The organism is Kaistia defluvii (assembly GCF_040548815.1).
GTDB lineage: Bacteria > Pseudomonadota > Alphaproteobacteria > Rhizobiales > Kaistiaceae > Kaistia > Kaistia defluvii_A.
Map to the genome: position 1 here is coordinate 113,315 of NZ_JBEPSM010000003.1, position 57,671 is coordinate 170,985.

Below are 57,671 nucleotides of genomic sequence, written 5' to 3' on the forward strand. Positions count from 1 at the left end.
CGACCTTGCCCGCGGGCGCTCCACCTTCATGGTCGAGATGGTCGAGACGGCGGCGATCCTCAACCAGGCGACCGACCGCTCGCTGGTGATCCTCGACGAGATCGGCCGCGGCACCGCGACCTTCGACGGCCTGTCGATTGCCTGGGCGGCGATCGAGCATCTGCACGAGGTCAACCGCTCGCGCGGCCTGTTCGCCACGCATTATCACGAGCTGACTGCGCTGTCGCAGCGGCTCGATCGGCTGGAAAACGCCACCGTCCGGGTCAAGGAATGGAATGGCGACGTCGTCTTCCTGCACGAGATCGTCGCCGGCGCCGCCGATCGTTCCTATGGCATCCAGGTGGCGAAGCTCGCTGGCCTGCCGGCTTCGGTGGTGGCGCGGGCGCGCGACGTACTCTCGCATCTGGAGGAAACCGACCGGAAATCCCCGGCGGCGACGCTGATCGACGATTTGCCGCTTTTCGCGGTTTTGGCCGCGAAACCGCAGCCTGTCGTTGCGGAAGATCCGCTCGGCCCCGTGCTCGACGGGCTGCAGCCGGACGAAATGACCCCGCGCGAGGCGCTGGAGGCGCTTTACCGGTTGAAGGCGCTGCGGCCGCGTCACCCCTGACGCGCCGCCTCCTATTGGCGCGGGCGCAAAAAGCGGTTTACGGTCCGGGCAGATTTCCCATGCCCCAACGTCGATTGCCTCCATGACCCGATCCGATACCGCGCTCCTCGACCGCCCCCCGCTCGCGGCTGAACTGCACGCGCTGGCGCCCGGGCTGGACAAGACGGCGCTGCGTTCGGCCGTGCTGACCCATCTGAAGCAGGTGCTGCGGGACGGGCGCGCCGCCGCCGAGGCGCAGCTGATCGCCGATGGCCATGGCAGCGCCTGCGCACGAACGCTTTCGAAGCTGCAGGACGATGTGATCGGCGCGATCTACGAGGTCGCCATCCGCCACATCTATCCGGCCGAGAACCCCACCTCGGCCGAGCGCATGGCGCTGGTCGCCGTCGGCGGCTATGGCCGCGGCATGCTGGCGCCTGGCTCCGACATCGATCTCCTCTTCGTGCTGCCCTACAAGCAGACGCCCTGGGGTGAGAGCGTCGTCGAATTCGTGCTCTACATGCTGTGGGATCTCGGCCTCAAGGTCGGCCACGCCACGCGCAATGTCGACGAATGCATCCGCCTGTCGCGCGGCGACATGACGATCCGCACCGCCATTCTCGAATCCCGCTTCCTCTGGGGCGACGACCGGCTGTTCGACGAGCTCACCCAGCGCTTCGACGCGGAAGTGGCCAAGGGCACGGGGCCGGAATTCATCGCCGCGAAGCTCGCCGAGCGCGACGAGCGCCACCGGCGCCAGGGCGCCTCGCGCTATCTGGTCGAGCCCAACGTCAAGGAAGGCAAGGGCGGCCTGCGCGACCTGCACACGCTGTTCTGGATAGCCAAGTATTTCTACCAGGTCCGCTCGGGCAACGCGCTGGTCGAGGCGGGCCTGTTCTCGCGCTCCGAACTGGCGCTGTTCCGCAAGTCCGAGGACTTCCTCTGGTCCGTGCGCTGCCACCTCCACTTCCTGACCGGGCGGCCGGAAGAGCGGCTTTCCTTCGATGTCCAGCGCGAGATGGCGGTTCGCCTCGGCTACACCTCGCATCCCGGCATGAAGGATGTCGAGCGCTTCATGAAGCACTATTTCCTGGTCGCCAAGGATGTCGGCGACCTGACGATGATCTTCTGCGCGGGGCTGGAAGAGGAGAACGCCAAGCCGGCGCCGTTGCTGAACCGCTTCTTCAATTTCGGCTCGCGCCGTCGCCACCGCAAGATCACCGATTCCAGCGATTTCATCGTCGAGCACGACCGCATCAACATGGCGGCGCCCGACGTGTTCGCGCGCGACCCGGTCAATCTGATCCGCATCTTCCACCTCGCCGACAAGCACAACCTCGCCTTTCACCCCGACGCGATGAAGGAGGTGACGCGTTCGCTGAAGCTGATCGACGGCAAGTTGCGCGACGACCCCGAGGCGAACCGGCTGTTCCTGGAACTGCTCGCCTCGCGCAACCAGCCCGAAACCGTCATCCGCCGCATGAACGAGGCTGGCGTGCTCGGCCGCTTCGTGCCGGATTTCGGCAAGGTCGTGGCGATGATGCAGTTCAACATGTACCACCACTATACGGTGGACGAGCACCTGATCCGCTCCGTCGGCGTGCTGGCCGAGATCGATGCCGGCGCGCGCAGCGAGGAGCATCCGCTCGCCAATATGGTGATGCCGACCATTCAGGATCGTACCGCCCTTTACGTGGCGATGTTCCTGCATGACGTCGCCAAGGGCCGGCCGGAGGATCATTCGATCGCCGGCGCGAGGGTGGCGCGCCGGTTGGGGCCCCGGCTCGGACTGACGCCGGCGCAGACCGAGACGGTGGCCTGGCTGATCGAGCATCACCTCTTGATGAGCATGACGGCGCAGTCGCGCGATCTGGGCGACCGCAAGACGATCCAGGATTTCGCGGCCGTGGTGCAGAGCCTCGAGCGGCTGAAGATGCTGCTCGTACTCACCATCGCCGACATCAAGGCGGTCGGGCCGGGCGTGTGGAACGGCTGGAAGGGCCAGCTGCTGCGCACGCTTTACTACGAGACCGAGCCGCATCTGACCGGCGGCCACAGCCAGGTATCGCGCGATGAGCGCGTCGCGGCGGCCAAGGCCGAGCTGGTCGACGCGCTGAAGGATTGGCCGCAGGCCGAGCTCGACGCCTATCGCGACCGGCACTATCCGGCCTATTGGCTCCGCGTCGATCTCCCGCGCAAGATCGCCCACGCCTCGCTGATCCGCAACGCCGATCGGTCCGGCCAGACGCTGGCGACGGCCGTGTCGACGCATGCTTTCGAGGCGATCACCGAGATCACCGTGCTGGCGCCGGATCATCCGCGCCTGCTGTCGATGATCGCCGGCGCCTGCACCGCGGCGGGCGGCAACATCGTCGACGCGCAGATCTTCACGACGACCGACGGGCTCGCCATCGATACGATCTTCATCGCGCGGGAATTCGATACCGACGAGGAAGAGATGACACGCGCGCTGAAGGTGGGCGCGCTGATCGAGCAGGCGCTCTCCGGCGCCGTCGCGCTGCCGGAGGCGATCGCCAAGAAGGCGAAGCCGCGTGCCAAGATCAAGGCTTTCACCGTCGAGACGCAGATCCTGCTCGACAATTCCTGGTCGAACCAGTTCACCGCGATCGAGGCATCCGGGTTGGATCGTCCCGGCCTGCTCTACGACCTGACGCGCTCGATCTCGGATCTGAACCTCAACATTGCCTCGGCGCATGTCGTGACCTTCGGCGAGCGGGCGGTCGACGTCTTCTATGTCACCGATCTGACCGGCCGGAAGGTGATGAATGCCAATCGCGAGGCGAGCATCCGCCGCCGCCTGCATCAGGCTTTTGAGGGCATCGCGCCGGTAGACAAGACGCCGACCCGCAAGGCCGGCTGAGGCGGCGCGTCGGGTGCCGCCGACGTCCGGGCGCACGGATCGGCGGGGGCCGTCGCTCGGCCTTCGCTTTGCCTTGATTTTCCAGCACCCAAAGGCGTAACTCGGCCCGCTCGCGGGTGCGGGCGATCCCGTCCTCTTTCCGATCCGCCAGGTGGCAATGTCTCTCCTGAAAAACTTTGTCACCGTCGGTGGCTCGACGACATCGAGCCGGCTTCTCGGCTTCGTCCGCGACATGTTCATGGCAGCCGCCCTCGGCACCGGACCGGTGGCCGATGCCTTTTTCGTCGCCTTCCGCTTTCCCAATCTGTTCCGCCGGCTCTTTGCGGAAGGCGCGTTCGCTTCGGCATTTGTCCCGCTTTTCGCACGCAAGCTGGAGGGCGATGGACTTGAAGAGGCGCGCCGCTTCGGCTCGGAGGCCATGTCGGCGCTCTTTGCTGTCCTGGTGTTGATCACCGTCGTCGCGATCGTCGCGATGGTACCGCTCATGTACATCTTGGCGCCGGGATTTGCGTCCGATCCGTCCAAGTTCGAGTTGACGGTGCTGTTGACGCGGATCTCCTTCCCTTATCTGACCTTGATCTCGCTGCTGGCGCTCTACAGTGGTGTTCTGAATGCGCATGGGCGGTTCATGGCGGCGGCCATGGCGCCGGCGCTTCTCAACGTCGCTCTGGTAGCCGCGCTCGCCTATATCCTGTTCACGAAGTTGGAGAGCACGGCTGAAGCTGGCATTCTGCTTTCCTGGGCGACGCTGGTGGGTGGCGTTCTCCAACTCGCATTCGTCATGATCGACGCCTGGCGCAACGGCCTGCTGCTTCGTCTCCGCTGGCCAAGACTCACCCCGGATGTCCGCCGGCTGACGGCACTGGCCGTCCCGGGGTTCATTGCGGGCGGCGTCACCCAGATCAATATCGTCATCGGCACGATGATCGCGTCGTTTGCGCCGGGGGCGATCTCGATCCTTACCCTCGCTGATCGCCTGTACCAGCTGCCCCTCGGCATTGTCGGCGCGACCATTGCCGTCGTCATGCTGCCGGACCTGTCGCGTCACATCCGCGCCGACCGTCAGGACTTGGCTCAGCACACGCAGAATCGCAGCCTCGAATTCGCGATGGCGTTGACGCTACCAGCGGCGATTGCCTTGTTTGTTTTGGCAAAGCCGATTGTCCAGGTCGTTTTTCAGCGCGGCGAATTCGGGCCCGACGCCACCATTGCCACGGCGCACACCTTGATGGGATATGCCGTTGGCCTCCCGGCTTTCGTGCTGATCAAGGTGTTTTCATCTGGCTTCTTCGCCCGCGAGGACACCAAGACGCCAATGTGGTTCGCGGGGGTCGGCGTGGCCGTCAACATCATCGGCTCGCTGGTGCTGTTCCCCTCGCTCACCTATGTCGGCATCGCGATCGCCACCAGCCTCTCGGGCTGGGTCAATGCCGCCTTGCTCGGCTGGGCGCTGCACAAGCGCGGCCATTTCCAGTTCGATGACAAGGTGAAGCGCAACATGCCAATGGTGCTGGTCGCCGCCATGGCAATGGGGCTTTCGATCTTCCTCGCCGCCTGGTGGGCCGAGCCGTATTTCGTGGATCAGCGCATCGTCTTCCGAGTGGTGGCGATGGGCACGATCTGCGGCATCGGGCTCGTGCTGTTCGCGCTGTTCTGCCAGCTGACCGGCGTCGTCCATTTCGGCACGATCCTCGGCAAGCTGCGCAACCGCAGGCGCCGCTAACCTTCCGCGCTTGCGCGCATCGACACGTCGCGCCATAACGCGCCGGAAAAACGGGGTTTCTGATGACCGAATTCAAGACGCGCATCTTTTCCGGCGTCCAGCCGACCGGCAATCTGCACCTGGGCAACTATCTCGGCGCGATCGTCAATTTCGTCGCGCTGCAGGAAGCCAATGAGTGCATCTACTGCGTCGTCGACATGCACGCGATCACGGTCTGGCAGGATCCGGCCGAACTGACGCGGCAGATCCGCGAGGTCACGGCCGCCTTCGTCGCCGCCGGCATCGACCCCGTGTCGCATATCGTCTTCAACCAGAGCCAGGTTTCCGCCCATGCGGAGCTGGCCTGGATCTTCAATTGCGTCGCGCGCATCGGCTGGATGAACCGCATGACGCAGTTCAAGGACAAGGCCGGCAAGGACAAGGAGAACGCCTCGCTCGGCCTTCTCGCCTATCCGAGCCTGATGGCCGCCGACATCCTCGCCTACCAGGCGACGCATGTTCCCGTCGGCGAGGACCAGAAGCAGCACCTCGAGCTGACGCGCGACATCGCCCAGAAGTTCAATAACGACTATTCCGAGTCGATCGCGGCGCATGGCTTCGGCGATGCCTATTTCCCGATCACCGAGCCGGTCATCACCGGCCCGGCCACCCGAATCATGTCGCTGCGCGACGGCACCAAGAAGATGTCGAAGTCGGACCCGTCCGATTATTCGCGCATCAACCTGACCGACGACGCCGACGGCATCGCGCAGAAGATCCGCAAGGCCAAGACCGATGCCGAGCCCCTTCCCGGCGATGTCGAGGGCCTGAAGGGCCGTCCCGAGGCCGACAACCTCGTCGGCATCTATGCCGCCCTCTCCGGCCTCACCAAGGAAGACGTCCTGCGCGAGTTCGGCGGCCAGCAATTCTCCGGCTTCAAGCCGGCGCTGGCCGATCTGGCGGTCGAGAAGCTCGGCCCCGTCGGCGGCGAGATGCGTCGCCTGATGGCCGATCCCGGCCATATCGATGCGATCCTCGCCGATGGCGCGGCGCGCGCCGATGCGATCGCCCGCCCGATCCTCGACGGCGTCAAGGACGTCGTCGGCTTCATCCGCCGCAAGTAAGGCGCGTCGGCGACTTGCGGCAGCGGTCGCCGGGTGGCAGCATCGAGCCATGCTGATGAAGCGCAAGAGCACCGAGACCGGTCACCGCCGCAAGTTTCTGGCGGTGATCGACGACACGCCCGAATGCTCGCGCGCCGTCATCTATGGCGCGCGCCGCGCCGATCGCACCAGCGGCGGCCTCGTGCTGCTCTATGTGATCGAGCCGACCGGCTTCCAGCACTGGATCGGCGTGGAAAACATCATGCGGGCCGAGGCGATGGACGAGGCCGAGACGACGCTCGGCCGTTTCGCCGATATCGCCCGCCGCCATTCCTCGATCGAGCCGGAAATGGTGATTCGCGAGGGCACCCGCGCCGAGCAGATCACCGCGCTGATCGAGGAGGACGAGGATATCGCCATCCTGGTTCTGGCCGCCGGCACCGACAAGGAAGGCCCGGGCCCGCTGGTTTCCTCGATCGCCGGCAAGCTGGCGGCAACCTTCCCGGTGCCGATCACCATTGTCCCCGGCACGCTTTCCGACGATGACATCGCCGCCATCGCTTGAAACCTGACCCCAAGACTACGATTTTAGCGTTCACGCCGTGATTCCGCTTGGACGGAAGGGCGGCAGTGACTACTATGCGTTTCTAGAAATATTCTAAACAAGATCGCACGGAGCCCGCATCATGTTCATCCAAACCGAAGCGACGCCGAATCCGTCGACCTTGAAGTTCCTGCCCGGCCGGCTCGTCCTGCCGGAAAGCACGGCCGATTTCCGCGATCCCGACGAGGCCGAGCGTTCGCCGCTGGCCGAGCGTCTGTTCGCCGTCAACGGCGTGGCCGGCGTGTTCCTGGGGCATGACTTCATCAGCGTGACCAAGAAGGAGGGCGAGTGGCAGCACATGAAGCCCGCCATCCTCGGCGCGATCATGGAGCACTTTATGGCCGGCGTCCCGGTCATGGCGACGCTGAAGCCGCACACCCCCGACCAGGGCGAGTTCTTCGAGGAGGGCGATGCCGAGCTGGTCGAGACGATCAAGGAACTGATCGAGACGCGCGTCCGTCCGGCCGTGGCGCAGGATGGTGGCGACATCACCTTCCAGGGCTTCCGCGATGGCGTCGTCTATCTCAACATGCGCGGCTCCTGCGCCGGTTGCCCGTCCTCGACGGCGACCCTCAAGCACGGCATCCAGAACCTCCTGCGTCATTTCGTGCCGGAAGTTCGCGAGGTTGAGGCAGTTTCCTGATCGGCGGCGCTCGACAGCCCCGCCTTCTGGCTCTATCCGGGTCTGATGACCCTGCTTGCCATCGATACCGCCCTTGAAAATTGCTCCGTTGGCCTTTCGGCCGGCGGGGCTGTCTTTTTGCGCGCCGAGACCATCGGCAAGGGCCATGCCGAACGGCTGATGCCGGAGATCGCCGCCCTGCTGGCCGAGGCCGGCGTGGCGATATCGGCCATCCAACGCATCGCCGTCTCGGTCGGGCCCGGCTCGTTCACCGGCCTGCGCGTGGGCATCGCCGCCGCGCGCGGCCTGGCGCTGGTCTACCGCGTCCCGGTCGTCGGCGTCGGCACGCTGCTCACCCATGCCGCCCTGGCCACGAGCCTGCGCCCGCCCGGAAACGAGCGGCCGATCCTCGCCCTGCTGCCGGCTCGTGGCGACGAACTCTATGGCCAGCTGTTTTCGGCGAAGCTGGAACCGGCCGGCGAGGCGGTGCTCGCCTCGATCGGGCATTTCGCGGCGCTCGCCGACGAGTCGGACGCCGATCTGGCCGGTGCCGGCGCGATCCGGCTGGAACGGCCGGATCGGGTGATCCACGATCGTTCGGCCCCGGATATCGCGACGCTGCTTTCGCTGGGCGCCAGCCTCGATCCGGCCGATCACCCGCCCAAACCGCTCTACCTCAAGCCCCCCGACGCCAAGCCGCAGCTTCACAAGGGAATCGCGCGCCAATGATGGACCTTCTGCTGCGACCCCGCATCATCATCGACGCCGTGGACCCTGCCGATATCGACGCGCTCGTGGAGATCCACGCCGCCGGCTTCCGTCGTGGCTGGAGCGCCGACGAGATCGACGGGCTGGTCGCCGACAAGACGGTGACCGGTCATGTGTTGCGGCGGGAATCGCCGTTTGGCACGCGGCGTCCGCAGGGCTTCATCCTGGTGCGCACTGTCGCCGGCGAGGCCGAGGTGCTGACGATCGCCGTGGCGCCGGGCGCCCGCGGGCGCGGCTATGGCCGCCTGCTGATGGAAGAGGCGCTGCGCGCGCTCTACCGCGAACTTGTCCCCGAAGTCTTTCTCGAGGTCGACGAGAACAATGCGAGCGCCGTTTCCCTCTACAGATCGCTTGGATTTGTCGAAGTCGGACGCCGGAAGGGCTACTATGCCGATGGCAAGGGGCCGGGCGGCACCGCGCTTGTCATGCGGCTGCAACTCCGCTAAGCGCCGAGGTTTCGTGCGAGGTCCGAGGGGCAGGAGATGAGCGTGACGCCTGAGCTACAGCATCCAACTAGCCTGGAAGACGCCTGCGTCGAGAAGGGCATGCGCATGACCGAGCAGCGCCGCATCATCGCGCGCGTGCTCGATGCCGCCACCGACCATCCCGATGTCGAGGAAGTCTACCGTCGCGCCTCGGCCATCGATCCGCGCATCTCGATCTCGACCGTCTACCGGACGGTGAAGCTGTTCGAGGATGCCGGGATGATCGAGCGTCACGATTTCCGCGATGGCCGCAGTCGCTACGAGGCGGTCTCCGAAGAACATCATGATCACCTGATCGACCTGCGCAGCGGCGACGTCATCGAATTCCGCAGCGAGGAAATCGAGGCGCTGCAGGACCTGATCGCCCGCCGGCTCGGCTACCGCCTGGTCGATCATCGCCTGGAGCTCTATGCCGTGCCGATCGACGACAAGACCCCGAAGGGTCGCTCCTGATGGGGAAGCTCCGGCTCGCCCTCGTCCTGGTGAGCCTGCTGCTGACCACGCTGATCCTGCTGCCGCTGCAGCTGTTCGCCATGCGCTTCCGTCCGGCGCTCGCGGCCCGGGTGCCGATGTGGTGGCAGCGCGTCGCCGCCCGGTGCCTGGGCCTCAGGGTCCGCATCGAGGGGGCGCCGGCGACCGACCGGCCGTTGCTGATCGTCTCCAACCACACTTCCTGGGTCGATATCGTCACGCTGGGCAGCCTGCTGCCGGTCTCCTTCATCGCCAAGAGCGAGGTTGGCGGCTGGCCGGTGGTGAAGTGGCTGGCCCGCCTGCAGCGCAGCGTCTTCATCGATCGCACCCGCCGCACGGCCACCGCCGCCTCCAATAGCGCCATCGCGGCCCGGCTTGCGAGCGGCGAGGCGCTGGTGCTGTTCGCGGAAGGCACGACCGGCGACGGCATCACCGTGCTGCCGTTCCGCAGCGCCCTGGTGGGCGCGGCGCGCGAGGCGAGCGGCGCCGATCAGCCGATCACCATCCAGCCCGTCGCCATCGTCTATGTCGGCTTCCAGGGCCTGCCGATCGATCGCTCGCGCATGGCCGAGATCGCCTGGCACGGCCATATGGATCTGGCGCCGCATCTGGTGTCGCTGGTCGAGATTGGCGCGGTCGACGCGGTGGTTGCCTTCGGCACGCCGATCCGGTTCGGGCCCGATGCCGACCGCAAGCAGGTGACGGCCGCGGCCGAGGCGGAAGTGCGCGCCATGGTGCGTTCCATCCGCTCGCGCGGCCTCAAGAACATCACGGTCATGGCAGCGTCACCGGACGCGCCTATTCTCAGCGAGACAGAAAGCGGATAGGAAGGGACAGGCGACGGCGGGTGATCCGCCGGAAGCGATCGTGCCAAGCCGAACCGTGGCGGTAGATAACCGGATCAATGACCGGAACCCAAGAAAAGAAGCGCGTCTTCATCAAGACCTATGGTTGCCAGATGAACGTCTACGATTCCGATCGTATGGCGGATGCTCTGGCAAGCGATGGCTACGAAGCGACCGACCGGGTCGATAACGCCGACCTCATCCTGCTCAACACCTGCCATATCCGCGAAAAGGCGGCCGAGAAGGTGTATTCCGAGCTCGGGCGCCTGCGCGTGATGAAGGAGGAGGCGGCCCGCAACGGCCGTCAGCTCACCGTGGGCGTGACCGGCTGCGTCGCGCAGGCCGAGGGTGCCGAGATCGCAAGGCGCGCCCCGGTGGTCGATCTCGTGGTCGGGCCGCAATCCTATCAGCACCTGCCGCAGCTGCTGCGCGATGTCGGCGGCGGCAAGCGGGCGGTCGAGACGGAATTCGCGCTCGCCGAGAAATTCGAGCGCCTGCCCGCGGCGACGAAGGAGCGGACCCGCGCCCGCGGCGTCACGGCTTTCCTCACCATTCAGGAAGGCTGCGACAAGTTCTGCACCTTCTGCGTCGTGCCTTATACGCGAGGCGCGGAGGTTTCCCGTCCGGTCGACATGATCGTCGCCGAAGCGACGCGGCTGGCCGATGCCGGCGTGCGCGAGGTGACGCTGCTCGGCCAGAATGTCAATGCCTGGCATGGCGTCGGCACGGACGGCCGCGAATGGGGCCTTGGTCAGCTGCTCTATCGCCTGGCCGAGATTCCCGGCCTCGACCGGCTGCGCTATACTACCAGCCATCCCCGCGACATGGACGATGCGCTCATCGAGGCGCATCGCGACCTGCCGGCGCTGATGCCCTATCTGCATCTGCCGGTGCAAGCGGGCTCCGACCGGATTCTCGCGGCGATGAATCGCAAGCACAAGGCGGACGATTATCTTCGTCTGGTCGACCGCATCCGCGCCACGCGCTCCGATATCGCACTGTCCTCCGATTTCATCGTCGGTTTTCCCGGCGAGACGGACGAGGATTTCGAGGCGACGATGCGGCTGGTCGAGACCGTCGGCTATGCCGCCGCCTATTCGTTCAAATACAGCCCGCGTCCCGGCACGCCGGCCGCCAACCATGCCGGCCATGTCGACGACCGGCGCATGTCGGAGCGGCTTTCGCGTCTCCAGGCACTTATTCTCGACCAGCAGACACAATTCAACCGCTCGAGCGTTGGGACGGTCATGGACGTGCTGTTCGAGAAGTCGGGCCGCATGCCGGGCCAGCTGATGGGGCGTTCGCCCTATCTGCAGGCCGTCCTGGTCGACGCCGACACCAGCCGCATCGGAACGATCGGCCGGGTCGTCATCGATAGTCTGGGTTCGAATTCCCTGTTTGGCACCCTGGTCGAGCCGGATGTCCGGCCGGCCGCGACACAAAGCACCGTGGAGGTCATTACGTGAATGCACGCTCCCATACGCCATCCGGTTTGCCGGGTGGCCGCGCCGCCGACATGTCGCACGCATCCGACATCACCCATGTCGTGATCGCCTTTGACGATAACCGGTTGGCGAGCGAGCTCCTTGGCCAGTTCGACCAGAACCTCGCCATCCTCGAGCAGAAGCTCGGGGTCGAGGCGGTCGCGCGTGGCAACCAGGTGACGGTGCGTGGCCGTCCGGAAGCCTGCGCCCAGGCGCGGCTTGCGCTCGACCTGCTCTATGTCCGACTGCAGCAGGGCCACGAGGTCGGCCCCGCCGATGTCGAGGGCGCCATCCGCATGGCGATCGCCGATGACGAGCAGCTGAGCCTGCCGAGCCTGGAGCCGAAGGGCCGGCTGGCCATGGCGCAGATCTCGACCCGCCGCCGCACCGTCATGGCCCGCAACCCGGCACAAGACGCCTATATCCGCGCCATGGACCGGGCCGAGCTGGTGTTCGGCATGGGGCCGGCCGGTACCGGCAAGACCTATCTCGCGGTCGCCTATGCCGCCGCGCTGATCGAGCGCGGCGACGTCTCGCGGCTGATCCTGTCCCGTCCGGCGGTCGAGGCCGGCGAACGGCTCGGCTTCCTGCCCGGCGACATGAAGGAGAAGGTCGATCCCTATCTCCGCCCGCTCTATGACGCGCTCTATGACATGATGCCGCCCGACAAGGTCGAGCGCGGCCTCACCTCCGGCATGATCGAAGTCGCCCCGCTCGCCTTCATGCGCGGGCGGACTTTGGCCAATGCGGTCGTCATCCTCGACGAGGCGCAGAACACCACCTCGATGCAGATGAAGATGTTCCTGACCCGGCTCGGCGAAGGCTCGCGCATGATCGTCACAGGCGATCCGACCCAGGTCGATCTGCCGCCGGGACAGATTTCCGGCCTGGCGGAGGCGAGCGAATTGCTGCGCGACGTGCCGGGCATCGTCCAGATCAAGTTCACCGATGTCGACGTCGTGCGCCATCCGCTGGTCGGCCGCATCGTGCGCGCCTATGACAAGGCGCCGCCGCGTCCGGTCCAGCCGCCGGCACGCGGTCCCCGGTCGGGAGGCCAGGCATGAGCGTCGATACCGTGCCGATCGCGATCGACCTGCTGGTCGAGGCCGGCGACTGGCCCGAAGAGGACCAACTGGCCCGTCTCGTCGCGCAGGCGGTCGAGGCGAGCTTCGCCGTCGGCCATCTGCCGGCGGTCAAAGGATCGGAGCTCTCGGTCGTCTTCACCGACGACGAGCATGTCCGCCAGCTCAACGCGGACTACCGCGACAAGGACAAGGCGACCAACGTCCTGTCCTTCCCGGGCAGCCCGCCGGACTCCGAGCGCTTCGGCCCGCTGCTGGGCGATATTGTGGTTGCACGTGAAACAGTCGTCGCCGAAGCGGCCGAGCAAGGGCTGGCATTCGAAGACCATCTGACCCATCTGGTGGTGCACGGGTTGCTTCACCTCTTCGGGCATGATCATCTGGAGGATGACGAAGCGGAACGCATGGAATCTCTGGAGACGGAGATCCTCGCCCGACTCGGCATCGCCGATCCCTACGCCGAACCTCTGCTGTGATGGCGGCGACCGATAGAACACTGACAAACGACGGACGATGAGTGATACCGAGACGCCCGGTTCGAGCGCTGAATCGAACCCTGAACCCCCGAGTAGTCAGACCGCCGCGCCTGACACGCGCGAGGTCGAACGCGCCCCCGAAAGCTGGCTGGATCGCATCCGCCAGGCAGTGGGGCTGAAGGCGCCCGGCTCGCTGCGCGACGATATCGAAGATGCGCTCGATGCCGGCGAGGCGGACAATACCTTCTCCGCCGAAGAGCGCCGGATGCTGCGCAACATCCTGCATCTGCGCGAGGTGCGCGTCGACGACGTCATGATCCCGCGCGCCGACATCCTGGCGCTCGATGTCGACCAGACGATCGGCGAGGCGGTCGCGGCCTTCCGCGATTCCGGCCATTCGCGCATGCCGGTCTATCGCGAAACCCTCGATGATCCGATCGGCATGGTCCATATCAAGGACCTGATGGACTACATGATGTCCACGGCCTCGAGAGAGGGCGGGCTCGATCTTTCGCTCATCGATCTCAATGTCGGCCTGGAGCAGACCACGGTCGTGCGCGAGGTCCTGTTCGTGCCGCCCTCCATGCCGGCCGCGACGCTGCTCTCCACCATGCAGGCGAAGCGCGTCCAGATGGCCGTCGTCATCGACGAATATGGCGGGACCGACGGCCTGGTTTCGCTGGAGGACGTGGTCGAGATCGTCTTCGGCGATATCGAGGACGAGCATGACGACGAAGCGCCGATGATCACGCGCGAGGCTGACGGTTCCTACCTTGCCGATGCCCGCGCCGATCTCGACGACCTCGAGGCGACCATGGGCACGCGCCTGGATCTCGGTTCCGAGCATGACGATGTCGATACGCTGGGCGGCGTGGTCTTCACGCTTCTCGGCCGCATTCCCGCGCCCGGCGAGCATATCGACGTGCCGGGCGGTCTGCAGTTCGAGATCCTCGAATCCGATCCGCGCCGGGTGAAGCGCCTGCGCATCCGCAGGCCGGACGCAGCGGCGGCTTGACCGCGGGGCCTCGGTCCCGCATCCCTCGACGCCGCGCCTTCGCGCCGTCCATTCGCGGTCCGGGAGATCATGGCCATTCGCTCGAACAGTCTGGCGGCCCCCGGCCGGCCTCGCATTGGCTTGCTGGCCCGAGGATGGCGGCAGATTGCCGTCGCCATCCTCGCCGGCGCCGCCTCGGCGCTGGCCCTGCCGCCGCTCGGCTGGTTTCCAGTCCTCTGGATCACGCTTCCCGTCTTCGTCCTGCTGCTGGATGACGCGCCGGCCCGGCCCGACGCGGCTCCGCTGGCGCGCTTCCGGGCCGGCTTCGCTGTCGGCTGGAGCTTCGGCTTCGGCTATTTCGTCGGCGGGCTCTGGTGGATCGGCGCCGCCTTCCTGGTCGATGCCGCGGCTTTCGCCTGGCTGATGCCGGCGGCGGTGCTGGCGCTGCCGGCCGGCCTTGCCCTGTTCTGGGGGCTCGGCGCCGGGGTGGCGCGGCTGTTCTGGGCGCCGGACTGGTCGCGGCTGGTGATGCTGGCGATGGCGCTCAGCCTGACGGAATGGCTGCGCGGTCATATCCTCACCGGCTTTCCCTGGAACGCATTTGGTTACGCCATGATGCCGAGCCCGGTCCTGATGCAGATTGCGTCGTGGATCGGCATCTGGGGCGTCACCTTCTTCGCCTTCCTGATCGCCGCGGCGCCGGTTCTGTGGTTCAGCCGCGATCCGGCGTACCGTTTTGCCGATCGCTGCGCCTTCTTCGCGCTCGCGGCGCTGTTCCTGGCCAATGTCGGCTTCGGCGTGGCCCGGCTTTCGGCCGCCGATGACGCCACTGTCCCCAACATTCGCCTGCGCCTGGTACAACCGAGGATCGCACAGGACGAGAAATGGGCGTCGGGCCGGGACGATGAAATTCTCGGTCGCTATCTGAGCCTCAGTGCAACCGGAATGGAGGACGGCAAGCCCGCGCCGTTCACCCATCTGATCTGGCCCGAGACCGCCTTTCCGTTCCTGCTGGACCAGAATCCGAACGCGCTCGCCGCGATCGGCGCGCTGCTGCCCGAGGGCTCGACCCTGATCACCGGGGCGGCGAGGGCAGAGGCGGTTGTGGGAGAGGAGGTCGAGGCCCGCGTCTTCAACAGCCTTCAGGTCATCGACTCTGACGGGTTTATACGACAATCTTACGATAAGGTGCACTTAGTTCCGTTTGGCGAGTACCTTCCCCTGGAAGCGATTTTTCGTCGACTCGGAATCAGTCAAATGATCGCTTTACCGGGTGGATTTGCTGCCGGTGATCGCCGTTTGACGCTCGACCTGCCCAATGCGCCATCCTTCAGTCCACTCATCTGTTACGAGATAATCTTCCCCGGCAGCGTCGTTGACGCCGGAAATCGACCGGCATGGATCGTTAATCTAACCAATGATGGCTGGTTTGGCGACACTCCGGGCCCTTGGCAGCATCTCCAGCAATCCGTCGTCCGGGCGGTCGAGGAAGGTCTCCCGGTCGTCCGGGCCGCGAACTCCGGCGTCTCGGCAATTATCGATCCCTATGGTCGGGTTCGGGCACAACGCGGCGTTGAAATGGTCGCTGTTCTCGACGGTGCGCTTCCTGTCGCACTAAGGCCGACAATCTATTCCAAGTATCGCGACAGTCTTTATTTCGCCTTGATGATACTCGCTCTCGTTGTCGTCTCTACTCGTGGTTTCACCCGGACTAAACAACGCAATTGACAGGCAGATTGCGCGGCTGCATTTTGCGCGCGGGCGGGGCTTATTGGATCGGCGGTCCATTTGCCGATCGTCGAGTGCAGGTGCGCGGACTAGTCGGGGCCAAACGGCCCTTACGGAATATTCCGGACAGTGCAGCATGGGTCTTAGGAGAGAAAGCCCTTGATGGCTAACAAGAAGCAGCCCAATCCGGTCGATACGCATGTGGGTGGGCGCGTCCGGCTTCGCCGTATGATGCAGGGCATGAGTCAGGAAAAGCTGGGCGAGAGCCTCGGCATCACGTTCCAGCAGATTCAGAAGTATGAGAAGGGCACCAACCGCATCGGCGCCAGCCGTCTTCAGCACATCGCGCAGGTGCTGGAAGTCCCGGTCTCGTTCTTTTTCGAGGATGCCCCCGGTTCCTCGACCGAGGTCGGCTTCGCTGAATCCCGCCCCGCCGCCTTCGTCACCGACTTCCTGACCAGCACGGAAGGTCTGCAGTTGAACAAGGCGTTCGTGCGGATCAAGGACACCAAGGTGCGTCGTCGGATCGTCGAACTCGTGCGTGCCGTGGCGGGTGAAGAAACCGAGGATTGATTGCTTTGCCGGCTCTGGCCGCGCGAGAGCTGGAAGACTGAGTTCCTGCTTGCGCCGGACCGGTCTGCGTCAGAACTTTGTTCTCCGTTCCCGCTGATCCGCGCCAACCAGCCCTTTGCAGCTTGACCCACTGGCGGTACTGGCTAAAAAAGCTCCTTGGTATTGCCGAAGCACCTGCTTCGGCCATTTTTCTGCACGGGGTCCGTTGCGGTGTCGAGAACGTCATATCTGTTCACGAGTGAGTCTGTTTCCGAAGGACATCCTGATAAGGTCTGTGACCGTATCTCCGACGAAATCGTCGATGCCTTCTTCCGCATCGGGCCGGAGCAGGGCTGGGATCCGAGCCATCTTCGGGTAGCTTGCGAAACGCTCGCCACCACCAATCGGGTGGTGATCGCCGGCGAGACCCGCGGGCCTGCGACGATCACTCGTGACCTCGTTTCCCATGTCGCCCGTCTGGCGATCAAGGATATCGGCTACGAGCAGGACGGCTTCCACTGGGAAACCGCCGCTGTCGACGTGCATCTCCATGCCCAGTCGGTCGATATCGCCCAGGGCGTGGATTCGGCCGGCAACAAGGATGAAGGCGCCGGCGACCAGGGCATCATGTTCGGTTACGCCTGCTCGGAAACGCCGGAACTGATGCCGGCGCCGATCTTCTACGCGCACCGCATCCTGAAGCGCCTGTCCGACGCCCGCCGCTCGGGCGAGACGCATGCGCTCGGCCCCGACGCCAAGAGCCAGGTCACCGTTCGCTACGACAATGGCAAGCCGGTCGAAGTCACGCAGATCGTGCTCTCGACCCAGCATCTCGACGAGCACCTCTCGTCGCATGACGTTCGCGCCATCGTCGAGCCCTATATCCGCGAAGCGCTCCCCGAGGGCTGGATCGGCGCCAACACCATCTGGCACGTCAATCCGACCGGCAAGTTCGTCATCGGCGGCCCGGATGGCGACGCCGGCCTGACCGGACGCAAGATCATCGTCGACACCTATGGCGGCGCGGCCCCGCATGGCGGCGGCGCGTTCTCCGGCAAGGATCCGACCAAGGTCGACCGCTCGGCCGCCTATGCGGCGCGCTATCTCGCCAAGAACGTCGTCGCCTCGGGCGCCGCGGAACGCTGCACCATCCAGCTCTCCTACGCCATCGGCGTGTCGCAGCCGCTGTCGATCTATGTCGACCTGCACGGCACCGGCAAGGTCGAGGAAGCGCGCGTCGAGAAGGTCCTGGCCGAGGTCATGGACCTGTCGCCGCGCGGCATTCGCGAGCATCTCCAGCTGAACCGTCCGATCTATGCCCGCACCTCGGCCTATGGCCATTTCGGCCGCGCGCCGGAAGCGGATGGCGGCTTCTCCTGGGAGCGGACCGACCTCGTGGATGCGATCCGTAAATCGCTGTGACCACGCCGGACCACGCGCTGCGGCGCGATTCCTTCTACGGCCGGCGCAAGGGACACAATCTCCGCGCCGGTCAGGCTGAAACCCTCGCCGACGTCCTGGCGCGGCTGAGCGTCGACGTATCGGCGCCTGCCCCTGCCTCGCTCCCCTCCCTGTTCGAAGCGCCGGTCGGCGACGTCGTGCTCGAGATCGGCTTCGGCGGCGGCGAGCATCTGGTGCATCGCGCGACCACGGAGCCGACCGTCGGCCGCATCGGCGTAGAGCCCTTCGTCAACGGCATGGCCAAGGCGGCGTCCGCCATCCATGCCGGCGAGCTGGCCAATGTCCGCCTGTTCGACCGCGACGCGGCCGAACTGCTCGACTGGCTGCCGCCCGCCAGCCTGGCGGCGATCGACCTGCTCTATCCCGACCCCTGGCCAAAATTCCGTCACTGGAAGCGCCGCTTCGTGTCGGAAAAGAACCTGGCGCGCTTCGCCCGCGTGCTGCGGCCGGGTGGCCTGTTCCGTTTCGCCTCCGACATCGAATCCTATGTCGAGTGGACGCTGCTGCATGTGCGCGATCACGCGGAATTCACCTGGACGGCGCGCGATGCCGACGACTGGCGCACGCCATGGGATGGCTGGCCCGGCACGCGCTACGAACAGAAGGCGTTCCGTGAGGGCCGCCAGGGCAGCTATCTGACCTTCCAGCGCCGCTGAGCGGCGTCCGGGCGCGCTGTTGCGCTCGCCTTTGGCTTCGAAACGATCCATCGACCGGGCCGTTCGAGCCAGTTTTGCTTGCATTCAAGCGCCTGTGGGCCTATACGCCTGTCATTCATCTCAAACGATCGGTTCGTAAGAGAGAGTGGACCCCCGGGCCCGCTCGGACCGAACGCACCTTGCGAGATCTTGAACGGAGCATGCCTTTGGCGGACGTCGCCCTGGAAAACGAAGCACGCATTGTCACCGAGACGGGCCTCGACGCCCGCGTCGCGGGGATTGTCGAACCCATCATCGAGGGGCTCGGCTATCGTCTGGTGCGCGTCAAGATTTCCAGCCGCAACGGCCAGACGCTGCAGATCATGGCCGAACGTCCGGACGGTTCGATGACGGTGGAAGATTGCGGCATCATCAGCCGCAACATTTCGCCGGCGCTCGACGTCGAGGATCCGGTCACGAGCGCCTACCATCTCGAGGTCTCCTCGCCCGGCATCGACCGGCCGCTGGTCCGCCGCACGGATTTCGTGCGCTGGGCAGGCCATGAAGCCAAGATCGAGCTCAGCGTCCCGGTCGAGGGGCGCAAGCGCTATCGCGGCATCCTGATCGGTCTCGACGGCGAGACGACCGGCGTCAAGCTCGAGGATGCGCCGGAAGGCGCGCCGGACCGGGTCTGGCTGCCGCTCGACACGATTGCCGATGCCAGGCTGATCATGACCGACGCCCTGGTCGCCGAGACGCTGCGCGAAGCCAAGCGCCAGCAGCCCGCCGACATCGACATCGACGACAATGATTTAACAGACGAGACCAGCGACGCTTGATCGCGACGCCGTCATCAGGTTCAGGTTAACGGAGACAGGACGATGGCAGTCAGCGCCAACCGCCTCGAACTTCTGCAGATCGCCGACGCGGTCGCCCGCGAGAAGGTGATCGACCGGCAGATCGTGATCGCCGCCATGGAGGATGCGATCCAGAAGGCGGCTCGCTCGCGTTACGGGTCGGAGACCGACGTGCGCGCCGAGATCAACCCGAAGACGGGTGAGATCCGGCTGCAGCGCCTGCTTCAGGTCGTCGAACAGGTCGATAATCCGGCGATCGAGATTTCGCTCGATCTTGCGACCGACCAGAACCCGGCAGCCCGCGTTGGCGATTACATCGCCGAAGCGCTGCCGCCGATGGATTTCGGCCGCATTGCGGCCCAGTCGGCCAAGCAGGTCATCGTGCAGAAGGTCCGCGAGGCCGAGCGCGATCGCCAGTTCGACGAGTTCAAGGACCGCATCGGCGAGATCATCAACGGCTCGGTCAAGCGCGTCGAATACGGCAATGTGATCGTCGATCTCGGCCGTGGCGAAGGCATCGTCCGTCGTGACGAGATGATTCCGCGCGAAGCCTTCCGCTATGGCGATCGTATCCGCGCCTATGTCTATGACGTGCGCCGCGAACAGCGCGGCCCGCAGATCTTCCTGTCGCGGACGCATCCGCAGTTCATGGCGAAGCTGTTCGCCCAGGAAGTGCCGGAAATCTATGATGGCATCATCGAGGTGAAGTCGGTTGCCCGCGATCCGGGTTCGCGCGCCAAGATGGCCGTGATCTCGCGTGACAGCTCGATCGATCCGGTCGGCGCCTGCGTCGGCATGCGCGGCAGCCGCGTCCAGGCCGTCGTCAACGAGCTCCAGGGCGAGAAGATCGACATCATTCCGTGGTCGCAGGATGCGGCTACCTTCATCGTCAACGCGCTGCAGCCGGCGGAAGTCGCCAAGGTCGTGCTCGACGAAGAAGCCTCGCGTATTGAAGTTGTGGTCCCGGATGACCAACTATCCCTTGCGATCGGTCGTCGCGGCCAGAATGTCCGCCTCGCCTCGCAGCTCACCGGTTGGGATATCGACATCCTGACCGAGCAGGAAGAATCCGAGCGCCGCCAGAAGGAATTCCAGGAGCGTTCGGCGCTGTTCAACACGGCGCTCGATGCCGATGAAGTCGTCGGCCAGCTTCTCGCTTCCGAAGGTTTCGCCTCGCTCGAGGAAATCGCATTCGTCGAGCCGGATGAACTGGCGTCGATCGAAGGCTTCGACGAAGAGACCGCGGCGGAACTGCAGCAGCGCGCCCGCGACTATCTCGACAAGCTCGAAACCGAGCATGACGAGGAGCGCAAGAAGCTCGGCGTCGCCGACGAACTCAAGGAAATCCCGGGCCTCACGAGCTCCATGCTCGTTGCGCTCGGCAAGGACGGCGTCAAGACGGTCGAGGATTTTGCCGGCTACGTGCCGGACGATCTGGTCGGCTGGGCGGAGCGGAACGAAGGCGAGACCACCCGCCATGGCGGCGTGCTCGATACCTTCAGCCTGTCCCGCAGCGATGCCGAGAACATGATCATGACCGCCCGCGTCAAGGCCGGCTGGATCACCGAGGACGAAGCCGCGGCGGAACTGGAAGCCAGCGTCGAGGGCGAAGAGGCCGAGGCCTGAGGCCGTTCGAAACGCGGAGAATCGATTTGCCGCGCAAGAGCGAGCCGACGACACGGAGTTGCATCGTCTCCAGGGAGACGATGCCGATCGAGAAACTGATCCGGTTCGTCATCGACCCGGAAGGAAAGGTGGTCCCGGATCTCCGGAACCGCTTGCCGGGCCGGGGCGTATGGGTAACCGCCCGCGCCGACATGGTGGCGCTGGCCGAGAAGAAGCGGCTTTTCGCCCGCGGCTTCAAGGAAGAGGTCACGGTCGAGCCAGGAATGGCCGGCCGCATTGAGAATTTGTTGGAGGACGCGGCCCTTTCGGCTCTGTCCTTCGCACGCAAGGCCGGTGAAATCGTCACCGGCTTCGCCAAGGTCGAGACGGCGATTGCCCGTGATGGGGTTGCCGGAATCGTGCAGGCGAAAGAGGCGGCCGAGGACGGCCGCGCGAAGATCGAGGCGGCCCTGAAACGTCGCTTTGGAAGGGCTGGCGCAGTTCCAACCATCCGTATGTTCCGATCGGAGCAATTGGATTTGGCATTGGGCCGGTCAAATGTGATACATGCTGCTCTGCTCGTGGGCCGGGCGAGTGAAAATGTGATAGAGCGTGTCGCCGCGCTCGCCTGTTTTCTGGGTGAAGACGGGCTCGTTGCTATTGGCGATGACGTTGGCGCGATCGACGCGCCGCAAGTGCGTGAACCGAACGTGTCGGCAATGGCCGAAGACCCCGCAGGACAGAAGACCGAATGAACGATACGAACAATAGCGGCGACAAGGATCTTGGCGGCGCGAAGAAGACACTGAGCCTCAAGGGCCGCGATCCGGAGCGCGGTACTGTGCGCCAGAGCTTTTCGCATGGCCGGACCAATACCGTTGTCGTCGAGAAGAAGAAGCGGGTGCTGATGCATGGCAAGGGCGAGCCGACCGCGGCAGCGCCGGTTGCCCCGCGTCCGTCGCCGGCTCCTTCCCCGACTTCCTCGGTGAAGCCGATCCAGTCCTCCGCGCCGTCGCGGCAGGGCCCGGCAGCACCGGTGCAGTCGCCTCGTCCGCAGGGCGGACGGTCCGGCATGGTGTTGCGCCAGCTGTCGACCGACGAGCTTGGCGCCCGCGCCAAGGCGCTGGCCGATGCCGTCGTTCGCGACGCCGAGGAGCGCCGCCAGGCCGAGATCGACGCGATCCGTCGCGCCGAAGAGGAAGTGCGTCTCGCCAAGGAGCGGGAAGAGGCAGCCAAGCGCCAGGCCGAGGAAGATGCTCGCCGCGCCGCCGAGGCCGTCATCCGCGAAAAGACCGAGGATACGGCACGCCGTCGTCTGAACGAGACCGCCCCGGCACCGGCCGCCCGCAAGCCTGCGGCCGACCAGCAGCCGGCGGGCCGTCCCGCCGCGCCGACGCAGCGCGATCCGAACGCCACCGAAAAGCCGGTGCAGCGCACCTCGGCTCCCGGTGCCCGTCCGGCCGGCCGTGGCGCCGACGAGGAGGATCGCTCCGGCGGCCTGCGTCCGTCGACCGCCAAGCGTCCGAAGGCCGTCGATCCCAAGCCCGTCAAGAAGGAAGAAGGCAACCCGCGCGGTCGCCTGACGCTTTCCAACGCGCTGAACGATTCCGAGCGCGAGCGTTCGCTGGCTTCGGTTCGCCGTCGCCGCGAGCGGGAACGCAATCGTCACATGTCGCAGGGCCCGCGCGAGAAGGTTTCCCGCGAAGTCATCCTGCCGGAGACGATCTCGATCGGCGATCTCGCCAATCGTATGGCCGAACGCGCCGTCGACGTGATCAAGTTCCTGATGAAGCAGGGCCAGTTGCTCAAGGCCACCGACGTGATCGACGCCGATATGGCGCAGATCATCGCCGAGGACATGGGCCACACGGTTCGCCGCGTCGCCGATTCCGACGTCGAGGAAGGCCTGTTCGCGACCAGCGACGAGCAGGGTGAACTCATCACCCGCGCTCCCGTCGTCACGATCATGGGCCATGTCGACCACGGCAAGACGTCGCTGCTCGACGCGATCCGCAAGACCAATGTGCAGACGGGCGAGGCCGGTGGCATCACCCAGCATATCGGCGCGTACCAGGTCGAACAGAATGGTCACAAGATCACCTTCATCGACACGCCCGGCCACGCCGCCTTCACGGCGATGCGGTCCCGCGGCGCCAAGTCGACGGATATCGTGATCCTGGTCGTGGCCGCCGATGATGGCGTGATGCCGCAGACGATCGAGGCGATCAATCATGCCCGCGCCGCCAAGGTGCCGGTCATCGTGGCGATCAACAAGATCGACAAGCCCTCTGCCGACCCGACCCGGGTTCGCACCGAGCTGCTGCAGCACGAGATCTTCGTTGAATCGATGGGCGGCGAGACGCTGGACGTCGAGGTTTCGGCCAAGACGGGCGAGAATCTCGACAAGCTGCTCGAGACCATCCTGCTGCAGTCCGAAGTGCTCGACCTCAAGGCCGATCCCAATCGTTCGGCCGAAGGCACCGTCATCGAGGCCAAGCTCGACAAGGGCCGCGGCCCCGTCGCGACGGTCCTCGTCCAGCGCGGTACGCTGCGTCCGGGCGACATCGTCGTCGCCGGTTCGGAATGGGGCCGCGTCCGCGCGCTCCTGAACGATCGCGGCACCGCCATGACCGAGGCAGAGCCGTCAACGCCGGTCGAGGTCCTGGGCTTCCAGGGCGCGCCGGCCGCCGGTGACCGCTTCGCCGTCGTCGAGACGGAAGCGCGTGCCCGTGAAATCGCGGATTACCGTGCCCGTCAGAAGCGCGAGAAGGCAGTGGCCCGTCAGACGACGGCTCGCGGCTCGCTCGCCGAGATGATGAACCAGCGTCAGAGCGCCGGCCTCAAGGAATTCCCGCTCGTCATCAAGGGTGACGTGCAGGGCTCCGTCGAGGCGATCGCCGGCGCGCTGGAAGCGCTCGGCACGGATGAAGTGCAGGCTCGCATCATCCTGTCCGGCGTCGGTGGCGTCACCGAGTCCGATGTCACACTGGCCGCGACGTCGAATGCGGCGATCATCGGCTTCAACGTCCGCGCCAACAAGCAGGCGCGCGATGTGGCCGACCGCGAAGGCATCGAGATCCGCTACTACAACATCATCTACGACCTCGTGGATGACGTGAAGGCAGCGATGTCCGGCCTGCTCACGCCCGAGCGGCGCGAGACGATGCTGGGCAATGCCGAGATCCTGGAAGTGTTCAACATCTCCAAGGTCGGCAAGGTCGCGGGTTGCCGCGTCACCGATGGTACGGTCGAGCGCGGCGCCAATGTCCGCCTCATCCGCGACAATGTCGTCGTTCACGACGGCAAGCTGTCGACGCTCAAGCGCTTCAAGGACGAAGTCAAGGAAGTGCCGGCGGGCCAGGAATGCGGTATGGCCTTCGAGAAGTACGAAGACATGCGCGCTGGCGATATCATCGAGTGCTACCGCGTCGAAGAGATCAAGCGCTCGCTCTAAGGAGCGGTCGTCTGGGTAGTGAAGTGCGGGATGAACGCGCCCCTTGCGGGCACGTTCATCCCGTTCGCAATTGGATCGGCCGGACGAATGTCGCGGCCTGAGGCGGATCCCTCCCGGGAGCGGACCGCACGCTGCCTGAATGGCGCGATGGAGTATTTCCGAATGGCCAGAACGGCTGCCAATGGCAAGAAGATCGGCGTGGCGGGCCAGCGCCAGCTCCGCGTCGGCGAGCTCGTCCGACATGCCTTGTCCGAGGTGCTTTCGCGCGGCGATCTCAGCGATCCCGCGCTGGACGGCATCATCGTGACCGTCCCGGAAGTCCGGGTCTCGAACGATCTCAAGATGGCCACCTGCTATATCATGCCGCTCGGCGGGCAGAATGGCGACGCGGTCGTGGCAGCGCTGGAACTGCATCGCAAATATCTGCGCGGCGAGGTTTCGCGGCGGATGGAGATCAAGTTCGCCGTCGATCTCAAATTCGTGCTCGACACCTCCTTTGCCGAGGCCGCCCGCATCGATGCCCTGCTGCGCCACGATCCGGTGGTCCGCCAGGACATTGAATCCGCCGCGCATGACGACGATTCCGACGAAGAGTAGATCATGGGCCAACGCCAGAAGAAGGGCCGGCCGGTTTCCGGCTGGCTCAGCCTCGACAAGCCGCTGGGCATGACCTCGACCCAGGCGGTCTCCGTGGTGAAGCGCCTGTTCGGCGCGCAGAAGGCCGGCCATGCCGGCACGCTCGACCCGCTGGCGACCGGTTGCCTGCCGATCGCGCTGGGTGAGGCGACCAAGACGGTGCCGTTCATCATGGACGGCCGCAAGATTTATGGCTTCACGGTGCGCTGGGGCGAGGAAACCCGCACCGACGACGCCGAGGGCCAGCCCGTCGCCACTTCCGACGTGCGGCCGACCCGTGAGGCGATCGAGGCTGTACTCAGCGAGTTCACCGGCGAGATCATGCAGGTGCCGCCCGCCTTCTCGGCGATCAAGGTTGAAGGCGAACGCGCCTATGACCTCGCCCGCGACGGCGAGGACGTGGTCCTCGAGGCCCGTCCGATCCAGGTCCACCGTCTCGATCTCGTCGACATGCCGGACGAGCATACCGCCGTCTTCTCGGCCGAATGCGGCAAGGGCACCTATGTGCGGGCGATCGCCCGCGACATGGCCCGGGCGCTCGGCACGCGCGGCCATGTCGTCGGCCTGCGCCGGCTGCTGGTCGGTCCGTTCGACGAGGCCTCCATGGTCAAGCTCGACGATCTGCGCGCGACCCATGAAGAGGGTGGCGCCGAAGGCTGCGACACGCATCTCGATCCCGTCGAGTTCGCGCTTGGCGAACTGGCAGAGGTGCGGCTTTCCGAGCCTGACGCCGTGCGGCTTCGCAATGGCCAGAGCGTGCTGCTGCGCGGCCGCGATGCACCCGCCAACGGCGAGACGGTGTTCGCGACGGTGGCCGGAACGCTGATCGCGATCGGCGAGGTCGAGCGCGGCGAGTTCCATCCCTCGCGCGTCTTCGTCGGCGCGTGATCGCGGCTTGCCCCAGTTTTCGCTGGCTATTGAGCCCCTTTTCGGCCATATAGGCCGCGCTCCCGGACGGTCCTGACCGTCTGGGCGAAGTCGCTTGGAGCGACGACCGTGCTGGACGACATCCCGGCACTGGCCGTCGAACGAGCGGCGACCGCGACGGTTTCGGCCGTTCGGTACGTCAGAGATCGACGCTGCGTCAGCGTCCTGATGCCGGGTGACCGGCGGGGGGAGGGCGGGCAGGCTTCGATCAAACCTTATGAATTTCCGGCACGAAAGCCGGGACTAGAGCCCAGGAAAGGGATAACCGATGTCGATCACAGCTGCTCGCAAGGCGGAACTGATCAAGGAATTCGCCACCGTCGAGAACGATACCGGCTCGCCGGAAGTGCAGGTTGCCGTGCTCACCGAGCGGATCGTCAACCTGACCGAGCACTTCAAGGGTCATGCCAAGGACAATCATTCGCGCCGCGGTCTGCTCAAGATGGTCAGCCAGCGTCGCAGCCAGCTCGACTATCTGAAGAAGACGGACGAGCAGCGCTACAAGACGCTCATCGAGCGCCTCGGCCTGCGTCGCTGAGACAGGCGGGCCTCTGGCCCGCCTCCAAAGACGCCTGTACGGCGCGGCGGCATGGGGCTGCCGCGCGAATTGCCCGCGGATCAGCGGTCGAGCCATGGCAGGATCGCCGGATGCTTTGTCCTTGCAAGGTCGAAAGCCTCTAGCCGTCTTGCTCATGGCTCTTTTGGCGCATCCGCGCAGGAAAGGAATTTGCCATGTTCGATGTTCAACGCGTCGAAATTGAATGGGGCGGCCGTCAGCTCGTCCTCGAGACGGGCAAGATCGCCCGCCAGGCCGATGGCGCCGTTCTCGCCACCTATGGCGAGACGACCGTGCTGGCGACCGTTGTCGCCGCCAAGCAGCCGAAGCCGGGCATCGACTTCTTCCCGCTGACGGTCAACTACCAGGAAAAGACGTTCGCCGCGGGCAAGATCCCCGGTGGCTTCTTCAAGCGTGAAGGCCGTCCCTCCGAGAAGGAGACGCTGACCTCGCGCCTGATCGACCGTCCGATCCGCCCGCTGTTCCCCAACGGTTTCCGTTGCGAGACGCAGGTTGTCACGACCGTCCTCAGCCATGATCTCGAGAACGATCCCGATATCGTCGCGCTGGTTGCCGCCTCGGCAGCCCTGACGATCTCCGGCGTGCCCTTCATGGGCCCGGTCGGCGCTGCCCGCGTCGGTCTGATCGATGGCGAGTTCGTGCTGAATCCGCTGCTCGACCAGCATGAGAGCTCCAAGCTCGATCTCGTCGTCGCCGGCACCCAGGACGCCGTGCTGATGGTCGAGTCGGAAGCCCAGGAGCTTTCGGAAGAGACCATGCTCGGCGCCGTGATGTTCGGTCATCGTGGCTTCCAGCCGGTCATCGACGCGATCATCCAGCTGGCCGAGAAGGCCGCCAAGGAGCCGCGCGAGTTTGCTCCCGCCGATCTCTCGGCGATCGAGACGGAGATGCTCGGCATCGCCGAGACCGAGCTGCGCGCCGCCTACAAGAACACCGTCAAGCAGGAACGCTACGCCGCTGTCGACGCCGTCAAGGCGAAGGTCACGGCGCACTTCTTCCCCGAGGGAGAAGAGCCCCGCTTCGACAAGGAAAAGATCGGCGCCGTCTTCAAGGAACTCCAGGCGAAGATCGTTCGCTGGAACATCCTCGACACCGGCAGCCGCATCGATGGCCGCGATCTGAAGACGGTCCGTCCGATCGTCTCGGAAGTCGGCGTCCTGCCGCGCACGCACGGTTCGGCCGTGTTCACGCGTGGCGAGACCCAGGCCCTCGTGGTTGCCACGCTCGGCACCGGCGATGACGAGCAGTTCATCGACGCGCTGGAAGGCACCTACAAGGAAACCTTCCTGCTGCACTACAACTTCCCGCCCTACTCGGTCGGTGAGACGGGTCGCATGGGTTCGCCCGGCCGTCGCGAAATCGGTCACGGCAAGCTCGCCTGGCGCGCTGTCCGCCCGGTTCTGCCGAACCACCACGAGTTCCCCTACACGCTGCGCGTCGTTTCCGAGATCACGGAATCGAACGGCTCGTCGTCCATGGCAACCGTTTGCGGCACCTCGCTGTCCCTGATGGATGCCGGCGTGCCGCTGAAGCGTCCGGTGGCGGGTATCGCCATGGGCCTGATCCTCGAAGGCGACCGCTATGCGGTTCTCTCCGACATTCTCGGTGACGAGGATCATCTCGGCGACATGGACTTCAAGGTCGCCGGTTCGGAAGCGGGCGTCACCTCGCTCCAGATGGACATCAAGATCGCCGGTATCACCGAAGAGATCATGAAGGTCGCTCTGGACCAGGCCAAGGGCGGCCGCGAGCACATACTCAACGAGATGGCGAAGGCGCTGACCACCGCGCGTCCGTCGCTCGGCGAGCATGCCCCGCGCATCGAAGTGATCCAGATCCCCACCGACAAGATCCGTGAAGTGATCGGTTCGGGCGGCAAGGTCATCCGCGAGATCGTGGAAAAGACCGGCGCCAAGATCGACATCTCGGATGACGGCACCGTCAAGGTCGCCTCGTCGGACGGCAAGGCGATCACCGCCGCGCTGAACTGGATCCGCGGCATCGCTGCCGAGCCGGAAGTCGGTGCCATCTACCAGGGCACCGTCGTGAAGGCCGTCGATTTCGGCGCCTTCGTGAACTTCTTCGGCGCCAAGGACGGCCTGGTCCACATCTCGCAGCTGTCCAACCAGCGCGTGGCGAAGACCCAGGACGTCGTCAAGGAAGGCGACAAGGTCTGGGTCAAGCTGCTGGGCTTCGACGAGCGCGGCAAGGTCCGTCTCTCGATGCGCGTCGTCGACCAGACGACCGGCGAAGAGATCAAGGAAAAGACGGAAGCCGCCGGCGAGTAATCGCCGCTTCCTCCGCGAAATCCGAAAGGGCCCGGCGCGCAATCGCCGGGCCTTTTTTCGTTTTCGCTCGCGCCGATCAGAAGCGGAAGTGCCGGATATGGCCGGCGATGCGCAGTGCCTGCTCGCGGGCAATCTTGGGCAGCAGCGTGCGCATCGGCACCTCGGATCGGACCGAATATTGCGACAGGGCGCGGTGCCAATAGTCGTGGTTGCCCTGCCATTCCTCGTTGGGATCGGAGAGTGGCTGGTCGTCATCGTCGATCAGCGCGAGCGCGAAGGTCCTGCCCGGCCGGAGAGCGGCAATGGCGTCGCGCAGCTCCCGCTCCTCATCCGGCGCGAGCGCGCCATAGCGGACGAACAGAGTCGGCAGCGGATCGGTGACCGCGCGACGCGTCTTGTTGCAGAGGTGGTCGTGGCGCGAGCGCGCCGCCGCATAATGCTGCGCGAGATCCGGATTGTCGGGAAAATCATGCCGGTGCAGCGTGCCGTAACGCTCGTTGATGACGCGGCCCTCGAACATGCCGAGATCCGCCAGCTCGAACATGCCCCGGAAGTCGCGGCGCAGATATTCCAGCAGCGCCGGATAGGGCGTTGCCTGCCAGTCGAACACGGTGCGCGTCAGGCAATCCGTCGTCGCCCGAAGGCTCGTGCGCCGATACTCCGTCCATTTTCGCTCGATGTTGTGCTTGGCGCGGCAGATCTTGCCGAGGCCGACGACGCGGTGAAAAGTCTGTTGCGGCACGGCGTCTTCCTGTCGCGGGCGGGGAAGTGCGTTTCGGGGCAGCATGACATGGCAGCAGGGTTTCGTCGCTGCCGGCCGTCTCAGCCGCGGCGGTAGAACGAAATGGCCTCCGCTTCGGTTGCGACGATCCAGGCCGATTTGGCGTCGGAATAGGCGTGCGAATTTTCGGGGTGCTGGTCCCGGCTCTGGAGCTTCACAGCCTCGTAGGCACGCGCCTTCTCCGGATGTGCGCGCAGGAAGTCGCGAAAGGCCAGATGGCGCTCGATATGCGGCGAGCCGGTCTCGAAGACGTGAAGCTGGATGCAGCGCTGCTCGGTGGCGCCGTCGGTCAGCGTTGCATAGCGGCGACCCGCCATGCCGTATTCGCCCCACCACTCATAGCCGAGTTGCAGCAGGACGGGCTGGCAGGCGTCGAACCCGGCGAGCGAGCGGACTTCGGGGATCAGGTCGAGGATGGGCTTGGCGAGGATGCCGGGGATCGCGGTCGATCCGATGTGGTGAACCGCGACAAGCTGGGGGCCGAGCGCCTCGGCGAGGCGTTGCGCTTCGCGGGCCGCGGCATCGAGCCAGTCCGGCGAATGCGGCTCGAGCTCGACGGGTATCGGCGGTGGCATGAGAAGCTCCCAGGCTGCGCAGGTCAGCCTGGGAGGGTAGCGAAGGCGCGGCCCTTCGAAAAGGGCGTCGCCACTGGGCGCTAGGCCACCATGCCCGGTGCGGCGGAAACCACTTCCGCGTCGACATGGCTTTCGAACTTCTCGAAGTTCTTCAGGAACATGCCGACCAGCTTGGCCGCCTGCGCGTCATAGCCGGGCTTGTCGGCCCAGGTCTTGCGCGGATGCAGGATATGCGGCTCGACGCCGGCGACATCCGTCGGCACCTGGAAGCCGAAGGTGCGGTCCGTGTAGAAGCGTCCGTCATCCAGCGAGCCATTCAGGGCGGCCGTCAGCAGCGTCCGGGTGGCCTTGATCGGCATGCGGCGGCCGGTGCCATAGGCGCCGCCGGTCCAGCCGGTATTGACCAGCCAGCACGACACGCCGTGCTCGGCGATCAGGCTGCGCAGCAGATTGCCGTACTCGGCCGGATGACGCGGCATGAAGGGCGCGCCGAAGCAGGTCGAGAAGGTCGCCTGCGGTTCGGTGACGCCCTTTTCCGTGCCGGCGACCTTGGCGGTGTAGCCCGACAGGAAGTGGTACATCGCCTGCGCGGCGGTGAGCTTGGCGATCGGCGGCATCACGCCGAAGGCGTCGGCGGTCAGCATGACGATCGTCTTCGGATGCCCGGCCCGGCCCGTCGCGCTCGCATTCGGGATGAAGTCGAGCGGGTAGGCGGCGCGGGTATTCTCCGTCTTCGAGGCGTCGTTGAAGTCGATCTGGCGGGTGACCGGATCGATGCCGACATTTTCCAGCACCGTGCCGAAGCGCTTGGTGGTGGCGAAGATCTCCGGCTCGGCCTCGGCCGAGAGCTTGATCGTCTTGGCGTAGCAGCCGCCCTCGAAGTTGAAGACGCCTTCCGGTCCCCAGCCATGCTCGTCGTCGCCGATCAGCGTGCGGGTCGGATCGGCCGAGAGGGTCGTCTTGCCGGTGCCCGACAGGCCGAAGAACACCGCCGTGTCGCCGTCCGGCCCGACATTGGCCGAGCAGTGCATCGGCATGACGCCCTTGGGCGGCAGGGTGAAGTTCAGATAGGTGAAGACCGCCTTCTTCATCTCGCCGGCATAGGACGTGCCGCCGATCAGCACGATGCCGCGGGTGAAGTCGCAGGCGATCACCGTCTCGGTGCGGCTGCCATGCCGCTCCGGATTGGCCCTGAAGCTCGGCAGGTCGAGGATGGTGAGCTTCGGCACGAAGGCTTTCAGCGTCGCGGCATCCGGGCGGATGAGCAGGTTGCGGATGAACAGCGAGTGCCAGGCTTTTTCCGTGAACACGCGCACCGCGACGGCCTCGGCCGGGTCGGCGCCGCCCTGCAGATCCTGCGCGAACAATTCGCGGCCGGAAGCATGGGCGAGCATGTCGGCATGCAGCGTGTCGAAATGCGCCGCCGACATCGGCTTGTTGTTGTCCCACCAGACCGCGTTCTCGGTCAGCGCGTCGCGCACGACGAACTTGTCCTGCGGCGAGCGGCCGGTATGAACGCCCGTCTCGACGACGAGCGCACCGTCGACCGACACCGTGGCTTCGCCGCGGCGCAGCGATTCCTCATAGAGAGCCGGCGCCCCGTAGTTCCAATAGAGACCGGCCAGCCACTTCAAGCCGAACTGCTCGGCGCCATGGGCAGGATTGCGAATGCCGTTCTCGGTCACAGGGTCGTCTCCTCTGAGAGGCGCTCGCTTCCTTCGCGAGGCCTCGCTCCGGGAAAGGGTGCGCCGCCTGACAGCGGGCCGCACCGGCTCTGCCGGCAGCCAATGCCGCCGACAGGCCAGAACCTAGTGGATCGGATTTCGCAACTGCAACAAAAACCGGATGGCTCCAGTTATTGTGACCGCATTAAAACGATTTAATCGGTCCCGCCCCAAGCAACGGAGGGGCGGAACCTAATAATTTGAACTCCAAACAAACAGAATATTCTATTTGTTTGCAAAATAACATTATTGTTCCAGCGATCTCGCCTGTTTTGCGAAGGATTTCAGGTAGCCGCCCGCCTCGGCGACCGTGGTCGCGCGGGTGGGAAAAGGCAGGCGCGCGCGCAGCTTGCTGGTAGCAATATCAATGCCCTCCGGATCGCAGCCGGTAATCCGCCAGGCGCCGCCCGGCTGATTCAAAAGCTTGATGGCGTAAAGCGCGATGGCGTCGGCGTGATCGTCATTCATATGCTCAACGACCATCTTCTCGCCGGCCAGAAGATCTTCGCAGTCCGAGAGATCCTGGATCAGATCTTCTGCCGGAACTTGCGCAATATTGCCGAAGCCGGCCACGAGATGCGAACCGGTGACGTTCATCACGTAATAGTGGAAACCGGGCAGGGCGGAGGCGCTGGCGGCCTTGCCCTGATGCAGCGCATAGCGCCAGGCGACATGGGGATCGTCGCTGCGCTCGAACGTTCCGACCAGGGTGATGCGGGCGCCGGCGAGCGGATTGCCGCCCTCGCCGCCGGGGGCGACCAGCAGCAGCGACGCGCGCGGGTCGCGCTTCAGATTGTGGGTGTGGACGGCCAGGTCGGACAGGCTGAGAATCGGGCGGCCATCGGGCAGGGTCGCCATGGTGACCAGCGTCGCGAACGGATTGCCGGCTTCATCAAGCGTGGCGAGGCTGCCAGCGATGGTGCTGCGGATGACGGCGCGACCGGTTGCGACCGGATCGAATGGAGCATTCTCGAGCATATTGCCTTCCTTGGGACTAGCGATCTCGAAAGCTGATTACCATTATCATGTTTGTATGTCTCTCATCGGATGGAACTTTTCCGGATGGTTGGCGTCGCGGGTTTAAATCCGCTAGGCTGCACGCCATATTTTCTGCGTAATCCTGCGACGTTTAGGTGGGGCTTGCAGCTTACGCGACACCAGCTTGCCGACAGGCCGGTCAACGCCCATTCGGGGCAGCTTTCGGGAGAAGCCCATCTATGCCGACGATCGCTCTGGTCGACGACGATCGAAACATCCTCGCCTCCGTGTCGATTGCACTGGAATCCGAGGGGTATCGCGTTCAGACCTACACCGACGGCGCCTCTGCCCTCGATGGCTTCCAGCAATCGCTGCCGGATCTCGCCATTCTCGATATCAAGATGCCGCGCATGGACGGAATGGAGCTGCTTCGCCGCCTGCGCCAGCGCACCGACCTGCCCGTCATCTTCCTGACCTCCAAGGATGACGAGATCGACGAGCTGTTCGGCCTGAAGATGGGCGCCGACGACTTCATCAAGAAGCCGTTCTCGCAGCGCCTGCTGGTCGAACGCGTCAAGGCCGTGCTGCGTCGCTTCCAGCCCCGCGAAGCTGTGACCGCCACCACCAAGGTACCGGACGCCGCCCGCAATCTCGATCGCGGCGCGCTTTCCATGGACCAGGAGCGCCATACCTGCACCTGGAACGGCCAGGCCGTCACGCTTACCGTCACAGAATTCCTGATCCTCTATGCGCTTGCGCAGCGTCCCGGCGTCGTCAAGAGCCGCAACGCGCTGATGGACGCCGCCTATGACGATCAGGTCTATGTCGACGACCGCACCATCGACAGCCACATCAAGCGGCTTCGCAAGAAGTTCAAGGTCGTCGACGATGACTTCGACATGATCGAGACGCTCTACGGCGTTGGCTACCGCTTCAAGGAGGCCTGACGCGAAGTCGGGCTGCGCAGAGAGGCATGACGATCAGCATCGAGGAGCCGACCGTAGCGACGCGCAGGCGACCGTGGCGCTTTCGCGTGCGCATGCTGCGCCGCGTCCTCGGCCGCATGGTGCGCTCGATCGGCCCGCATGCCTTTTCGAGCCTGACGCGCCGCATCATCATCCTCAACCTGGCGGCGCTGATCGTCCTCGTCTCCGGCATTCTCTATCTGAACCAGTTCCGCGCCGGCCTGATCGACGCGCGGTTGGAGAGCCTGCTGACGCAGGGCGAGATCATCGCCGGCGCGATCGCCGCCTCGGCGACGGTCGAGACCAACAATCTCACCATCGATCCCGACAAGCTGCTGGAACTGCAGGCGGGCGAAAGCCTGGTGCCGGGCGAGAATTCGATCGAGGGGCTGGATTTCCCGATCAATCCCGAGCGGGTCGCGCCGGTCCTGCGCCGGCTGATCTCGCCGACCCGCACCCGCGCCCGCATCTATGATCGCGACGGCAGCCTGGTCGTCGATTCCCGCCATCTCTATTCGCGCGGACAGATCCTGCGCTTCGACCTGCCCCCGGCCGATGAGGAGCCGGCGCTGTTCGACCGCATCTGGCAGTGGTTCAACGTCCATCTGCAGCGCGACGACCTGCCGATCTACCAGGAGCTTGGCGGTTCGAACGGCCGCGGCTATCCGGAGGTCGCGACGGCGCTGGATGGCGGGCCGTCCTCGATCGTCCGCATCACCGATCGCGGCGAGTTGATCGTCTCCGTCGCCGTGCCGATCCAGCGCTATCGCTCGGTGCTGGGCGTGTTGCTGCTCTCGACCCAGGGCGGCGACATCGACCAGATCGTCCATGCCGAGCGCATGGCGATCGTCCGCGTCTTCCTGGTCTCGGCCGGCGTGGTCGTGCTGCTTTCCATCCTGCTCGCCAGCACCATCGCCGTGCCGCTGCGCCGGCTCGCCGACGCAGCTGACCGCGTGCGCCGGGGCGTCACCGCCCGGCCGCAGATCCCCGACTTTTCCAACCGTCGCGACGAAATCGGCCACCTGTCGCAGGCACTTCGCGAGATGACCGGCGCGCTGTTCAACCGGATCGAGGCGATCGAGAGCTTTGCCGCCGACGTCAGCCATGAACTGAAGAACCCGCTCACCTCGCTGCGAAGCGCCGTCGAGACCCTGCCGCTCGCCAAGACGGCCGCTTCCAAGAAGCGCCTGAACGACATAATCCAGCACGACGTCCGCCGTCTCGACCGGCTGATCAGCGATATCTCGGACGCGTCGCGGCTGGATGCGGAGCTGGCCCGCCAGGATGCGGCGCCCGTCGACGTCGCCGCGGTGGTCGAGGCCGTCGTGTCGATGGCGCGCGACACCACCCCGCCGGAAGGGCCGCGCGTGGCGCTGGAGATCGCCGAGGCGGAGGAGACCGATGCCTTCATCGTGCTTGGCCATGACAGCCGGCTGGCGCAGGTGTTCACCAATCTGATCGATAACGCCCGTTCCTTCTGCCGCCCGGATGGCGCCGTGCGCGTGTTCGTCCGCCGCAGCGGCACCTCCGTCGACGTCGTCGTCGAGGATGACGGTCCGGGCATCCGCGCCGAGCAGATCGAGCGCATCTTCGAGCGCTTCTACACCGACCGGCCCGAGCAGGAGGCGTTTGGCCAGAATTCGGGTCTCGGCCTCTCGATCTCGAAGCAGATCGTCGAGGCGCATCGTGGCCGGATCTGGGCCGAGAACCGTCCCAAGGGCAAGTTGACCAAGGCGGACCGGGCCGAGATCGTCGGCGCGCGCTTCACCGTCCGCCTGCCCGCGGCCGACGCGTGACCGCAATGGCGGGCACGGTCCACGCCAGCGCCGTATGGGTCGATGGTGCAGGCGTGCTGATCCGCGGGCCTTCCGGGTGTGGAAAATCGTCGCTGCTTCTGGCGCTGCTGATCGCCGACCGGCCGGCGAGCCGTCTGGTGGCGGACGACCGTGTCCAGCTCGCCGTCGTGGCCGGGCAGCTGCAGGCGAGCGTACCCGACATTCTGGCCGGACTTTTGGAGATTCGGGGCCAGGGCCTTGTTACTGTGCCGTATTTGTCGCCGGTTTCGATCGATCTTGTTGTGGATCTTGAACCGATCGAGCGCTGCGTCCGTATGCCGGAAGAGGCCGACCGCACGGCGCTGATCGAGGGCGTTGTGGTGCGCCGGCTCGCCCTTCCGCAGGGGCAGGCGGATGGCTGGATCCGGGTTCGCGCCGCATTGGCGTTCCGTTCAGCGATTGTCTAGTATCGTTCTTGTTCGTATGGAGAGCGCCCCGCTTTTTTCTTGCGTTGCGGTAGGGTTCGGTCAAGATGCGGCGCCATGGCCGATCATGACCGGCCGCCACAAAAAGCGGTCTCGACGTTTTCCTGGGCTTCCATCGGAGCCCGAACTGAGAAAAGCAGGTATTCGAAGGGCATGATCGGGCTCGTCCTTGTAACCCACGGCCAGCTCGCAACCGAGTTTCGGGCGGCTCTGGAGCACGTGGTTGGTCGCCAGACGCAGATCGAGACGATCGCGATCGGTCCGGAAGACGACATGGAGCAGCGGCGCCAGGACATCCTGGAAGCCGTGCTTCGGGTCGATGATGGCAACGGTGTCATCCTCCTGACCGATATGTTCGGCGGCACCCCCTCCAATCTGGCGATTTCGGTCATGGAAGCCGGCCGCGTCGAAGTGATCGCCGGCGTCAATCTGCCGATGCTGATCAAGCTCGCCAGCGTCCGCATCGACAAGCCGTTGGCCGACGCCGTCATCGGCGCCCAGGAGGCCGGCCGCAAATACATCAATGTGGCAAGCCAGGTTCTGGCAGGACATTGAAGCGCCCAGCATGACAGACACCGATACGTCCGAGCTCTATCGCGATCTGCCCATCGTCAACCGAAAGGGCCTGCACGCCCGGGCCTCGGCCAAGTTCGTGCAATGCGCCGACGCCTTCGAGGCTTCGATCACCGTGTCGAAGGACCAGAACACGGTCGGCGGCACCTCGATCATGGGCCTGATGATGCTGGCGGCCGGCATCGGCTCGTCGATCCGTGTCGCGGCCGAAGGCCCGGACGCCGAAGCCGCCCTCGACGCCATCGCAGCGCTGGTGGCCGACCGGTTCGGGGAAGAAGAATAGCGCCGTCCGGCGCGGCTCCCTCCAGGCGCACATAAAGACATCTTTATATCCTGATTGCTGCCAGGCGCTGTCTCCGCTATAAGCGCGACAAACCCAACGCATGGAGATCAGCAAGATGGTTGCCGCCAACGACTTCGCCATCAAGGATATCGGCCTCGCCGATTGGGGCCGCAAGGAACTCTCGATCGCCGAGACGGAAATGCCCGGCCTGATGAGCGTGCGCGCCGAATTCGGCCCGTCGCAGCCGCTGAAGGGCGCCCGCATCGCCGGCTCCCTGCACATGACCATCCAGACCGGCGTGCTGATCGAGACGCTGAAGGCGCTCGGCGCCGACCTGCGCTGGGCCTCGTGCAACATCTACTCGACCCAGGATCACGCCGCCGCGGCGATCGCCGCTTCCGGCGTCCCGGTTTTCGCCATCAAGGGCGAGAGCCTCGAGGATTATTGGGAATACACCCACCGCATCTTCGAATGGCATGACGGCGGCGTCCCGAACATGATCCTGGACGATGGCGGCGACGCCACGGTCCTGGTCCATCTCGGCCTGCGCGCCGAGGGTGGCGACACTGCCTTCCTCGACAAGCCCGAGAACGAGGAAGAGGAAGTCCTCTTCGCCGCGATCAAGAAGCGCCTGGTCTCGAAGCCCGGCTGGTATGGCGAGATCGCCCGCTCGATCAAGGGCGTCACCGAAGAAACGACCACGGGCGTCCACCGCCTGTACGAGATGCAGAAGAAGGGCACGCTGCTCTTCCCGGCCATCAACGTCAACGACTCGGTCACCAAGTCGAAGTTTGACAATCTCTATGGCTGCCGCGAGTCGCTGGTCGACGGCATCCGCCGCGGCACCGACGTCATGATGTCCGGCAAGGTGGCCATGGTCGCCGGCTTCGGCGATGTCGGCAAGGGTTCGGCCGCGTCGCTGCGCCAGGCCGGCTGCCGCGTGCTGGTGTCCGAAGTCGATCCGATCTGCGCCCTGCAGGCGGCGATGGAAGGCTATGAGGTCACGACGATGGACGACGCCGCCAAGCGCGCCGACATCTTCGTCACCGCGACCGGCAATGTCGACGTCATCACCATCGACCATATGCGGGACATGAAGGACCGCGCCATCGTCTGCAACATCGGCCACTTCGACAGCGAGATTCAGATTTCGGCGCTGCGCAATCTGAAGTGGAACAATGTGAAGCCGCAGGTCGACGAGATCGAGTTCGCCGACGGCCACCGCATCATCCTCCTGTCGGAAGGTCGCCTGGTCAATCTGGGCAATGCCACCGGCCATCCGAGCTTCGTGATGTCGGCATCCTTCACCAACCAGACGCTGGCGCAGATCGAACTCTGGACCAAGCCGGGCCAGTACGAGAAGAAGGTCTACACCCTGCCCAAGCACCTCGACGAGAAGGTCGCGGCGCTGCACCTGGAAAAGATCGGCGTCAAGCTGACCAAGCTCAGCGATAAGCAGTCGGCCTATATCGGCGTCGCGCCGGCCGGCCCGTTCAAGCCGGACCACTATCGTTACTGACCGATTAATTCGGCCCTGACGATCGGTCGCAGCCGATCTCTACCGGTCGTGGCTACCGAAGTGTTGAGGCGCTATATTTTGATGGCGCTCCGTCTTAACTGGCGGTTAACCACGATCAACTGACAATCCCAGGCCATGCGGGTCCCCCGCATGGCCTTTTTCTCGGCGTCATCGGCTTCACACCGGATTCCCGTACCCGCTACATTGGGGTTGATTCGCGTGAGGCCGGAGTTTGTAGTCGGCGCCGGGACGGGTCGATTTCATTTCTCTGACGGCGGAAGGGCCCTGCCGCATGCTTTGGCATCGCAGGAATTTGGACGGAACTCGCGGCGCAGGCCGCTGGAGGTTCGTTCTGCCGACTCTGCGACACACCATGCTCGCGGCAACCTCGCTGACCGGCATCGCGCTGGTCGCCGGCGAGGCGCTGGCCGCCGAGCCTTCGACGGGATCGCTCGACGCCGGCAAGACCGCGATGGCGAGCGCGCTGCTCGGCGTCGTCGCCTTCTCGGTTCTCAGCGCCGTGGCGCTGTTGCGGGCGCGCGCCCGGGCCGAGGCGGAGAACGCCGCCCTCAAGCACCGTCTCGCCGATCTCAAGGCCACAGCCGACCGGGCCGAAGCCCTCGTCGACGCCGATGACCAGCGCCTGGTCGCCTGGAGCGCGCCCGGCGAGCCGCCGCTGGTGATGGGCCGCCTGCCCAAGGCCTGCGGCGCCCCCGAGGAGCGGGCCGCCTTCCTCGCCTTCGGCACCTGGTTGACGCCTGACGCCGCCGGCCGCCTCGACGCGGCGCTGGAACAGCTGCGCCGTCGCGGCGATACTTTCACCATCGCGCTCGAGACCGCCAATGGCCGCTTCATCGAGGCAGCGGGCCGCACAGCCGGCGGCCGCGCCGTGGCGCGCTTCCGCGACCTTTCCGGCGACCGGCTCGCCCTGGCCGAGCTGGAGGCGCGGCACCAGCGCCTGACCGGCGATGTCGAGGCGATGCGCGCGCTGCTCCAGGCGACGTCGATGCCGGCCTGGATTCGCGGCAAGGACGGCAAGCTGTCCTGGGTCAATAATGCGTTTGCGCAGGCAGTCGAGGCGCGGGACGCCGCGGACGCGGCCAGCCGCAATCTCGAATTCCTCGATACCGCCGGCCGCGAGGCGATCGGCGCCGGCCATGACCAGCAGCCGGTGTTCGAGCGCCGGCTTCCGGCGATCGTCGCCGGCGCGCGCCGCATCTTCGACGTGGTCGATGTCGTTTCCGGCACCGGCAGCGCCGGCATCGCGATCGACGCGACCGAGCTCGAAACGGTACAGGGCCAGATGAAGCGGCTGGTCGAGTTCCATGCGCGAACCCTCGACCAGCTCGCCACCGCCGTCGCGGTCTTCGGCTCGGATCGGCGCCTGCGCTCCTACAATGCCGCCTTCCGCGAGCTGTTCAGCCTCGATGCCGGCTTCCTCGACGGCCAGCCGGATGAAAGCGCCGTGCTGGAGCGCATGCGCGCCAGCCGCAAGCTGCCGGAGCAGGCCGACTTCAAGAGCTGGCGCAATGAACTGCTGACCGCCTATCAGTCGCTCGACGCGCGCGAGCATTGGTGGCACCTGCCGGATGGCCAGACGCTGCGCGTGCTCGCCAATCCGCATCCGCAGGGCGGCATCACCTGGATCTACGAGAACGTCACCGAGCAGCTGGCGCTCGAGAGCCGCTACAATGCGCTGTCGCAGGTGCAGGGCGAGACTCTCGACCATCTGGCGGAAGGTGTGGCGGTGTTCGGCTCGGATGGCCGCCTGCGCCTCGACAACCCGGCCTTTGCCCGCATCTGGCATCTCGACCAGAAATTCCTCTCGACCCGTCCCCATATCGGCGAGATCGAGCGCGCCTGCCGGCGCCTGCACGATGCGCCCGAGGCATGGACGCGCTTTACCACCTCAGTGGCCGGCCTCGACGAGGGCAGGGCGCCGACCCAGGGCCGGATGGAACGCTCCGACGGCCGGGTCATCGATTATGCCACCGTGCCGCTGCCGGGCGGGCAGACCATGGTAACCTTCATCGACGTCAGCGACACGGTGCAGGTCGAGCGCGCGCTGACCGAGCGCAATGATGCGCTGGAAGCGGCCGACGGTTTGAAGAACGCCTTCATCCAGCACGTGTCCTACGAGCTGCGCTCGCCGCTGACCAACATCATCGGCTTCACCCAGCTGCTCTCCGATGTCTCGATCGGGCCGCTGACGGAGAAGCAGCAGGAATATACCGGCTACATCCTGTCCTCGAGCGGCTCGCTGCTCGCCATCGTCAACGACATCCTGGATCTCGCCACCGTCGATGCCGGCATCATCGCCCTCGACCTCGGCGAGGTCGATGTCGAGCGCACGGTTGCCGCGGCGATCGAAGGCGTGCGCGACCGGCTGCAGGAATCGCAGCTGGTACTGCAAACCCATATCCCGTCCGGCATCGGCAGCTTCGTCGCCGACGAGAAGCGCGTCCGCCAGATCCTCTACAATCTGCTCTCCAACGCGGTCGGCTTCTCCTCGCATGGCAGCTCGATCGTGCTTCGGGCCGAGCGTTCGGCCGATGCGATCGTCTTCAGTGTCGAGGACCAGGGGCCGGGCATTCCGCCAGAATTCCTCGATTCGGTGTTCGACCGCTTCGAAAGCCGCGCCGCCGGCTCGGCGCGCGGCGGCGCTGGCCTGGGCCTGGCGATCGTCAAGAGCTTCGTCGAGCTGCATGGCGGTACCGTCAGCATCCGCTCCGAAGAGGGGCGCGGCACCGAGGTCAGCGTGCATCTGCCGATCCGGCCGACCGAGCTGGCCGTTGCCGCTGAATGAGCACGCTGGAGCCGATCCGGATCGAGCTGCCGGATGAGGCGGCGACCCTCCGCCTGGCGGAAGATGTCGCGGCCAAGCTCGCCATTGGCGATGTCATCGCGCTGCGTGGCGATCTCGGCGCCGGCAAGACGAGCTTTGCCCGCGCGCTGATCCGTGCCGTGGCGGCGGATGCCGCCTATGAGGTGCCGAGCCCGACCTTCACCATCGTCCAGACCTATGACACCCGCCTGCCGATCGCTCATTTCGATCTCTACCGTCTCGGCTCCATCGACGAGATGCAGGAGATCGGTTTCGACGAGGCGGTGAGCGAGGGCGTCGTGCTGGTCGAATGGCCGGAGCGGGCCGAGGAAAGCCTGCCGGCCAACCGGCTGGAGATCGCGCTCGACCTGCATGGCGCCGGCCGGATGGCGACGCTGTCGGGCGGCGGCGACTGGCCGCAGCGGCTGGAACGCACGCTGGCGATTCGCGCTTTTCTCGATCAGGGCGGTTTTGCGGAGGCTTCCCGCCGCCATCTGCAGGGCGATGCCTCCACGCGCGCCTATGAGCGGGTCGAGACGCCGGAAGGCAGGCGCGCCGTGCTGATGGACGCGCCGGAACGGTCGCCGGGCCCGATAGTCCGCGATGGCCGCACCTATGACGATCTCGCCCACCGCGCCACGACCGTCCGTCCCTTCGTGGCGATGAGCGATGGCTTGCGCGCCGCCGGATTCTCGGCGCCCGCGATCCTCGCCGCCGACATGCCGGCCGGGCTGCTGCTGGTCGAGGATCTGGGCAAGGAGGGCGTATTGGTCGACGGGGCGCCGGATGCCGAGCGCTATGGCGTCGCCGTCGACGTGCTCGCGGCCCTGCACGCGACGCCGCGTCCGGTCGAGCTGCCCTTGCCGGATGGCACCCGCCACATCGTGCCGCCCTTCGATGCCGATGCACTGACGATCGAGGTCGACCTGCTGCCGCGCTGGTTCGCCAGGCACGCGACCGGCGCCTCTCTGTCCGACAAGGCGGAAGCCGAATTCGTCGCCGTCTGGCGCGACCTGTTCGCCCGGATCGACGCGACCGAGAAGAGCTGGCTGCTGCGCGATTTCCACTCGCCCAACCTGCTCTGGCTGCCCGAGCGCGAGGGCCTGCGCCGGATCGGCATTCTCGACCATCAGGACGCGATGATCGGCGCCTCGGCCTATGACGTTGCCTCGCTGCTGCAGGATGTCCGCGTTTCGGTCGAGCCGGCGCTGGAAACCGCGCTTGCCGATCGCTATGTCGCCGCGCGCAAGGCGCTGGGCGCTTTCGACGAGGCGGCCTTCCGCGAGGCCTATGCGATCTCGGGCGCGCAGCGCGCGACCAAGGTGCTGGGCGGATTTGCCCGACTGGCGGAGGCGGCAGGCAAGCCCCAATATCTCCGTCACATTCCCCGTGTAAGGGGCTATCTGAAGCGGTGCCTGCGCCATCCGGTTCTTTCCGGCCTGGCACTCTGGTATGAACGATACCTGCCGCTGGACGACTGACGGCCTCTGCGCGAGGCGGCCGGCGCCACAGCCAAGAACAACGGAACTGCCCGAGACCGATATGCCAACCTCCCCCTCCCAGACGCCGTTCCATCCGAAGCGGGCCATGGTGCTCGCGGCCGGCATCGGCAAGCGCATGCGGCCCGTCACGGCAACCGTTCCCAAGCCCCTGATCGAGATCGCGGGCCGCTCGCTGATGGATCACGCGCTCGACCGGCTGACCAAGGCCGGTGTCGAGGAAGTGGTGGTGAACGTCCACTACCTCGCCGATCTCGTCGAGACCCACGTCAAGAAGCGCAAGGCGCCCAAGATCCTCATCTCGGACGAGCGCGGCGCGCTGCTGGAGACCGGCGGCGGCATCACTAAGGCGCTGCCGCTGCTCGGCGACGAGCCGTTCTACGTGATGAATTCCGATTCGTTTTGGATCGAAGGGCCGCGCCCCAATCTCGATTGGCTCGCCCGCGCCTGGGACGACAGCCGCATGGACGCCCTGCTGATGCTGGCGCCGACCGTCACCGCGATCGGCTATCCCGGCCCCGGCGATTTCATCATGGACAAGGACGGCCGGCTCGCCCGCCGCATCGAGCGCACCGTCGCCCCCTTCGTCTATTCCGGCACTGCCATCCTGTCGCCGCGCCTGTTCGCCGATGCGCCGCAGGGCTCGTTCTCGCTCAACGTGCTGTTCGACCGCGCCATCGAGGCCGGCCGCCTGTTCGGCATCCGCATGGACGGCACCTGGCTGCATGTCGGCACGCCGGAAGCGATCCGCGAAGCCGAGATGTCGGTCTCCGAAAGCGCAGCCTGAGGCACGATGGCAAGGTCGGACCCGCGCGTCTTCACGATCCCGCCGGGCACGCCCTTTCTGCCGACCCTTGTCGACGCGCTGCTTTCCGGCCGGTTCGGGGCGATTACGAATCCGGCTAAGGATCCGCTGGCGCTCGCCGATATCACCATTCTCGTGCCGACCCGCCGCGCGGCGCGCTCGCTGCATGCCGAGATCCTGGAGCGACTGGGCGGCCGCGCCGCCATTCTGCCGGCGATCCGGCCGATCGGCGATGTCGACGAGGAAGACCAGATCCTCGAAGCCGCCGCCGACGATCCAGATGGCCGTCTCGTCCTGCCCGAGGCGATCTCCCGCCTCGACCGCCTGCTGGTGCTGACGCGCCTGACGCTCGCCTGGGGCCGGGCGGTGCGGCGCGAATTGCTGTCGCTCTCCGAGGACGACCGTGTGCTGGTGCCGGCCTCGGCCGCCGATGCGTTCCATCTCGCCGGCGATCTCGCGCGGCTGATCGACGACATCGAGACGACGGGCATCGCCTGGGTAAAGCTGGAGACGCTGGTTCCCGACGACCTCGCCCGCTACTGGCAGATCTCGCTCGATTTCCTCCGCATCGTCGGCGAGCAATGGCCGGCCTTCCTGAGGGAGCGCAGCCTTGCCGATCCCTCCGTCCGCCGCGATCATCTGCTGCGCGCCGCCGCAGCCCGCCTCGAAGCCTCGCCGCCGCGCGGCCTCGTCATCGCCGCCGGCTCGACCGGCTCGATCCCCGCCGTCGCGGAGCTTCTCTCCGTCATCGCCCATCTGCCGAATGGCGCCGTGGTCATGCCGGGCATCGATACGGAGCTCGATGCGAATGGCTGGATGGCCATCGGAGGCCTCTCGGCGCCGGCCCGCTCGGCGCCCGGCCATCCGCAATACGGCCTGAAGCAGCTGATCGAGAGCATCGGCGTGGAGCGCGACGAGATCGTCCCGCTCGGCGCGATGACGCCGGACATGGCCGAACGTGTCCGCCTGATCTCGGAAGCGATGCGCCCGGCCGAAACCACCGAGGATTGGGCCACCGCGCCGCCGGTCGCGGCGTCGGCCATCGGCGATGTCGCGCTGGTCGTCGCCCGCACCGAGCAGGAGGAGGCGGTCGCCATCGCGCTTGCCATGCGCGAGGCGATCCGCGAGCCGGGTAAGACGGCGGCGCTGGTCACCCCGGATCGTCGTCTCGCCGGCCGCGTCGCCATCGAGCTCGGCCGCTTCGGCTTGTCGGTCGATGATTCCGCGGGCCGTCCGCTGATGACCTCCTCGCCCGGCACGCTGGCGCGCCTGCTGGTCGCGGCAGCGAAGTCGAACGGCGCGCCCGTCGATCTGCTGGCGCTCGCCAAGCATCCGCTCGCCTCGTTCGGGCTCGGTCGCGCGGCCTGTCGCGCCGCGATCGACATCCTCGACCTGGTGCTGTTTCGCGGCCAATTGCTTTCCGACGGCCTCGAAGGGCTGGTCGAGGCATTGGATCGGGCCGAGGCGGACCTGCCGAACGCGCGTTATGCGCCCGCGGCCGTCAAGCGGCTCGGCGCGACCGAGTGGCAGGCGGCGCGCGATCTCGCCGGCCGGATGGCCGAGGCGATCGAGCCGCTTAGCCGACTCATGGACGGCGTGAATGCCTCCGACGCCAAGGCGATGACATCGGCCGTCGTCGCCGCGCTCAACCTTGTCGCCGCGCGCGACGACGGCAGCGCCGACGTGCTGTGGGCCGAGGAATCCGGCCAGGCCCTGGCGACTCTTCTCGCCGGCCTGATGAGCGACGACGCCCAGGCGCTCGACATGGCTGGCTACGAATATCCGGGCTTCCTCGACGCGACCATGGCCGGCGTCGGCGTTCCGGCCCGGCCCGGCTCCGATCCGCGCCTGTTCATCTGGGGCACGCTCGAGGCTCGGTTGCAGCAGGTCGATCTGATGGTGCTGGGCGGGCTCGACGAGGGCGTCTGGCCGTCCGAGACCCGCACCGACCCCTGGCTGTCGCGCTCGATGCGCGCCGAGCTGGGACTGGAAGCGCCGGAGCGCAAGCTCGGCCAGTCGGCGCATGACTTCACCAGCGCTCTGTCAGCCGGCAAAGTTGTCGTCACCCGCGCCGAGCGGCGCGGCGGCACGCCCACCGTCGCCGCGCGCTGGTTGCAGCGCCTGCTGGCGCGCCTCGGCAAGGGCGAGGCCAAGGCGCTTGCCGGCCGTGGACTGCGCTATCTCGACTGGGCCCGTGCGCTCGACCGCACGGCCCGGCCGGTGCCGATCCGCCGCCCCGCGCCGCTGCCGCCGCTGGAAGCCCGGCCGCGCCGCTTGTCGGTGACCGAGATCGAGACGCTGATCCGCGATCCCTACGCGATCTATGCCCGCCGTATCCTGAAGCTCGACCCGCTCGATCCGATCGGCGTGGTGCCGGACGTGGCGCTGCGCGGCACGCTGATCCATGAGGCCCTCGGCGATTTCATCCAGGAATGGCAGGGCCCGTTCGACGCTACGGCGCTGACGGCGCTGACGATCATCGGCCGCCGCGTCTTCGCGCGGATCGAGGCGTTCCCGGCCGTCTATGCGCTGTGGTGGCCGCGCTTCCTGGTGATCGCCGAATGGTTCATCGGCTGGGAGGCGAGCCGGGCTTCGGTCGCCCACCGCCATGCCGAGATCGGCGGCGCCTGGGCGTTCCCGGCGCCGGCCGGCGAATTCAAGCTCACCGGCCGCGCCGATCGCGTTGATATCCGGTTCGACGGCTCGCTCGAGATCCTCGATTTCAAGACCGGCTCCCCGCCAAGCGCCAAGCAGCTTTCGACCGGCCTCGCGCCGCAGCTGGCGCTGGAAGTGGCGATGGCGCGCGGCGGCGGCTTCGACCGGGTCGAGGCCGGCGTCTCCGTATCCACGCTCGGCTGGATCGGCCTCGGCAAGGTCGGCAAGGGCGATCCCTTCTCCTCGGCCGTCACCAAGGACAAGACGGCCGATGAGCTCGGCGACGAGGCCAGGGCGCGGCTCTATTCGCTGATCGAAGCCTTCGATGATCCGAAGCGCGCCTATGTCTCGCGCGCCCGGCCGATGTTCGAGACCCGCTTTGAAAGCCCCTACGATCATCTCGCCCGCATCCGGGAATGGGCGCTGGGCGACGCCGAGGAGGGCGGCGAATGAGCGGCGTGATCTCGGTCGACGACAAGACGAGGGACACCCAGTCGCGGGCAACGGATCCCGAGGCCTCGGCCTGGGTTTCCGCCAATGCCGGCTCCGGCAAGACCTATGTGCTGGCGCGCCGCGTCATCCGCCTGCTGCTCAATGGCGCCGACCCGTCCTCCATCCTGTGCCTGACCTTCACCAAGGCGGCGGCGGCGGAAATGTCGAGCCGCGTGTTCGAGATCCTCGCCGGCTGGACGACCATACCCGACGCCGAGCTGGCGGCGATCCTGGCCGATTATCAGGGCGTGCCTGCTTTGCCGGCGCATCTGATCAGCGCCCGCCGGCTGTTCGCCCGCGCGCTGGAGACGCCGGGCGGGCTGAAGATCCAGACCATCCACGCCTTCTGCGAAAGGCTGCTGCACCAGTTCCCGTTCGAGGCGAACGTCGCCGGCAGCTTCGAGGTGCTGGACGATCGCGGCGCGTCGATCCTGATCGCCGAGGCGCAGCGCCAGGTGATCGCCCGCGCTTCGCTGGAGGCCGACACGGCGCAGGGCCGCGCCTTTGCGCGCGTGCTGGAGGCGGCGAGCGACCAGGGCATCGATGCGGCGCTGGCGGCGATCGTCGCCTCGCGCGACGCGGTGCGCGAGTTCATCGTCCGCTCGGGCGATCTCGCCAATGGCCTGCGCGATCTGCGCCGCGCGCTCAGTCTTGGCGCGGGCGAGACGGCGGAAAGCCTGCGCGAGCGCATCGGCTCGGAAATCCCGTTCGACGAGGCCGAGCTGAAGCAATTGGTCGACCGGCTTTCGGCCAGCGGCGCCAATGACCAGAAGAGCGCGGCGCGCCTGGCGCCGATCCTGACGGCCGAGACGATGGAAGGCCGGGCGGCAGCCTGGCTCGGCTTCTGGATGAAGCAGGATGGCGATCTTCGCGTGGTCGGCAGCCTGACGGCCAAGGGCGTCCGGACCGCCTGGCCCGGCCTGGAGGAAATCCTGCAAGAGGAACGTGAGCGCATCGAGTTCCTGCTCGATCGCATCGCCGCGGCCGAGGCCTATGCCGTCACGAGCGCGCTGCTGATCCTCGGCGACGCGGTGATCGGCCACTATGAGCGGGCCAAGCAGCTGCGCGGCGCGCTCGATTTCCAGGATCTGGTGGTGAAGACCGCCAATCTGCTGGCGCGTTCGGACGCCGCCGCCTGGGTGCATTACAAGCTCGACCGCGGCCTCGACCATATCCTCGTCGACGAGGCGCAGGACACCAGCCCGCGCCAGTGGCAGGTGATCGAGCGGCTGGCCGGCGAGTTCTTCTCGGGGCAGAGCGCGCGCGACATCATCCGCACCTTCTTCGCCGTCGGCGACGAGAAGCAGTCGATCTATTCGTTCCAGGGCGCGGTGCCGGCCTGGTTTGCGCGGCAGCGCGAGGCGATCGGCCGGGGCGCGCGCGAGGCGGGCGCGCTGTTCCACGAGCTCGAACTGCAGCTCTCCTTCCGCTCGACCCCGGACGTGCTGGCCGCGGTGGATGAGATCTTCCGGCCCGAGGACGCCCATACCGGCCTGACCCAGGCGAAGGCGGCCCCGGTCCATGCCGCGGCGCGCCGGCTCGATCCAGGCCGCGTCACCTATTGGCCGCCGATCGAGGCCGACAAGCCGCCGCAGCCGGACGACTGGCATACGCCGCTCGACCGGCTCGACGAAAAGAGCCCGGAAGTGCGGCTGGCCGAGCGCATCGCCGAGACCGTCGCCGGCTGGAAGCGGGACAAGGCGACGATCGCCGCGACCGGCAAGCCGATCCGCGAGGGCGGCATCCTGGTGTTGACGCGCAAGCGCGGGCCGCAGACCGACGCGATCAACCGCGCGCTGAAGGCGGCGGGTCTCTCGGTCGCCGGCGCCGACCGGTTGGCGCTGGCAAGCCATATCGCCGTGCTCGACCTGCTGGCGCTGGCCGAAATCCTGCTGCAGCCGCGCGACGACCTCGCGCTCGCCGCGCTGCTGAAGAGCCCGCTGATCGGCCTCACCGAGGAGCAGCTGTTCGAGCTGGCGCATCCGCGCGGCGGCTCGCTCTGGTATGCGCTCGACCGCTCGACCGATCCGGCCGCGATGGCCGCCTCGGCGCGGCTGAAGACCTGGCGCAGCCGGGCCGAGTTCATGAGCCCCTACGCCTTCTTCGCCCGCATCCTTGGGCCCGATGGCGGCCGCAAGCGGCTGCTGGCGCGGCTGGGGCCGGAGGCCGACGACGTGCTGGACGAGTTCCTGGCGCAGGCTTTGGCGCATGAGCAGGCCTCCGTGCCGTCTTTGCAGGGCTTTGTCGGCTGGATGCGCGAGGCCGCGACCGAGATCAAGCGCGACGCCGACCTCGCCCGCGACGAGATCCGCGTCATGACGGTGCATGGCGCCAAGGGGCTCGAGGCCGACATCGTCTTCCTCGTCGATACCGGTTCCAAGCCGGTGCATGCGAGCCATGACCCGAAGATCGTGGCGCTGGCCGAGGATCCCGACGATGCCGATGGCGCGCCGCTGATCTGGGTCGCGCCCGGCGCCCGGAAGCCGCAGATTGTCGAGCAGGCGATCGGCACGCTGCGCGACAAGGCGCGCGAAGAGTACCGCCGGCTGCTCTATGTCGGGCTGACGCGGGCGCGCGACCATTTGATCGTCTGCGGCACGGTCAAGGCGAATACCGGTGCCGATCTGCTCTGGCACGAACTGGTCGGCAAGGCGCTCGGCGTCGATGGCAAGACCGTTCCGGTCGAGCTGCCGAGCGAAAGCTTCGACACGATCGAATGGCGGCAGGACTGGAGCCGCCAGGCGGTGCCGCCAGTCGCCGAAACAGCAGGGTCCGGCGAGCGCCCCATCGCGCCGCTGCCCGATTGGCTGGCCGAAAATCCGCCGCCGCCGCCCACCCAACCGAAGCGGCTGACGCCTTCGGCCGCGGTCGGTTTCGCGGAAGCCGAGCCGGCCTTTCCGCCGGTGACCGCGCTGGATGCAAGGCTCGATCCGGCGGCGTTGACGGCGCTCGATCGTGGCCGGATCATCCACCGCCTGCTGCAGGCGCTGCCGGACCAGCCGCCCGAGCAGCGCGCCACCATTGCCACGCGCTATCTGGAAGTGGTAGGCCGCGAATGGCCGGAGAGCGCCCGCCAGGGCCTGCTAGAGCGGATCCTGCCGATCCTCGACGACGCCAGCTTCTCGGCCCTGTTCGGGCCGCAGAGCCGCGCCGAGGTGCCAATCGCCGGCTCGATCGAGACGCGCAGCGGCACTGCGTCCGTCTCCGGCCGGATCGACCGGCTCGTCGTGCTGCCGGACCGGGTGATCCTGGTCGACTACAAGACCAACCGCCCGGCGCCGCGGGAGCTTTCCGAGGTGCCGGAAGCGCATCTGGCGCAGCTGGCGCTCTACCGGGCGCTGCTTTCCACGCTCTATCCCGACCGGCCGATCGAGACGGCGCTGCTCTGGACCGAGATCCCGCTGTTGATGGCGATCCCGTCGGAGTTGCTCGATAGTCGCATGGCTGCCATTACCGCGGCGTGAAATCCCTTTGCCTTGACCGGCAAGAGACGGGTTCCTACCTTAGAACCACTCTCCTCCATCCCATTTGAGGCTTGCCATGGCGACTGCCAAAGTAACGGATAGTTCCTTCGACGCCGACGTTCTGGGGGCATCCGGCCCGGTCGTCGTCGATTTCTGGGCGGAATGGTGCGGTCCCTGCCGCATGATCGCCCCGGCTCTGGAAGAGATCCAGACCGAAATGGAAGGCAAGGTGACCATCGCCAAGCTCAACATCGACGAGAATCCGGAAATTGCCGTGCGCTACGGCGTGCGCTCGATCCCGACGCTGATCCTGTTCAAGGATGGCGAGCCGGCCTCGATCCAGGTTGGCGCCGCGCCGAAGAGCCGCCTGGCCGACTGGATCAAGGGCGCGATCTGATCGCTTCCCGACAGACTTGGAGTATGGAAACGGGGCCCGATGGGCCCCGTTTTCGTTGGGGTTAACAGCCGGGTTAACGGCGACCGCTTTTGGTCACTTTGGTAGCGTCCCGTTAGCCGCCAGCACCGTGCCGCCGAGATAGAGCGAGCCGCAGATGAGAATTCGGGGCGCGATGCCGGGCGGCAGCAGCTTCTTGATCGCGGCGAGCGCGGCCTCGACGCCCGAGGTTGCCTCGGCGGTGATGCCGGCGGCCTCGGCGGCGGCGGCAAGCTCCAGCGGGTCGCGACCGGCGGCCGAGCCTTCGATCGGCACCGTATAGACATGCCGCGCCAGCCCGGCGAAGGGGCGGAAGAAGCCGACCGGGTCCTTGGTCACCAGCATGCCGGCGATCAGGTAGAGCGGCCGCGACACGCGCTCCTCGAGATCGGCGATCGCCTCGGCGATGACCACGCCGGCGCCGGGATTGTGGCCGCCATCGAGCCAGATCTCGGATTCGGCCGGCGCCTGGTCGACCAGCTTGCCGCTGGTCAGCCGCTGCATCCGGGCCGGCCATTCGACATTCTGCAACCCGGCCTCGATCGCCGCCGTCGGCACGTCGAGGCTCGATTTGCGCAGCGCCGCGATGGCCGCTCCCGCATTGACGAACTGGTGCCGGCCCGGCAGGCGCGGCGGCGGCAGGTCGAGCAGACCGTCCTCGTCCTGGTAGACAAGACGGCCGCGCTCGGCATGCGCCACCCAGTCCCGGTTGCCGATGAAGGTCGGCGCGCGCAGCCGCGCCGCGTCGCGCTCGATCACGTCGAGCACGATGCCCGGCTGCGGCGCCACCACGACCGGACGGCCGCGCTTGATGATGCCGGATTTCTCATGCGCAATGCCGTCCAGCGCGCTGCCGAAGAACTTCTCGTGGTCGACCGAGATCGGCGTGATCACGGCGACGTCGGGATGGTCGATGATGTTGGTGGCGTCATAGCGCCCGCCCAGGCCCACTTCGAGCAGCGTCACATCGGCCGGATGGTCGGCGAACAGCTTGAAGGCGGCGGCGGTGGTGATCTCGAAATGCGTGATCGGCGCGCCGTCATTGACCTTCTCGATTTCGAGCAGCGTGTCGACCAGCTCCGCCTCGTCGACGAAGCGGCCGCCGCCCGGCTTGCCGAGGCGGATGCGCTCGTGGAAGCGGACGAGATGCGGCGAGGTGTAGACATGCACGGAAAGGCCGGCCGCCTCCAGCATCGCGCGCAGGAAGGCGGTGGTCGAGCCCTTGCCGTTGGTGCCGGCAATATGCAGCACCGGGCCGAGCTTCGTCTCCGGCGCGCCGAGCTTCGCCATCAGCGGCTTCAGCCGGTCGAGCGAGAGGTCGATTTCCTTGGGGTGGAGCTGGAACAGGCGCTCCAGGATGACGGTGCTGCGGTCCATGATGCGGTCCATGACGCGATCCCGTGGCGTGGAGAGGATCCACGCAATGCCGGCGGCGGCCCCGGGGGCCGCCGACCGTGATGGTGTGATGGGCGTGTGCGCGGCGCCGATCAGGACGCCAGCGCGACATCCTGTGCCGGCGCGGACTTCGCCTTCGCCTTGGCTTCGGGCTTGTCGATCTGCCGGGTCGGCTGCGGCGTCAGGATTCCGCAAAGCCGCGCGATCGTCTGGCGCAGTTCATGGCGATGGACGACGAGGTCGACCATGCCGTGCTCGTGCAGGAATTCCGAGCGCTGGAAGCCGGGCGGCAGCTTTTCGCGGATCGTCTGCTCGATGACGCGCGGGCCGGCAAAGCCGATCAGCGCGCCCGGCTCGGCGATCTGGATGTCGCCCAGCATGGCATAGGATGCGGTGACGCCGCCCGTGGTCGGGTTGGTCAGCACGACGATATAGGGCAGCTTCGCCTCGCGCAGCGCGATGACGCCGGCGGTGGTGCGCGGCAGCTGCATCAGCGAGAGGATGCCTTCCTGCATGCGCGCGCCGCCGGAGGCGGCGAACATCACGAAGGGCTGCTTGCGGTTCAGCGCCGCTTCCATGCCGGCGATGACCGCTTCGCCGGCGGCCATGCCGAGCGAACCGCCCATGAAGTCGAAGTCCTGCACGGCGGTGACCATCGGCACGCCCTCGACGGTGCCGGCACCGACCAGGATCGCGTCCTGCAGGCCGGTCTTGGTCCGGGCGTCCTTGAGGCGGTCGGTATAGCGGCGCTCGTCGCGGAACTTCAGCGGGTCGATCGCCACTTCCGGCACGGCGATGGATTCATACTGGCCATCGTCGAAGAAATAGGCGAGCCGCTTCGGCGCGCTCATGCGCATGTGATAGCCCGAATTCGGGATCACGTAATGGTTGGCCTCGAGGTCGCGATGGAACACCATCTCGCCGGTCTCGGGGCACTTGATCCAGAGGTTTTCCGGAACCTCGCGCTTGTTCAGGAGGCTCTTGATCTTCGGACGAACGACGTCGTTGATCCAGTTCATCGCGTAATCCTTGTTCAGGCGGCGACCGATTTGCGGGAAGCGCGAACGCCGCCCGAAAGCTCGGATACGAGGGCCAGGACGGCGGGTACGGTGGCGGCCGTGGCGCGGCCCTCGCTGTCGAGCGAGGCGGCGACGGCCGATACGATGGCCGAGCCGACCACGACGCCATCGGCATTCGCGCCGATCGCTGCCGCCTGCTCGGCTGTCCTGACGCCGAAACCGACGGCAACCGGTAGATGGGTGTGACGCTTGATCCGTGCAACGGATTCGGCGACGCGCGAGGCGTCGGGGGCTGCCGAACCGGTGATGCCGTTGATCGAGACGTAGTAGACGAAGCCCGACGTGTTGGCGAGCACGGCGGGAAGCCGCTTGTCGTCGGTGGTGGGCGTGGCGAGGCGGATGAAGTTCAGGCCCGCTTCGAGCGCCGGGATGCAGAGCTCGTCATCGGCTTCCGGCGGCAGGTCGACGATGATCAGCCCGTCGACGCCGGCAGCCTTGGCTTCGGTGACGAAGGCTTCCGAGCCGTGGCTGTAGATTGGGTTGTAATAGCCCATCAGCACGATCGGCGTGGCGTCGTCGAACTGGCGGAATTCGCGCACGAGATCGAGGGTCTTGACCAGCGTCTGCCCGCCCTTCAGCGCGCGCAGGCCCGCGGCCTGGATCGCCGGGCCGTCGGCCATGGGATCGGAGAACGGCATGCCGAGCTCGATCACGTCGGCGCCGGCGCCGGGCAGCGCCTTCAGCAGGGCCAGCGTCGTGGCGGGATCCGGGTCGCCGGCGGTCATGAAGGTGACGAGCGCCGGCCGGCCCTCGGCCTTGAGGGCCGCGAAGCGGCGATCGATACGGGTTTCAGTCATGACAATGGGCCTAGGCTCGATGCTTTGTGACGTCAAGTCGACGGGGAAGCGAAACGCGGAACGGCGCCCCCTTTACCCTTCCCTCGGGAAGAGGGGAAGAACAGGTCGGGAGCCGCGCCGCCGGCATCGGTCAGATGTCCATGCCGAGCAGCTTGCCCACGGTGTGGACGTCCTTGTCGCCGCGGCCGGACAGGTTGATGACGATGATCTTGTCCTTGGCCATGGTCGGCGCGACCTTGATCGCCTGGGCGATGGCATGCGCCGATTCCAGCGCCGGGATGATGCCCTCGACGCGGGTGCAGACCTGGAACGCGTCGATCGCCTCCTGGTCGACGATCGGCACGTACTGGACGCGGCCGGTGTCGCGCAGCCAGCTGTGCTCGGGGCCGACGCCGGGATAATCGAGGCCGGCCGAGACCGAATGGCCCTCGAGGATCTGCCCGTCGGCATCCTGCAGCAGATAGGTGCGGTTGCCATGCAGCACGCCGGGGCGGCCGCCGGTCATCGAGGCGGCATGGCCGTTCTCGACGGCGATGCCGTGGCCACCGGCTTCGACGCCGACGATCTCGACATCCTTGTCGTCGAGGAACGGGTGGAACAGGCCGATGGCATTCGAGCCGCCGCCGACCGCCGCGATGATCATGTCGGGCAGGCGGCCTTCCTGCTCCAGCATCTGCGCGCGCGCCTCGATGCCGATCACCGACTGGAAGTCGCGCACCATCTCCGGATAGGGATGGGGGCCTGCCGCCGTGCCGATCAGATAATAGGTATCCTCGACATTCGAGACCCAGTCGCGCAGCGCCTCGTTCATCGCGTCCTTGAGCGTGCCGTTGCCGGCGGTGACCGGATTGACGGTGGCACCCAGCAGCTTCATGCGGAACACGTTCGGCGCCTGACGCTCGACGTCGGTGGCGCCCATATAGACGACGCAGGGCAGGCCGAAGCGGGCCGAGACGGTGGCCGAAGCCACGCCGTGCTGGCCGGCGCCGGTCTCGGCGATGATCCGCGTCTTGCCCATGCGCTTGGCGAGCAGGATCTGGCCGAGGCAGTTGTTGATCTTGTGGCTGCCGGTGTGGTTGAGGTCCTCGCGCTTGAAGAAGATGCGCGCGCCGCCGAGATGGTTGGTCAGGCCTTCGGCGAAATAGAGCTTGGACGGGCGGCCGGCATAATAGGTCGAGAGCGCCTGCAGTTCGGCCTTGAAGGCCGGATCGGCCTTGGCGTCGTCATAGGCCTGCTGCAGCTCGAGGATCAGCGGCATCAGCGTCTCGGCGACGAAGCGGCCGCCATAGATGCCGAAATAGCCCCGCTCGTCCGGGCCGGTCTTGAAGGAATTGGGCTCGACAGCAACGGTCACGACGAAATCCTCTCGCCGGCAAGAGCCCGGCTGTGGTCAGGGTTGGGTCGAAAGCCGCGAATGGCGGCGATGAAGGCGCGGATCCGGTCGGGATCCTTGATACCGGGCGCGCTTTCCACGCCCGAGGAAGCATCGATGCCAGGGGAATGCGTAACCGCCAGCGCCTGCGCGACATTGCCGGCGTCGAGGCCTCCGGAAAGCATATAGGCAAGGCCGGGGTCAAGCGCATCCAGCAGGTGCCAGTCAAAGGACACGCCATTGCCACCCGGCAGCGTCGCGCCCTTGGGCGGCTTGGCGTCGAGCAGCAGACGGTCCGCCACCGCGGCATAGGCGCCGATCCCCGCGAGATCGGCCGCCTCGCGAATGCCGAGCGCCTTCAAGACGGGCAGGCCGAAGCGGCGGCGGATCTCGGCGACGCGCTCGACGCTCTCGCCGCCATGCAATTGCAGCCAGTCGGGTCGCACCGTTTCGACGATCGCGGCCAGCGCTGCATCATCCATGTCGACGGTGAGCGCGACGATCTCGGCCTTGCCGCGCGCCTGGTCGGCGAGCTGCCGGGCGCGCTCGTTCGAAACGGCGCGCGGGCTCTTCGGAAAAAACACAAAGCCGACCATGTCGGCGCCGGCGTCCAGCGCGGCGTCGAGCGTCTCCTCGGTCGAGAGACCGCAGATTTTGACGGTCACGGTCATGGATTCACGATCAGCCATGGGTTCACGAGCAGCGGCGATGTCACGGTCATGGTTTGGCGCAACGGTTTGGCACGAAAGAGGCGGCAAGTCCAAGAAAAGTCCGCGATGGAAAGTCCGCAATCGCCCGGGCGTTTCCGTGAGCGGATCGCGTGAGGCCTGACGCGGCTCTGACAGAAAGCCATCCACGCCGTGCCGGGAAAGGCGTGGCTTGCGTCAACGCGGCAGGCCCATGCATGGATACAGGGAAGCGCGTTTCACGTGAAAAGGCGGAAGGGGCGGGTTTCCGCCGTTCAGGCGACGCGACGGGGCGCGGGCAGGGTGGTTGCCGGGCTGGCGCTGGCGGCGGCGCGATACTGCGTGTTCTCGCGGCGCGTGTCCTGCAGCTCGTGCCGGAGCTTGCGGGCCTGGCGGCGCCATCGGCCCTGGCCGAGCCAGGCGCCCACGCCGCCGATCAGGACACCGAGCGCGATCGCGCCGAAGACCAGGACGAACAGCGGCATGCTGATGACGACGGCGGGATCGGTCGAATTGAACGGATCCAGCGACAGCGCCACGGCATGGCGGTTGGCGACCGAGAGCGCCACCGCGATGATTGCGATCGGCACCAGGATCACGACCGCAAGGAACTTCTTCATCAACATTGCCTCGAGCCGGACGCCGGAACGCCGCTGACCATCCGGCCAGGGCCTGCGCCAATAACATTCCAGATCACGTTTGGTTCAAGGCGCGGCGCGCGGCCTTTCGAACCGGTCGTGGTCTAGTCCTCGTCGTTGAGACGCTCGCGCATCTCCTTGCCGGTCTTGAAGAACGGCACGTATTTTTCCGTGACCTCGACCTTCGAGCCGGTGCGCGGGTTGCGGCCCTGTCGCGCCGGGCGGTTCTTAACGGAGAAAGCTCCGAAGCCGCGGAGCTCGACCCGATCGCCTCGGGCCAGCGCATCGATGATCTCGTCGAGAATCGAGTTCACGATGTGCTCCACATCCCGTTGATAGAGATGCGGATTTTGCTCGGCGATCTTCTGCACCAGTTCGGACTTGATCACCGCGGCGCCCCCTCAGCGTCGTTCAGACCGGACGGAGCGTGCCAAACGGATAGGAGACCGTCAAGCTGGAGTCTGGAAGGCAGCAGGCCCGCCACGCCGGAAGCATAGAGAAGGTCGGGCGAGAAGCCCGCCTGGCGCGCCAGCCAGACGAAGGCGGCGCTGGAAAAGGAGAACGGGCTGCCGCTGCTTTCCGGCTCCCAGTCGACCACGCGCAACCGCGCATCGACGCCCTTCTTGGTCGTCAGCCAGGCAATCGCCGTCTCCTCGCCGCCGATTTCGTCGATCAGGCCGGCCTCGAGCGCCTGGTGGCCGGAGAAGACACGGCCATCGGCCAGCTGCAGGGCCTTGGGGCGGTCGAGATTGCGACGCTCGGCGACGATGTCGACGAACCAGTTGTAGGTATCGCGGATCATCGAGTCGATCACGGCCAGCGCCTCGGGCGTCGGCGGCGCGAAGGGCGAGGGCGCGGCCTTGAGCGGCGACGACTTCACCTCGGTCAGCTTGATGCCGAGCTTGGCCATCGCCTCGCTCACTTCCGGCGATTGGAACAGGACGCCGATCGAGCCAGTGATCGAGGTGCGGTAGGCGACGACATGGTCGGCGGCGATCGCGGTCATGTAGGCGGCGGAGGCGCCGACGGTGCGGATGGCGGCAACGGT

Annotated in this window: 50 protein-coding genes (2 of these 50 running past the window's edge); 38 read left to right on the plus strand and 12 right to left on the minus strand. The window is 66.4% G+C overall.

The window, feature by feature from the left end; all coding sequences use genetic code 11:
- The 26 genes from mutS to pnp all read left to right on the plus strand — a co-directional run.
- On the plus strand, positions 1-610 hold the 3' portion of the coding sequence (mutS, locus tag ABIE08_RS17415; RefSeq protein WP_354553020.1) for a DNA mismatch repair protein MutS. Its footprint begins 2,105 nt before the window's first position; 610 of the gene's 2,715 nt are visible here — the last part of the coding sequence; its start codon lies beyond the left edge, outside the window; the stop codon is at positions 608-610.
- Between the two features lie 73 nt (positions 611-683).
- Positions 684-3,470 carry a [protein-PII] uridylyltransferase gene (locus ABIE08_RS17420; protein ID WP_436409580.1) on the plus strand — a complete coding sequence of 929 codons (2,787 nt, stop codon included), beginning with the start codon at positions 684-686 and terminating at the stop codon, positions 3,468-3,470.
- Positions 3,471-3,627: 157 nt separating this feature from the next.
- Positions 3,628-5,193, plus strand: a complete 1,566-nt coding sequence (murJ, locus tag ABIE08_RS17425; RefSeq protein WP_354553023.1) for a murein biosynthesis integral membrane protein MurJ — start codon at positions 3,628-3,630, stop codon at positions 5,191-5,193.
- 62 nt (positions 5,194-5,255) lie between these two features.
- A complete protein-coding gene (gene trpS / locus ABIE08_RS17430) occupies positions 5,256-6,296 on the plus strand; it encodes a tryptophan--tRNA ligase (RefSeq protein ID WP_354553025.1) in 1,041 nt (346 codons plus the stop codon).
- Positions 6,297-6,345: 49 nt separating this feature from the next.
- The gene (locus ABIE08_RS17435; RefSeq protein WP_354553027.1) at positions 6,346-6,840 is read left to right on the plus strand and encodes a universal stress protein; all 495 of its coding nucleotides are present in this window, start codon (positions 6,346-6,348) and stop codon (positions 6,838-6,840) included.
- A 121-nt stretch (positions 6,841-6,961) separates the two neighbouring features.
- Positions 6,962-7,522 (plus strand): NifU family protein, encoded by a 561-nt coding sequence (locus ABIE08_RS17440; protein WP_266333796.1) that lies wholly within the window; start codon positions 6,962-6,964, stop codon positions 7,520-7,522.
- Between the two features lie 45 nt (positions 7,523-7,567).
- On the plus strand, positions 7,568-8,230 hold the full coding sequence (tsaB, locus tag ABIE08_RS17445) for a tRNA (adenosine(37)-N6)-threonylcarbamoyltransferase complex dimerization subunit type 1 TsaB (RefSeq protein ID WP_354553029.1): 663 nt from the start codon (positions 7,568-7,570) through the stop codon (positions 8,228-8,230).
- Positions 8,227-8,715: a GNAT family N-acetyltransferase gene (locus ABIE08_RS17450; RefSeq protein WP_354553031.1), complete on the plus strand. Its 489-nt coding sequence runs from the start codon at positions 8,227-8,229 to the stop codon at positions 8,713-8,715. The genes tsaB and ABIE08_RS17450 overlap by 4 nt, the downstream gene beginning before the upstream one ends.
- Positions 8,716-8,751: 36 nt before the next feature.
- Positions 8,752-9,207, plus strand: a complete 456-nt coding sequence (locus ABIE08_RS17455) for a Fur family transcriptional regulator (protein ID WP_354553033.1) — start codon at positions 8,752-8,754, stop codon at positions 9,205-9,207.
- A complete protein-coding gene (locus tag ABIE08_RS17460) occupies positions 9,207-10,052 on the plus strand; it encodes a lysophospholipid acyltransferase family protein (protein ID WP_354553035.1) in 846 nt (281 codons plus the stop codon). Before ABIE08_RS17455 ends, ABIE08_RS17460 begins: the two co-directional genes overlap by 1 nt.
- A 77-nt stretch (positions 10,053-10,129) precedes the next feature.
- On the plus strand, positions 10,130-11,536 hold the full coding sequence (miaB, locus tag ABIE08_RS17465) for a tRNA (N6-isopentenyl adenosine(37)-C2)-methylthiotransferase MiaB (RefSeq protein ID WP_354553037.1): 1,407 nt from the start codon (positions 10,130-10,132) through the stop codon (positions 11,534-11,536).
- A gap of 50 nt (positions 11,537-11,586) precedes the next feature.
- Positions 11,587-12,618: a PhoH family protein gene (locus ABIE08_RS17470; protein ID WP_354553597.1), complete on the plus strand. Its 1,032-nt coding sequence runs from the start codon at positions 11,587-11,589 to the stop codon at positions 12,616-12,618.
- Positions 12,615-13,112, plus strand: coding sequence for an rRNA maturation RNase YbeY (gene ybeY / locus ABIE08_RS17475; RefSeq protein WP_354553039.1), 498 nt, complete (start codon positions 12,615-12,617; stop codon positions 13,110-13,112). The genes ABIE08_RS17470 and ybeY overlap by 4 nt, the downstream gene beginning before the upstream one ends.
- 37 nt (positions 13,113-13,149) lie before the next feature.
- On the plus strand, positions 13,150-14,127 hold the full coding sequence (locus ABIE08_RS17480) for a hemolysin family protein (protein ID WP_354553040.1): 978 nt from the start codon (positions 13,150-13,152) through the stop codon (positions 14,125-14,127).
- Positions 14,128-14,196: 69 nt separating this feature from the next.
- The gene (lnt, locus tag ABIE08_RS17485) at positions 14,197-15,834 is read left to right on the plus strand and encodes an apolipoprotein N-acyltransferase (RefSeq protein ID WP_354553042.1); all 1,638 of its coding nucleotides are present in this window, start codon (positions 14,197-14,199) and stop codon (positions 15,832-15,834) included.
- A gap of 159 nt (positions 15,835-15,993) precedes the next feature.
- Positions 15,994-16,407 carry a helix-turn-helix domain-containing protein gene (locus tag ABIE08_RS17490; RefSeq protein ID WP_354553044.1) on the plus strand — a complete coding sequence of 138 codons (414 nt, stop codon included), beginning with the start codon at positions 15,994-15,996 and terminating at the stop codon, positions 16,405-16,407.
- 210 nt (positions 16,408-16,617) lie between these two features.
- Entirely contained in the window at positions 16,618-17,808 is a 1,191-nt protein-coding gene (metK, locus tag ABIE08_RS17495; protein ID WP_354553046.1) for a methionine adenosyltransferase, read from the plus strand.
- Positions 17,805-18,503, plus strand: a complete 699-nt coding sequence (gene trmB, locus ABIE08_RS17500; protein WP_354553048.1) for a tRNA (guanosine(46)-N7)-methyltransferase TrmB — start codon at positions 17,805-17,807, stop codon at positions 18,501-18,503. The genes metK and trmB overlap by 4 nt, the downstream gene beginning before the upstream one ends.
- Positions 18,504-18,703: 200 nt before the next feature.
- Positions 18,704-19,321, plus strand: a complete 618-nt coding sequence (gene rimP / locus ABIE08_RS17505; protein WP_354553049.1) for a ribosome maturation factor RimP — start codon at positions 18,704-18,706, stop codon at positions 19,319-19,321.
- Positions 19,322-19,363: 42 nt separating this feature from the next.
- The gene (gene nusA / locus ABIE08_RS17510; protein ID WP_354553051.1) at positions 19,364-20,965 is read left to right on the plus strand and encodes a transcription termination factor NusA; all 1,602 of its coding nucleotides are present in this window, start codon (positions 19,364-19,366) and stop codon (positions 20,963-20,965) included.
- Between the two features lie 26 nt (positions 20,966-20,991).
- Positions 20,992-21,699 carry an RNA-binding protein gene (locus ABIE08_RS17515; RefSeq protein WP_354553053.1) on the plus strand — a complete coding sequence of 236 codons (708 nt, stop codon included), beginning with the start codon at positions 20,992-20,994 and terminating at the stop codon, positions 21,697-21,699.
- Positions 21,696-24,398 (plus strand): translation initiation factor IF-2, encoded by a 2,703-nt coding sequence (gene infB / locus ABIE08_RS17520; RefSeq protein WP_354553055.1) that lies wholly within the window; start codon positions 21,696-21,698, stop codon positions 24,396-24,398. Before ABIE08_RS17515 ends, infB begins: the two co-directional genes overlap by 4 nt.
- Positions 24,399-24,560: 162 nt before the next feature.
- Complete coding sequence (gene rbfA / locus ABIE08_RS17525; RefSeq protein WP_266333770.1) at positions 24,561-24,995, plus strand: 30S ribosome-binding factor RbfA; 435 nt, start codon at positions 24,561-24,563, stop codon at positions 24,993-24,995.
- A gap of 3 nt (positions 24,996-24,998) precedes the next feature.
- Positions 24,999-25,922 (plus strand): tRNA pseudouridine(55) synthase TruB, encoded by a 924-nt coding sequence (gene truB, locus ABIE08_RS17530; RefSeq protein WP_354553057.1) that lies wholly within the window; start codon positions 24,999-25,001, stop codon positions 25,920-25,922.
- Between the two features lie 307 nt (positions 25,923-26,229).
- Complete coding sequence (gene rpsO, locus ABIE08_RS17535) at positions 26,230-26,499, plus strand: 30S ribosomal protein S15 (protein ID WP_266333766.1); 270 nt, start codon at positions 26,230-26,232, stop codon at positions 26,497-26,499.
- A gap of 194 nt (positions 26,500-26,693) precedes the next feature.
- Positions 26,694-28,826 (plus strand): polyribonucleotide nucleotidyltransferase, encoded by a 2,133-nt coding sequence (gene pnp, locus ABIE08_RS17540; protein WP_354553059.1) that lies wholly within the window; start codon positions 26,694-26,696, stop codon positions 28,824-28,826.
- Between the two features lie 76 nt (positions 28,827-28,902).
- Here pnp and ABIE08_RS17545 read toward each other — a convergent pair whose 3' ends face one another.
- The 4 genes from ABIE08_RS17545 to ABIE08_RS17560 all read right to left on the minus strand — a co-directional run bounded on the left by ABIE08_RS17545 (position 28,903) and on the right by ABIE08_RS17560 (position 32,884).
- On the minus strand, positions 28,903-29,568 hold the full coding sequence (locus ABIE08_RS17545; protein WP_354553061.1) for a hypothetical protein: 666 nt from the start codon (positions 29,566-29,568) through the stop codon (positions 28,903-28,905).
- Between the two features lie 80 nt (positions 29,569-29,648).
- Positions 29,649-30,182 carry a GrpB family protein gene (locus ABIE08_RS17550; RefSeq protein WP_354553063.1) on the minus strand — a complete coding sequence of 178 codons (534 nt, stop codon included), beginning with the start codon at positions 30,180-30,182 and terminating at the stop codon, positions 29,649-29,651.
- Between the two features lie 80 nt (positions 30,183-30,262).
- On the minus strand, positions 30,263-31,867 hold the full coding sequence (locus ABIE08_RS17555) for a phosphoenolpyruvate carboxykinase (RefSeq protein ID WP_354553064.1): 1,605 nt from the start codon (positions 31,865-31,867) through the stop codon (positions 30,263-30,265).
- A gap of 285 nt (positions 31,868-32,152) precedes the next feature.
- Positions 32,153-32,884 carry a HugZ family protein gene (locus ABIE08_RS17560; RefSeq protein WP_354553066.1) on the minus strand — a complete coding sequence of 244 codons (732 nt, stop codon included), beginning with the start codon at positions 32,882-32,884 and terminating at the stop codon, positions 32,153-32,155.
- A gap of 239 nt (positions 32,885-33,123) precedes the next feature.
- Between ABIE08_RS17560 and ABIE08_RS17565 the strand changes: the two genes are divergently transcribed.
- The 12 genes from ABIE08_RS17565 (at position 33,124) to trxA (ending at position 50,620) form a co-directional block, all read left to right on the plus strand.
- Positions 33,124-33,831, plus strand: coding sequence for a response regulator transcription factor (locus ABIE08_RS17565; protein WP_354553068.1), 708 nt, complete (start codon positions 33,124-33,126; stop codon positions 33,829-33,831).
- Positions 33,832-33,857: 26 nt separating this feature from the next.
- A complete protein-coding gene (locus tag ABIE08_RS17570; protein ID WP_396306413.1) occupies positions 33,858-35,645 on the plus strand; it encodes a stimulus-sensing domain-containing protein in 1,788 nt (595 codons plus the stop codon).
- Positions 35,646-35,650: 5 nt separating this feature from the next.
- A complete protein-coding gene (locus ABIE08_RS17575; protein WP_354553070.1) occupies positions 35,651-36,091 on the plus strand; it encodes an HPr kinase/phosphorylase in 441 nt (146 codons plus the stop codon).
- Between the two features lie 171 nt (positions 36,092-36,262).
- Positions 36,263-36,664 (plus strand): PTS sugar transporter subunit IIA, encoded by a 402-nt coding sequence (locus tag ABIE08_RS17580; RefSeq protein WP_354553599.1) that lies wholly within the window; start codon positions 36,263-36,265, stop codon positions 36,662-36,664.
- A 10-nt stretch (positions 36,665-36,674) separates the two neighbouring features.
- The gene (locus ABIE08_RS17585) at positions 36,675-36,965 is read left to right on the plus strand and encodes an HPr family phosphocarrier protein (RefSeq protein WP_354553072.1); all 291 of its coding nucleotides are present in this window, start codon (positions 36,675-36,677) and stop codon (positions 36,963-36,965) included.
- Between the two features lie 115 nt (positions 36,966-37,080).
- Positions 37,081-38,484 carry an adenosylhomocysteinase gene (ahcY, locus tag ABIE08_RS17590; protein ID WP_354553074.1) on the plus strand — a complete coding sequence of 468 codons (1,404 nt, stop codon included), beginning with the start codon at positions 37,081-37,083 and terminating at the stop codon, positions 38,482-38,484.
- A 373-nt stretch (positions 38,485-38,857) separates the two neighbouring features.
- Positions 38,858-41,290 carry a PAS domain-containing sensor histidine kinase gene (locus tag ABIE08_RS17595; RefSeq protein WP_354553075.1) on the plus strand — a complete coding sequence of 811 codons (2,433 nt, stop codon included), beginning with the start codon at positions 38,858-38,860 and terminating at the stop codon, positions 41,288-41,290.
- The gene (gene tsaE / locus ABIE08_RS17600; RefSeq protein ID WP_354553077.1) at positions 41,287-42,789 is read left to right on the plus strand and encodes a tRNA (adenosine(37)-N6)-threonylcarbamoyltransferase complex ATPase subunit type 1 TsaE; all 1,503 of its coding nucleotides are present in this window, start codon (positions 41,287-41,289) and stop codon (positions 42,787-42,789) included. Before ABIE08_RS17595 ends, tsaE begins: the two co-directional genes overlap by 4 nt.
- Before the next feature lie 61 nt (positions 42,790-42,850).
- Positions 42,851-43,594 (plus strand): nucleotidyltransferase family protein, encoded by a 744-nt coding sequence (locus tag ABIE08_RS17605; protein WP_354553079.1) that lies wholly within the window; start codon positions 42,851-42,853, stop codon positions 43,592-43,594.
- Between the two features lie 6 nt (positions 43,595-43,600).
- Positions 43,601-46,720 carry a double-strand break repair protein AddB gene (gene addB / locus ABIE08_RS17610; protein ID WP_354553081.1) on the plus strand — a complete coding sequence of 1,040 codons (3,120 nt, stop codon included), beginning with the start codon at positions 43,601-43,603 and terminating at the stop codon, positions 46,718-46,720.
- Entirely contained in the window at positions 46,717-50,223 is a 3,507-nt protein-coding gene (addA, locus tag ABIE08_RS17615; protein ID WP_354553083.1) for a double-strand break repair helicase AddA, read from the plus strand. The genes addB and addA overlap by 4 nt, the downstream gene beginning before the upstream one ends.
- A gap of 76 nt (positions 50,224-50,299) precedes the next feature.
- The gene (gene trxA, locus ABIE08_RS17620) at positions 50,300-50,620 is read left to right on the plus strand and encodes a thioredoxin (protein WP_354553085.1); all 321 of its coding nucleotides are present in this window, start codon (positions 50,300-50,302) and stop codon (positions 50,618-50,620) included.
- A gap of 93 nt (positions 50,621-50,713) precedes the next feature.
- Here the strand turns inward: trxA and ABIE08_RS17625 are convergent, their stop codons facing one another.
- The 8 genes from ABIE08_RS17625 to sppA all read right to left on the minus strand — a co-directional run.
- Complete coding sequence (locus tag ABIE08_RS17625; protein ID WP_354553600.1) at positions 50,714-52,033, minus strand: bifunctional folylpolyglutamate synthase/dihydrofolate synthase; 1,320 nt, start codon at positions 52,031-52,033, stop codon at positions 50,714-50,716.
- A 110-nt stretch (positions 52,034-52,143) separates the two neighbouring features.
- A complete protein-coding gene (accD, locus tag ABIE08_RS17630; RefSeq protein ID WP_354553087.1) occupies positions 52,144-53,070 on the minus strand; it encodes an acetyl-CoA carboxylase, carboxyltransferase subunit beta in 927 nt (308 codons plus the stop codon).
- Between the two features lie 14 nt (positions 53,071-53,084).
- Positions 53,085-53,927, minus strand: coding sequence for a tryptophan synthase subunit alpha (gene trpA, locus ABIE08_RS17635; RefSeq protein WP_354553089.1), 843 nt, complete (start codon positions 53,925-53,927; stop codon positions 53,085-53,087).
- Between the two features lie 130 nt (positions 53,928-54,057).
- Positions 54,058-55,281 (minus strand): tryptophan synthase subunit beta, encoded by a 1,224-nt coding sequence (gene trpB, locus ABIE08_RS17640; protein ID WP_354553091.1) that lies wholly within the window; start codon positions 55,279-55,281, stop codon positions 54,058-54,060.
- On the minus strand, positions 55,278-55,970 hold the full coding sequence (locus ABIE08_RS17645) for a phosphoribosylanthranilate isomerase (protein ID WP_354553093.1): 693 nt from the start codon (positions 55,968-55,970) through the stop codon (positions 55,278-55,280). The genes trpB and ABIE08_RS17645 overlap by 4 nt, the downstream gene beginning before the upstream one ends.
- Positions 55,971-56,260: 290 nt before the next feature.
- A complete protein-coding gene (locus ABIE08_RS17650; protein WP_354553094.1) occupies positions 56,261-56,605 on the minus strand; it encodes a LapA family protein in 345 nt (114 codons plus the stop codon).
- A gap of 122 nt (positions 56,606-56,727) precedes the next feature.
- A complete protein-coding gene (gene ihfB, locus ABIE08_RS17655) occupies positions 56,728-57,012 on the minus strand; it encodes an integration host factor subunit beta (RefSeq protein WP_018182303.1) in 285 nt (94 codons plus the stop codon).
- Positions 57,009-57,671: the 3' portion of a signal peptide peptidase SppA gene (gene sppA, locus ABIE08_RS17660; protein WP_354553096.1), read on the minus strand. 342 nt of this gene lie beyond the right edge of the window; 663 of the gene's 1,005 nt are visible here — the last part of the coding sequence; its start codon lies beyond the right edge, outside the window; it ends in the stop codon at positions 57,009-57,011. Before sppA ends, ihfB begins: the two co-directional genes overlap by 4 nt.

Excerpts from the sequence above, each read along its gene's own strand:
- murJ (WP_354553023.1), top strand. The coding sequence starts at position 3,628 with ATGTCTCTCCTGAAAAACTTTGTCACCGTCGGTGGCTCGACGACATCG.
- trpS (WP_354553025.1), top strand. The coding sequence starts at position 5,256 with ATGACCGAATTCAAGACGCGCATCTTTTCCGGCGTCCAGCCGACCGGC.
- ABIE08_RS17435 (WP_354553027.1), top strand. The coding sequence starts at position 6,346 with ATGCTGATGAAGCGCAAGAGCACCGAGACCGGTCACCGCCGCAAGTTT.
- ABIE08_RS17440 (WP_266333796.1), top strand. The coding sequence starts at position 6,962 with ATGTTCATCCAAACCGAAGCGACGCCGAATCCGTCGACCTTGAAGTTC.
- tsaB (WP_354553029.1), top strand. The coding sequence starts at position 7,568 with ATGACCCTGCTTGCCATCGATACCGCCCTTGAAAATTGCTCCGTTGGC.
- ABIE08_RS17450 (WP_354553031.1), top strand. The coding sequence starts at position 8,227 with ATGATGGACCTTCTGCTGCGACCCCGCATCATCATCGACGCCGTGGAC.
- ABIE08_RS17455 (WP_354553033.1), top strand. The coding sequence starts at position 8,752 with ATGAGCGTGACGCCTGAGCTACAGCATCCAACTAGCCTGGAAGACGCC.
- ABIE08_RS17460 (WP_354553035.1), top strand. The coding sequence starts at position 9,207 with ATGGGGAAGCTCCGGCTCGCCCTCGTCCTGGTGAGCCTGCTGCTGACC.
- miaB (WP_354553037.1), top strand. The coding sequence starts at position 10,130 with ATGACCGGAACCCAAGAAAAGAAGCGCGTCTTCATCAAGACCTATGGT.
- ABIE08_RS17470 (WP_354553597.1), top strand. The coding sequence starts at position 11,587 with ATGTCGCACGCATCCGACATCACCCATGTCGTGATCGCCTTTGACGAT.
- ybeY (WP_354553039.1), top strand. The coding sequence starts at position 12,615 with ATGAGCGTCGATACCGTGCCGATCGCGATCGACCTGCTGGTCGAGGCC.
- ABIE08_RS17480 (WP_354553040.1), top strand. The coding sequence starts at position 13,150 with ATGAGTGATACCGAGACGCCCGGTTCGAGCGCTGAATCGAACCCTGAA.
- lnt (WP_354553042.1), top strand. The coding sequence starts at position 14,197 with ATGGCCATTCGCTCGAACAGTCTGGCGGCCCCCGGCCGGCCTCGCATT.
- rimP (WP_354553049.1), top strand. The coding sequence starts at position 18,704 with ATGCCTTTGGCGGACGTCGCCCTGGAAAACGAAGCACGCATTGTCACC.
- nusA (WP_354553051.1), top strand. The coding sequence starts at position 19,364 with ATGGCAGTCAGCGCCAACCGCCTCGAACTTCTGCAGATCGCCGACGCG.
- infB (WP_354553055.1), top strand. The coding sequence starts at position 21,696 with ATGAACGATACGAACAATAGCGGCGACAAGGATCTTGGCGGCGCGAAG.
- rbfA (WP_266333770.1), top strand. The coding sequence starts at position 24,561 with ATGGCCAGAACGGCTGCCAATGGCAAGAAGATCGGCGTGGCGGGCCAG.
- truB (WP_354553057.1), top strand. The coding sequence starts at position 24,999 with ATGGGCCAACGCCAGAAGAAGGGCCGGCCGGTTTCCGGCTGGCTCAGC.
- rpsO (WP_266333766.1), top strand. The coding sequence starts at position 26,230 with ATGTCGATCACAGCTGCTCGCAAGGCGGAACTGATCAAGGAATTCGCC.
- pnp (WP_354553059.1), top strand. The coding sequence starts at position 26,694 with ATGTTCGATGTTCAACGCGTCGAAATTGAATGGGGCGGCCGTCAGCTC.
- ABIE08_RS17550 (WP_354553063.1), bottom strand. The coding sequence starts at position 30,182 with ATGCCACCGCCGATACCCGTCGAGCTCGAGCCGCATTCGCCGGACTGG.
- ABIE08_RS17560 (WP_354553066.1), bottom strand. The coding sequence starts at position 32,884 with ATGCTCGAGAATGCTCCATTCGATCCGGTCGCAACCGGTCGCGCCGTC.
- ABIE08_RS17565 (WP_354553068.1), top strand. The coding sequence starts at position 33,124 with ATGCCGACGATCGCTCTGGTCGACGACGATCGAAACATCCTCGCCTCC.
- ABIE08_RS17570 (WP_396306413.1), top strand. The coding sequence starts at position 33,858 with ATGACGATCAGCATCGAGGAGCCGACCGTAGCGACGCGCAGGCGACCG.
- ABIE08_RS17575 (WP_354553070.1), top strand. The coding sequence starts at position 35,651 with ATGGCGGGCACGGTCCACGCCAGCGCCGTATGGGTCGATGGTGCAGGC.
- ABIE08_RS17580 (WP_354553599.1), top strand. The coding sequence starts at position 36,263 with ATGATCGGGCTCGTCCTTGTAACCCACGGCCAGCTCGCAACCGAGTTT.
- ABIE08_RS17585 (WP_354553072.1), top strand. The coding sequence starts at position 36,675 with ATGACAGACACCGATACGTCCGAGCTCTATCGCGATCTGCCCATCGTC.
- ahcY (WP_354553074.1), top strand. The coding sequence starts at position 37,081 with ATGGTTGCCGCCAACGACTTCGCCATCAAGGATATCGGCCTCGCCGAT.
- ABIE08_RS17595 (WP_354553075.1), top strand. The coding sequence starts at position 38,858 with ATGCTCGCGGCAACCTCGCTGACCGGCATCGCGCTGGTCGCCGGCGAG.
- tsaE (WP_354553077.1), top strand. The coding sequence starts at position 41,287 with ATGAGCACGCTGGAGCCGATCCGGATCGAGCTGCCGGATGAGGCGGCG.
- ABIE08_RS17605 (WP_354553079.1), top strand. The coding sequence starts at position 42,851 with ATGCCAACCTCCCCCTCCCAGACGCCGTTCCATCCGAAGCGGGCCATG.
- addB (WP_354553081.1), top strand. The coding sequence starts at position 43,601 with ATGGCAAGGTCGGACCCGCGCGTCTTCACGATCCCGCCGGGCACGCCC.
- addA (WP_354553083.1), top strand. The coding sequence starts at position 46,717 with ATGAGCGGCGTGATCTCGGTCGACGACAAGACGAGGGACACCCAGTCG.
- trxA (WP_354553085.1), top strand. The coding sequence starts at position 50,300 with ATGGCGACTGCCAAAGTAACGGATAGTTCCTTCGACGCCGACGTTCTG.
- ABIE08_RS17625 (WP_354553600.1), bottom strand. The coding sequence starts at position 52,033 with ATGGACCGCAGCACCGTCATCCTGGAGCGCCTGTTCCAGCTCCACCCC.
- accD (WP_354553087.1), bottom strand. The coding sequence starts at position 53,070 with ATGAACTGGATCAACGACGTCGTTCGTCCGAAGATCAAGAGCCTCCTG.
- trpA (WP_354553089.1), bottom strand. The coding sequence starts at position 53,927 with ATGACTGAAACCCGTATCGATCGCCGCTTCGCGGCCCTCAAGGCCGAG.
- ABIE08_RS17645 (WP_354553093.1), bottom strand. The coding sequence starts at position 55,970 with ATGACCGTGACCGTCAAAATCTGCGGTCTCTCGACCGAGGAGACGCTC.
- ABIE08_RS17650 (WP_354553094.1), bottom strand. The coding sequence starts at position 56,605 with ATGAAGAAGTTCCTTGCGGTCGTGATCCTGGTGCCGATCGCAATCATC.